43 protein-coding genes and 1 pseudogene (2 of these 44 cut by a window edge) are annotated in these 57,671 nt (G+C 46.8%); 9 read left to right on the top strand and 35 right to left on the bottom strand.

What is annotated here, in order from left to right:
- The 10 genes from FSB84_RS24270 to FSB84_RS24315 form a co-directional block, all read right to left on the bottom strand.
- Nucleotides 1-74: the 5' portion of an ABC transporter permease subunit gene (locus FSB84_RS24270; protein ID WP_130540439.1), read on the bottom strand. 2,248 nt of this gene lie to the left of the window's left edge; 74 of the gene's 2,322 nt are visible here — the first part of the coding sequence; it begins with the start codon at nt 72-74; its stop codon lies off the left edge, out of view.
- A 58-nt stretch (nt 75-132) separates the two neighbouring features.
- Entirely contained in the window at nt 133-1,449 is a 1,317-nt protein-coding gene (locus tag FSB84_RS24275) for a MutS-related protein (protein WP_130540440.1), read from the bottom strand.
- 72 nt (nt 1,450-1,521) lie between these two features.
- Nucleotides 1,522-2,814, bottom strand: a complete 1,293-nt coding sequence (locus FSB84_RS24280; protein WP_130540441.1) for a MutS-related protein — start codon at nt 2,812-2,814, stop codon at nt 1,522-1,524.
- A 23-nt stretch (nt 2,815-2,837) separates the two neighbouring features.
- Entirely contained in the window at nt 2,838-5,150 is a 2,313-nt protein-coding gene (locus FSB84_RS24285; protein WP_130540442.1) for a Gldg family protein, read from the bottom strand.
- A 14-nt stretch (nt 5,151-5,164) separates the two neighbouring features.
- Nucleotides 5,165-6,085, bottom strand: coding sequence for an ABC transporter ATP-binding protein (locus FSB84_RS24290; RefSeq protein WP_130540443.1), 921 nt, complete (start codon nt 6,083-6,085; stop codon nt 5,165-5,167).
- A 44-nt stretch (nt 6,086-6,129) separates the two neighbouring features.
- On the bottom strand, nt 6,130-6,915 hold the full coding sequence (locus FSB84_RS24295) for a hypothetical protein (RefSeq protein WP_130540444.1): 786 nt from the start codon (nt 6,913-6,915) through the stop codon (nt 6,130-6,132).
- Between the two features lie 11 nt (nt 6,916-6,926).
- Complete coding sequence (locus FSB84_RS24300) at nt 6,927-8,387, bottom strand: RagB/SusD family nutrient uptake outer membrane protein (RefSeq protein WP_130540445.1); 1,461 nt, start codon at nt 8,385-8,387, stop codon at nt 6,927-6,929.
- 10 nt (nt 8,388-8,397) lie between these two features.
- Nucleotides 8,398-11,730 carry a SusC/RagA family TonB-linked outer membrane protein gene (locus tag FSB84_RS24305; protein ID WP_158644098.1) on the bottom strand — a complete coding sequence of 1,111 codons (3,333 nt, stop codon included), beginning with the start codon at nt 11,728-11,730 and terminating at the stop codon, nt 8,398-8,400.
- Nucleotides 11,731-12,064: 334 nt separating this feature from the next.
- Entirely contained in the window at nt 12,065-13,195 is a 1,131-nt protein-coding gene (locus FSB84_RS24310; RefSeq protein WP_130540447.1) for a FecR family protein, read from the bottom strand.
- A 113-nt stretch (nt 13,196-13,308) separates the two neighbouring features.
- Nucleotides 13,309-13,932 (bottom strand): RNA polymerase sigma factor, encoded by a 624-nt coding sequence (locus FSB84_RS24315; protein WP_158644100.1) that lies wholly within the window; start codon nt 13,930-13,932, stop codon nt 13,309-13,311.
- 227 nt (nt 13,933-14,159) lie between these two features.
- On the opposite strand from FSB84_RS24315, the gene FSB84_RS24320 reads away from it, so the two are divergent.
- The 4 genes and pseudogenes from FSB84_RS24320 to FSB84_RS31235 form a co-directional block, all read left to right on the top strand.
- Nucleotides 14,160-14,594: a hypothetical protein gene (locus tag FSB84_RS24320; RefSeq protein ID WP_147122345.1), complete on the top strand. Its 435-nt coding sequence runs from the start codon at nt 14,160-14,162 to the stop codon at nt 14,592-14,594.
- A 189-nt stretch (nt 14,595-14,783) separates the two neighbouring features.
- Nucleotides 14,784-15,266: a hypothetical protein gene (locus FSB84_RS24325; protein WP_130540450.1), complete on the top strand. Its 483-nt coding sequence runs from the start codon at nt 14,784-14,786 to the stop codon at nt 15,264-15,266.
- A gap of 120 nt (nt 15,267-15,386) precedes the next feature.
- Complete coding sequence (locus tag FSB84_RS31520) at nt 15,387-15,518, top strand: hypothetical protein (RefSeq protein ID WP_262713772.1); 132 nt, start codon at nt 15,387-15,389, stop codon at nt 15,516-15,518.
- A gap of 77 nt (nt 15,519-15,595) precedes the next feature.
- Nucleotides 15,596-15,934: pseudogene (locus FSB84_RS31235) on the top strand (type IX secretion system membrane protein PorP/SprF); the annotation flags it as partial.
- Nucleotides 15,935-16,053: 119 nt separating this feature from the next.
- On the opposite strand, the gene FSB84_RS24340 reads toward FSB84_RS31235, so the two are convergent.
- From FSB84_RS24340 to FSB84_RS24360, 5 genes are all read right to left on the bottom strand, one after another.
- Complete coding sequence (locus tag FSB84_RS24340) at nt 16,054-17,013, bottom strand: cytochrome-c peroxidase (protein ID WP_130540452.1); 960 nt, start codon at nt 17,011-17,013, stop codon at nt 16,054-16,056.
- Nucleotides 17,014-17,018: 5 nt separating this feature from the next.
- Nucleotides 17,019-17,432: a hypothetical protein gene (locus FSB84_RS24345; protein ID WP_130540453.1), complete on the bottom strand. Its 414-nt coding sequence runs from the start codon at nt 17,430-17,432 to the stop codon at nt 17,019-17,021.
- Between the two features lie 154 nt (nt 17,433-17,586).
- Nucleotides 17,587-20,385, bottom strand: a complete 2,799-nt coding sequence (locus tag FSB84_RS24350) for an ATP-binding protein (RefSeq protein WP_158644101.1) — start codon at nt 20,383-20,385, stop codon at nt 17,587-17,589.
- A gap of 168 nt (nt 20,386-20,553) precedes the next feature.
- On the bottom strand, nt 20,554-21,300 hold the full coding sequence (locus FSB84_RS24355; protein WP_207234220.1) for a LytR/AlgR family response regulator transcription factor: 747 nt from the start codon (nt 21,298-21,300) through the stop codon (nt 20,554-20,556).
- 8 nt (nt 21,301-21,308) lie between these two features.
- A complete protein-coding gene (locus FSB84_RS24360) occupies nt 21,309-23,315 on the bottom strand; it encodes a histidine kinase (protein ID WP_130540455.1) in 2,007 nt (668 codons plus the stop codon).
- A 165-nt stretch (nt 23,316-23,480) separates the two neighbouring features.
- Between FSB84_RS24360 and FSB84_RS24365 the strand changes: the two genes are divergently transcribed.
- Both FSB84_RS24365 and FSB84_RS24370 read left to right on the top strand, forming a co-directional pair.
- Nucleotides 23,481-23,882, top strand: coding sequence for a hypothetical protein (locus FSB84_RS24365; RefSeq protein ID WP_147122347.1), 402 nt, complete (start codon nt 23,481-23,483; stop codon nt 23,880-23,882).
- Entirely contained in the window at nt 23,825-24,493 is a 669-nt protein-coding gene (locus FSB84_RS24370; RefSeq protein WP_147122348.1) for an alpha/beta hydrolase, read from the top strand. Before FSB84_RS24365 ends, FSB84_RS24370 begins: the two co-directional genes overlap by 58 nt.
- A 30-nt stretch (nt 24,494-24,523) precedes the next feature.
- Here the strand turns inward: FSB84_RS24370 and FSB84_RS24375 are convergent, their stop codons facing one another.
- The 8 genes from FSB84_RS24375 to FSB84_RS24410 form a co-directional block, all read right to left on the bottom strand.
- Nucleotides 24,524-25,633 (bottom strand): thioredoxin family protein, encoded by a 1,110-nt coding sequence (locus FSB84_RS24375; protein ID WP_130540457.1) that lies wholly within the window; start codon nt 25,631-25,633, stop codon nt 24,524-24,526.
- Between the two features lie 12 nt (nt 25,634-25,645).
- Complete coding sequence (locus FSB84_RS24380) at nt 25,646-26,428, bottom strand: DUF4465 domain-containing protein (RefSeq protein ID WP_130540458.1); 783 nt, start codon at nt 26,426-26,428, stop codon at nt 25,646-25,648.
- 18 nt (nt 26,429-26,446) lie between these two features.
- Nucleotides 26,447-27,883 (bottom strand): RagB/SusD family nutrient uptake outer membrane protein, encoded by a 1,437-nt coding sequence (locus tag FSB84_RS24385; RefSeq protein WP_130540459.1) that lies wholly within the window; start codon nt 27,881-27,883, stop codon nt 26,447-26,449.
- 13 nt (nt 27,884-27,896) lie between these two features.
- A complete protein-coding gene (locus FSB84_RS24390) occupies nt 27,897-31,373 on the bottom strand; it encodes a TonB-dependent receptor (protein ID WP_130540460.1) in 3,477 nt (1,158 codons plus the stop codon).
- Nucleotides 31,374-31,517: 144 nt separating this feature from the next.
- Nucleotides 31,518-32,750 (bottom strand): FecR family protein, encoded by a 1,233-nt coding sequence (locus tag FSB84_RS24395; protein WP_130540461.1) that lies wholly within the window; start codon nt 32,748-32,750, stop codon nt 31,518-31,520.
- A gap of 64 nt (nt 32,751-32,814) precedes the next feature.
- Complete coding sequence (locus tag FSB84_RS24400) at nt 32,815-33,405, bottom strand: RNA polymerase sigma factor (protein ID WP_158644102.1); 591 nt, start codon at nt 33,403-33,405, stop codon at nt 32,815-32,817.
- A gap of 107 nt (nt 33,406-33,512) precedes the next feature.
- The gene (locus FSB84_RS24405; RefSeq protein ID WP_130540463.1) at nt 33,513-36,326 is read right to left on the bottom strand and encodes a T9SS type A sorting domain-containing protein; all 2,814 of its coding nucleotides are present in this window, start codon (nt 36,324-36,326) and stop codon (nt 33,513-33,515) included.
- A gap of 105 nt (nt 36,327-36,431) precedes the next feature.
- Nucleotides 36,432-36,695, bottom strand: a complete 264-nt coding sequence (locus tag FSB84_RS24410; protein WP_130540464.1) for a short-chain dehydrogenase — start codon at nt 36,693-36,695, stop codon at nt 36,432-36,434.
- A 242-nt stretch (nt 36,696-36,937) separates the two neighbouring features.
- On the opposite strand from FSB84_RS24410, the gene FSB84_RS24415 reads away from it, so the two are divergent.
- The 3 genes from FSB84_RS24415 to FSB84_RS24425 all read left to right on the top strand — a co-directional run bounded on the left by FSB84_RS24415 (nt 36,938) and on the right by FSB84_RS24425 (nt 40,660).
- A complete protein-coding gene (locus FSB84_RS24415) occupies nt 36,938-37,675 on the top strand; it encodes an acyl-CoA desaturase (protein WP_130540465.1) in 738 nt (245 codons plus the stop codon).
- A gap of 72 nt (nt 37,676-37,747) precedes the next feature.
- Complete coding sequence (locus FSB84_RS24420) at nt 37,748-38,458, top strand: hypothetical protein (RefSeq protein ID WP_130540466.1); 711 nt, start codon at nt 37,748-37,750, stop codon at nt 38,456-38,458.
- Between the two features lie 105 nt (nt 38,459-38,563).
- Nucleotides 38,564-40,660, top strand: a complete 2,097-nt coding sequence (locus FSB84_RS24425; RefSeq protein WP_165434893.1) for a carboxy terminal-processing peptidase — start codon at nt 38,564-38,566, stop codon at nt 40,658-40,660.
- 53 nt (nt 40,661-40,713) lie between these two features.
- Here the strand turns inward: FSB84_RS24425 and FSB84_RS24430 are convergent, their stop codons facing one another.
- The 12 genes from FSB84_RS24430 to FSB84_RS24485 all read right to left on the bottom strand — a co-directional run.
- Nucleotides 40,714-41,859: a TlpA disulfide reductase family protein gene (locus FSB84_RS24430; RefSeq protein WP_158644103.1), complete on the bottom strand. Its 1,146-nt coding sequence runs from the start codon at nt 41,857-41,859 to the stop codon at nt 40,714-40,716.
- A gap of 27 nt (nt 41,860-41,886) precedes the next feature.
- Nucleotides 41,887-43,443 carry a PKD-like family lipoprotein gene (locus FSB84_RS24435; RefSeq protein ID WP_130540469.1) on the bottom strand — a complete coding sequence of 519 codons (1,557 nt, stop codon included), beginning with the start codon at nt 43,441-43,443 and terminating at the stop codon, nt 41,887-41,889.
- 24 nt (nt 43,444-43,467) lie between these two features.
- Entirely contained in the window at nt 43,468-44,328 is an 861-nt protein-coding gene (locus tag FSB84_RS24440) for a DUF4843 domain-containing protein (RefSeq protein ID WP_130540470.1), read from the bottom strand.
- A gap of 25 nt (nt 44,329-44,353) precedes the next feature.
- Nucleotides 44,354-45,820 carry a RagB/SusD family nutrient uptake outer membrane protein gene (locus tag FSB84_RS24445; protein ID WP_130540471.1) on the bottom strand — a complete coding sequence of 489 codons (1,467 nt, stop codon included), beginning with the start codon at nt 45,818-45,820 and terminating at the stop codon, nt 44,354-44,356.
- Nucleotides 45,821-45,845: 25 nt separating this feature from the next.
- Nucleotides 45,846-49,172: a SusC/RagA family TonB-linked outer membrane protein gene (locus tag FSB84_RS24450; protein WP_130540472.1), complete on the bottom strand. Its 3,327-nt coding sequence runs from the start codon at nt 49,170-49,172 to the stop codon at nt 45,846-45,848.
- 356 nt (nt 49,173-49,528) lie between these two features.
- Nucleotides 49,529-50,752, bottom strand: coding sequence for a FecR family protein (locus FSB84_RS24455; protein WP_130540473.1), 1,224 nt, complete (start codon nt 50,750-50,752; stop codon nt 49,529-49,531).
- A 79-nt stretch (nt 50,753-50,831) separates the two neighbouring features.
- On the bottom strand, nt 50,832-51,437 hold the full coding sequence (locus FSB84_RS24460) for an RNA polymerase sigma factor (protein ID WP_130540474.1): 606 nt from the start codon (nt 51,435-51,437) through the stop codon (nt 50,832-50,834).
- Between the two features lie 139 nt (nt 51,438-51,576).
- Complete coding sequence (locus FSB84_RS24465; RefSeq protein WP_130540475.1) at nt 51,577-52,242, bottom strand: hypothetical protein; 666 nt, start codon at nt 52,240-52,242, stop codon at nt 51,577-51,579.
- Nucleotides 52,243-52,244: 2 nt separating this feature from the next.
- Nucleotides 52,245-53,012, bottom strand: coding sequence for a hypothetical protein (locus FSB84_RS24470; protein ID WP_130540476.1), 768 nt, complete (start codon nt 53,010-53,012; stop codon nt 52,245-52,247).
- Between the two features lie 223 nt (nt 53,013-53,235).
- A complete protein-coding gene (locus FSB84_RS24475) occupies nt 53,236-53,994 on the bottom strand; it encodes a hypothetical protein (RefSeq protein WP_130540477.1) in 759 nt (252 codons plus the stop codon).
- A 170-nt stretch (nt 53,995-54,164) separates the two neighbouring features.
- Nucleotides 54,165-55,265 (bottom strand): hypothetical protein, encoded by a 1,101-nt coding sequence (locus FSB84_RS24480; protein WP_147122350.1) that lies wholly within the window; start codon nt 55,263-55,265, stop codon nt 54,165-54,167.
- Nucleotides 55,266-55,282: 17 nt separating this feature from the next.
- On the bottom strand, nt 55,283-57,671 hold the 3' portion of the coding sequence (locus FSB84_RS24485; protein WP_147122351.1) for a fibronectin type III domain-containing protein. It continues 770 nt past the right edge of the window; only the last 2,389 of its 3,159 coding nucleotides appear in the window; its start codon lies off the right edge, out of view — the gene reads right to left on this strand; the stop codon is at nt 55,283-55,285.

The raw sequence follows: 57,671 nt of genomic DNA on the forward strand, positions 1-57,671 counted from the left end.
AGTATTATCCAGGCGATGGGAGAGTAAAACATGGTCCTCAGTTCAGCTCTCGCAATCTTGAAAATTATTCTCATTACGATTTCTATTTAGAATTGATCGAAAAATTAGCGCACCGTGAGTAAATGGAATATCCTAATGACCGATCAGTTCGATGATGCCTTCATTCCTGATGATCATCATTCCCTGTCTGTCTTCCGTGATCCCTTCTTTCAGACGGTAAGAATATTTGGGCACCCCCATTTCCAATACGGTGGGCATGTAGTGAAAGCGGATATTCTTCCGGCCTTTAAGCGCCTCTCCTACTTCGATTATATGTGTTGATACAATGAACAGACAGTTCTGGTATTCAGCAAATGCTTCAGTTACCGCCAGTGTACCGTCATAGGCATCTTTCACATTCGTACCCTTGAACAACTCATCAAACATCAGCAAGAGGTGTTTGCCGGTAGCAGTAGCATCCGCTGCATTTTTCACCCGCACCACTTCTGCATAAAAATGACTATAGCCGAGTGCAATATTGTCTGCCACGTTGATACTTGAAAAGATACCTTCCCTTACAGAGAATTCCATACTTACAGCAGCTACCGGAAACCCGATATGGGCGAGGTACATGGAAATACCGATCGTTTTCATCCAGGTGGATTTCCCTGCCATGTTAGCTCCGGTAAGGAAGACCACATTGCTGTTCTCCTGCATGGAAATGTTGTTGCCAACAGCTCCGTTGATGCAGGGATGCTTCAGGTCTGTTGCCTGCAGTGTATTGGAATATTTGGGCAGCGCAGTGGCCCAGCTGAATCCTCCTGAAGCTGCCACATTTCCAACGGCGATGTTCACATCCACCTCTGCTATGAATTGAAGCACCGTTCTGATCTCCCGGTTGAATTTGTTCTTCAGCAGATGATCGGATTCAGCAATTTTCTTTACGGTGATGTTTGCATAGATATCTGTATCGATCAGTGCATTAATCCGGGGAGTATCAAGGAGCGATTTTATTTCGGCTGCACGTTGCCTGAATGGTCCTTCCTGCCGGGATAACAACTCAACGATACCCTGGCATTTTTTGAGGCATACGATGCTTGCCTGCAATCCCTGGATGAGGGATTTATACCGTTCATCGCGGGTGAGAGACGATAATGTTTTTTTCACAAGGATATTCACCAGCGTGATCAACGGCCCTTTTTCTCCGGTTACGTCTACGTATTCCTGCATCAATTGCACCTGCTGCGGATCGAAGGGGAATTGCAATTTCGCCTGCTGGAAAAATTGAAATACAGCAGTCCGGTTGTTGATCTGCTTTTCATCCATCAATGGCGTTTTGAAAAGCTGGTCGAGCAACTGCTCTCCGGACCTTGTTCTTACCTGGTTGAAGAGTGAATAAACGGAACCCTGGCGGAACTTTCCCATCAGGTTCAACTCTTCCTGGGATTGCCTGTCTATAGTAAAACTCATACTGTTTGATTTTATTTGCGTGTGGCCCGGCCGCCCGCCGGGAAGCGGGTGACAGCAGCTCACCGGTTATTATCATCCTTTCTTCTTTCCCGTAGCCAGTGTTTCCAGGATGCCTTCATTGCGGATGATGATCATACCATGGCGATCATCTGTGATGCCTTCTTCCAACGTATATGTATATTCCGGAACAGTTCCATTCATGCGGGTAGGTAAATAATGGAAACCGATATTGCTTCTTTGTTTCAGTTCTTCCCCCGCTTCAACGATATGAGACGAGATCAGGAACAAACTGGTCTTTTTGCCTGCAAAAGCATGCGTGATGGTTACAGTGCCTTCGTGCGCATCTTTTACATTCGTTCCCCTGAACAGTTCATCAAACAGCACGAACAGCGACTTACCGGCGCCCAGTTCTGCCGCCATTTTTTTTACCCGCAGTACTTCTGCATAGAAATGGCTGGCACCGATCCCCAAATTATCCGGCAGGTTGATGGTTGTATAAATACCATCCATAACCGAAAACTCCAAATGCCGGGCTGCCACAGGAAATCCCATATGCGCGATGTAAACCGCCGTACTGAATGCACGGAGAAAAGTGGATTTGCCAGCCATATTTGCCCCGGTAAGGAATACAACCGATTTGCCGGCATGCATCGTCAGATCATTGGGTACAGGCTCTTTCAATTCCGGATGATACACTCCCCTGACCTTCAAAATATTGCTGGCCCTGGGATGCGCCACCGGAAAAACGAAATTCCTTGCAGTGGCTACCCGCGCAACTGAAATGAATACATCCATCAGGTAGATGAAATTCAGCACTGCCGTTACTTTTTCCCTTTCCTTTACCCGGATGAGGATATCAAAAGCTGTGACTGCTCCATAAGAGAGCCGGTTACCGGGTTGTTCTTTGAGCACCGGTTGCAGTGCAGGATCTTGCAGAAGGGCCAGCATTGCTGAACGCTCCTTTTGCAGTTCTTCTATGCCAACGATGGCTCCCTGTTCTGCAAAAGATTTTACGGAATGGAACAATCCGATAAAAGCATTTACACCACTGCTTACTTCTTTTTCTCCCAATACAGTTTTTTGTCCATTGCCGGGTTCTTCATTGTGAACTATATATTTTTCAACACTGTCGAGCAGCGAAGATTCAAAAGGAAAAATGGTTTTCGCTTTTGCGAAAGCTGCAATCACGGATGCTCTTTCCGTTATGGCATCTTTATCTGATAAGGGTTGCCGGAACATTTTTTCCAGTAACAACTCCCCTCCTCTTGTGGAGGCATTATTGTAGATATCATAGATGCCATTGCTTTCTCTCTTGGCGAACAGTCTGAGATCTTCTATTGTCTGGTCATCCGTTTGGAGGAACATTGTTTGATCGGTTTATGATTTTATTATTTTCTTTTCCTCCGAACGAGCAGCACAATGGCTATAATTAGCAGCAGTGCGGGGATCAGGTAAACATATATTTTGAACAACAGGGCTGCTGAGGCGGGCGTCAGTTTCAGGAACCTGTCTTTCGGCTTCGGGAAGTTGGCGTAATAAGGATACTTATTGTACAGTGTCCAACTATGAAGAGCAAGGCCGATGCCGATGCGTCGCATTCTATACGCGCTCATGAAATCTGCATCCCCGGCAACGATGATCCGCTGCTCTTTGTTATTGATCTTCCTGCTGAGCTTCAATGCAATCACGTATGTATCTTTCTGTATATCGCCTTCAGCAGCAGAAAAAACGGGAGGGGCTGAATCCACTGCCAGCACGCCGGTTTCGATCCATGTTTTTGCATTTCCTGGTGTGGTTATCACCGGCTCCACGCTAAAGCCATTTATTTCCTGGTAGCTTAGATTTAACATTCCTTCGTTTTGTACAAGGCCGCCTTTGGTACCATAAGTCTGGTACATCTCCATTTCAGGTTCCTTCGCCAGAAAGTTGCCAGACCTGGTAAGGCTATTGATGAAGATATGCGGCATTTCATGTTTGCCCGGGCGAACAATGATACCATCATCAGGGTGAACACCAATTTCTTTCAACACCGGAGCGAGAATAAACTGTTTGCCAGGTTCGGCGAAGATGAGGGCGTTACCACCTTGATTGAGGTAGTTGATGAGTGCCTGCTGCTCAGTTTGATTGTATGCTGATTTCGGGTCAGCCACTACCAGCAGGTCCAGACCATTGGGCACTTCTCCGGTTGCCAGCGAAATAGTATCCGTATCCACGCCATTGTTGATCAGTGAAGTATAGAACTCTTTGGCATTCGTATGGTATTTGTATTCTCTGTCTGTATGATTGAAAGGACTTCTTTCATAGTGACCTGTTACGAATGCAACACGTACATCTTCCTTTCTTGTCAACCGGTTGATGCTGGCAGCCACATTTGGCGGTGTCGGCCATAAAGGGTTATCGAAGGTTCTTAAGAAAGTTTTTTTCCCTTTATATTCCAATTGCATCACCAGCCGAAAAAATTCAGAGCTGAGGTCGATCTTCTTTCTGATCTCCTCCGGTTTCATGAAAAGTGAGTGGCGGATATCTAATATTTCTGCCCGGATCTCTGTAATTTCTTCCAATGATTTACCTGGAAATTTTTGATAGAGTGAACTATCTCCATCCCGGTGATCATAATAGTATTCATACCGGAACCGGATATTGGGATAGAACCTTATGTACGGCTCCCAAAGGTCTCTCATGTATTTGTTCCTGTTCTGAGGAAAACCGTATCTGCCTTTTCCATCCAGGAGATTGGTATACAGCGTAACAGTCAGCGGCGATCCATCCATTTGCTTCAACACTTCCTGTATCGCAGGGTGTAGTGTATTGACCTTATCCCTTGTTGTATCTGCATAAGCGATATTGCGTGGTCTTGAACTGAAGTAGCCAATCAGTATTACAATCAATGCCAGCAGCCCATACCTGGAAGCCCTCACGGTCCATTTCTTTGATTCCTGCGTGCTTTGTAATTTGATCATTGCAAACCCAACAAACAGCAGAATGATAGACAGGAAATACAATAGCTCTCTGCTGGTTATCAAACCTCCCAACATCAGATCTGCCTTTCCGGAGATGGAGAGAGCAAAGGTGATATCCCGGATGAGATCGTACTGTTGCCAGAGTGTTGAAATATTTTCCAGTACAAACAACATGGTAAAGGTGATCACTGCTGCAACGATCTGGTAATTCGTAAGGCAGGAGATGAACAGGCCAATGGCCGAATAGGTACACATCAGCAGAAATATTCCCAGCAACATGGAGAAACACCAGCTGATCTCCGGTTGCTCTACACTCATGCATACGGAGAACAACTGGATAGCGATCACCAGTAGCAGGATACAATTATACATTACCAGCCCCAGGTATTTCCCAAGAACGATCTCCCTGGTGTTGACGGGGGATGAATACAATAACCTGATAGTACCACTGTTCACTTCCCTGCTGATCACTCCCATCGTAAGTAAAGGCACGAACAGGTAGAGGTATACTTTAAATATACCAAGGATACCGGTGGCTACTAAATTCCCGATGCCGAAGTCAAATCCACCCCAATCAGGGCTTGCATCCATGGCCACTTCCTGCATAATCGAAAACTTCTCCATCACAAAACCGAAGATCCCGGAACCTACTGTAAAAAAAAGTATGAGTACAAGCCAGGCTATAGGCGAATAGAACAATGTTCTTAGTTCTGCACGGGCTATCTTGAAAATGATTTTCATATTCTTTGACAGGATTAAGATTGTTGAGACAATTGCTTGAACACATCGTCCAAAACGGATTTTTCCAGGTTGATCTCCTGCAGTTTCCAATTGTGTTGCATACTGGCAGCGATGATGGCTTCAGAGATACCGGTTTCGTTGCTGAAAAATATCCTGCACTGTTTGTCTGAAATGAATTCCACTTTTGTAACACCAGGGATCTTCAGCAATTCGCTGGCTGTTGGTGGATTTTCCATTTTCACAAGTAATGAAGCAGGCTGGATATAATTATTGAAACTCTCCATGGAATCGGAGAATACCATTCTGCCTGCTTCGATCATGATGATATCCCTGCAGAGCAGATTGATCTCAGACAATACGTGTGAAGACAATAGTATGGTATGATCCTGTGCAATTTCTTTGATCAGTTTCCTGGCCTCGATGATCTGATTGGGATCCAGTCCATTTGTTGGCTCATCGAGGATCACGATACTGGGTTTATGGATGATGGCCTGTGCAATGCCTACGCGCTGCCTGTAGCCTCCAGACAGGTTTTTGATCAGTCTCGAACTGAAATGACTGATGCCTGTTCTGTCCATCACATCGGCTACTGATTTTTTTATCTTGTTCTTTTCTATGAACCGGAGCTCTGCGGTGTAAGTGAGATATTCATTCACCGTAAAGTCTGTATACAACGGGGGAGTTTGTGGTAAAAATCCAATTTGTTTTTTGGCCAGCCTCGGGTTCCCGCTTTTATCGATGCCGTTGATAAACACTTTGCCTTCTGTTTGATTCAATACACCACAAATGATATTCATGGTGGTTGATTTGCCGGCTCCGTTGGATCCGAGCAATCCAATGACGCCTGATTGCGTGATCTCGAAATTGATATCGCGGATAGCCCAGGCACTGGCATACCTGTGGGAGAGATTCTCCACTTTTAGGACTGTACTCATATGTTTACGGTAAATGTTTTATTACATGCAGGGAAATGCAGGCTCTACCTGTGTTTCATCACTACTATTTTTTGTTGGTTGGTGCCCGTGCCGGAAGCGCGGCCTGTAAGAATCAGGGTGAATGGTCTGCCGAGCCATAAGGGAAGATTGATATTGCCGATGTTGACGGTTGCAAAACTGGTGATCAGGTTGCCGCTTGCCTGCTCTCTTATCTCGAATTCATGATCCGCTACACCAGGTGCCGCTTTGAACAAGGCAAAATCAGTGACTGATTTGAAGGGCAACGACTGGATTAAGGATCCCGGAGCCATCCCCTTTATATTCACACTGACCGGCTGGCCTTCGCTAAAGTTGGCGAACCGGATGAATGTAAGGCTGTCGTTCTCCCTGTAGGCCGGGTATTGATCTTCCAGGATAGAAAAGGTAGCAGTTGCCTTTTCTCCATATATGAACATGGAATAGATCTTACCGGTTTCCAGTTGCAGATCAACGCTGATCACTGGCCGGTCATGCGGCATGGTGTCCGGTTGTGCATAGAGATCCATTCTTTGAGGGAAGCTATTCACGAATATGTTTCGCTGGTCAAATGATTTGTTGAACATTGCAAGTGCCGAACCGTATCGGATCGGGTGCTTCCCGGACAGGTTTGCACGCAACACCACACCATCATCCAGTAAATTGACAGGTTGAATGGTTGCAGGGTTTACATCATACAATTTTGTTTTTTTGCAGGCGCTGAAAAAAGTCAGCAACAGAAAAACAGGAATGGCGGAAAGTACCCGGTTCCGGAAATAAATGGTCCGGGTTATACCGGTATAGAAGATGGGCATATTTTTTTTGTTTAGCGGTTATTGTATTCCGGATTTTGAATAATGCCGGGATTGTTTCCTATCTCACCTACCGGAATAGGATACAGGAGCTGGTAATTCCCCAACCAGGGTTGTTTGTGCGAAATGGCGCTCAACACTTCTTCCGCTTTCCCCGTTCTTTTCAGATCGAACCAGCGATGCCCCCATTCGGTGAACAATTCAGTTCTTCTTTCCTGCGCAATGGCTTCGATCACCTGACCGGCAGAAAGTTGATCGTCTAATTCAGGCACCCCTGCCCTTCTTCTCAGGATGTTGAGGTCGTCGATGGCAGTAGTTTTTGCCGCTGGTGTCAACAACATAGTGGCCTCTGCTCTGATGAGATGCAATTCAGCCATTCTCATGACAGTATAGTACTGCGCTGGTGCGCCATTCTTATATTTTGCGGGAACAAAGCCTCCAGGCACGGGCACCATCCACAAACTCTTCCGCTTGTCGTTGGCTTCAAATGCGCCCAATAATTCAGGAGTGATGCCGTAAGAAGGGAAATATGTACCTGTGGCGGGCGGCACATTATACAGTTGCCTGCTTTCAGGTGTTTGATTCAGAATGTTGGGCTCATCACTGGTGGGTTTCAACTGGAAGATCGCCTCTTTGCTGTTGGCAAGGAATACTTTGCTGATATCTGTCTCTGCGGCAAACAAACCAGTGTGATTGATCACTTCACTGGCACTTGTTATAGCAGACTGATACGCTCCTGTATAGAGATAAACCCGCGCCAGCAATGCCTCAGCAAACCATTTATTCACTCTAACCCTTTCATTATTGCCTATAGCAAAATCAGCCGTCAGAACAGCCTTTGCCTTCAACAGATCCGATTTGATCTGATCATATACTTTCGCAACCGGGGATCTGGGAAGAGTGGCTGTTTGCTGGAATTCTGAACTGAGCGTAAGTGGAATATCACCATAGAAATTCACCAGGTAGAAAAAGCTGAAGGCACGAAGCACAAGCGCTTCTGCGGTCAATTGTTTTCTTACGCTGTCTGAAAGTGAAGATGAGGTGGATGCTGCGATTCCTTCCATTACAGCATTGGCATCGTAGATCGCCCGGTAGGCAGATTTCCAGATGGCATCAACCTTGCTGCTATTGGAGAGGGTCAGTTTGTTCTGTGAAGCAAACAGATCGGTAACTGAATTTGTACTACCGAGCATAAACAGATCGTCCGCAGAAAGGCTGCCGAGAATAGTAGAGAGGCCTGCTGCGAAATAATTATTGCCGATCTGACGAAGTGCAGTGGTTGTTAATTCCCCTCCATTGATCATTTTTGAATAGACACCTGCAAGCGCCCATTCAGCCTGTTTATTGGTAACGAAAAGCTCTTCGGTGGTAATGGTATTGATCGGTGGCTCTACCTCCAGTAATTTACTGCAACCGGTTAGCAGCACCATGCAGGTTGATATATATGTGATGGGAGAAAAAATGATGGATCGCATGTTCTTGGTTTTAGAAATTTAAGGAGATGGAGGTGGCGATCGTGGTGGGGAGAGGCGTTACAAAAATGCCAGATTCCAGATCAGGATTTACACCTTTGAATGGCGAAATGGTGAACAGGTTTTGGGTCTTGATGGAAAAGCCCGCATCTTTCATCCTGATCTTACTGATCCATTTTGCAGGGAGTTTATACGCAACAGCCATGTTGGTCATCCTTAGATAAGATCCATTTACAAAGTTGGCATCAGAGGACCTGGAAATACTTGCCCCCGTGGTGGAGTACCTGGGATATTTTGCCTGATCGCCGGGTTTTTGCCAGTGGTTATTCTTTACTTCATCCGGTATGGCGATATTCATTTGTTGTCCTGGCACCATCACAAGATAGGGATGAGCAATGCGCCTGTTGACCAATGAAAAATTAGCAGATACCGACAGGCTCTTGTAACTGGCATCGATATTGAACCCACCACTGAATCTCGGTGCACTGAAATCCACAGGAATATAACGATCATCAATATCCGACAGTGGGAAATTTCCACTGCCAACAGTAATTACCCCATCCTTATTCCTGTCTTCATAGGTGCCATTTCCGGTAAGAGGGTCGATGCCTGTAAATTTCAGAAAATATTGAGAGGTGAGTGATTCTCCGATTCTCAGTCTTTCACGGTAAGAAGATCTTTCGAGGTTGGGAAATGCAAGCAGTTTATTACTGTTGCTGCCTAAATTAAAACCAAAATCGAGGCGCCAGTCTTTAGTATTGATGAGACTGGCAGACAAGGCGATTTCGATGCCTTTGTTAGCCACTTTTGCTTCCGAGTTGGCAATAACCGAAGGGAAGCCGGTGAGGATGGGCATGGGCAGATCTGTCAGCTGGTTATCGGTAACTTTCCGGTAAAAAGACAGCTCCAGCGAGATCCTGCTTTCCAGGAATGCCATTGATATGCCCAATTCAGATTGGGTGGTAGATTCCCACTGGAATTGCTGATTCATCGGTTTTATCACATGAAAGGCATCCAGCCCATTGTATCTGAACAAGGTCCTTGTACTCCCGAGTCTATCTGATTTTGACCATCGAGACAAGTACTCATAATCCTGGATATTATCGCTGCCGGTTATGCCATAGCTGCCTCTTAATTTGAAGAACGAGAACCATGATGGCATTATTTGCCGGAGCCATTTTTCATCAGAAGCGATCCATGCAAGACCCGCAGATGCAAAGTTCCCGAATTGTTTACCGGGCCCGAAATGAGAGGAACCGTCCCTTCTGGCATTGATATTGATCACATATTTATTGTCCAGTGCATATCTTACAATGAAAGCGCCGGAAACGGTTTTCCGCTGCCGGAAATTTTCAACGAATGTCTTTCTTAAAGCATTGTTGTAGCTTTTTAACAGGGCATCATTAGGAAATTCTTGCGCCTGGATAGTTTCACTTCTTGTACTTACAGTTTGCAAATTGCCGATCAGCTGAACAGTCAGGTTGCCTTTACCGATAAATGCATTGTATCTGATCTGGGGTTCAACTGTCCAGTCCTTGTTCACCGTTTCGCCGTAAATAGCTGATGAGTATCCTTCCAAAACAGGATCGCTGGCAGCCTGGGGAGAATAACTTGCATTCGTATTGTGTGTAAACCTGTAGCCGGCATTTGTTGAAATGGTCAATCCCCTTATGATCTCATACCTGAAGTTCATGCTGTTTTGTAAAGCAAATGTGTTGCTTACGCTGGGCTTTTTCAGGTTTGAAAACTTAAACAAACTCCCATTGTTCACCCTGTATGGTTCAAAATTGAATTCGCCTTTTTCATTGTAGATATCAGGTGCATTGGGAGCAAGCGTTCCCAGGTCGCCCAGGAGAGATGCGTTCACTTCTGTAAGTGAAAGATTGTTGCTGAAACTGAATCCAAATTTCTGGTCATTACTGGTATGGTTGAGACTGGTAAATAAAGTGCCGCCATGATTCTTACCCCCATTGTTCATGAGTTCTTTTCTGGTGTCATATTTGACAGAAACAGCATAACTGGTTTGTGACATGCCCCCGCTGATACCGGCATTCACAGTGGTTACTGATCCTGTACCTACAAACAATCGCTGCCAGTCAGTGTATTTGGTAGTGTCCCAGCGCACCAGGTCAGGAGCATTCGAGGCATCGGGAATGATCCCATCGTTCCGGAATGCTTCCCTCCGCATGGCGAGGTATTCCTGGGTATTCAGTAATTTGGGATACCTGGAATTAAACGTAGTTCCCTGATTGACCGATAACCGGAAGCTGGTTGGCCCCGCTTTTGGTTTTTTGGTAGTGATCAGGATCACTCCATTGGCGCCTCTTGAACCGTAGATGGATGTTGCATCGGCATCTTTCAGCACACTCACACTTTCTATATCCATCGGATTAATGCTCAGCAACGGATTCTCTCCACGTACATTGGGCAAGCCACCTTGTACCGCTCCCATAGAGATGGGCAGGTTTCCTGTTATGTCGGAAACATTCAGGGTAATGAAGGGGATGCCATCTATTACATACAACGGATCGGTAACGGCATTTTGACTGATCGTATTTATTCCCCTGATGGTTACCCTCATCGGTGCAGCTGAATTTCCCGACGTTTGCTGGATGGTTAAACCCGGCACCCTGCCGATGAGGGCTTCGAGCACTGTTGCTACCGGTTGCCTTTCGAGCTCATCAGCTTTTACAGTACCGATATTACCGGTTGCCAGTCTTCTGCTGGTTTTACCATAAGCAGTGACCTGTGTTTCATCCAATATAGAAGGGGAAACTTTCAAACTGACCATTACAGTGGTACCAGTGATCTTCACTTCCTGATCTGAATAACCGACATAAGAAATAATAAGGATATCCCCCTGTTCGGCCTGCACGGAAAAACGCCCTGCCGCATCAGTGATTGTGCCTTTTCCAGTTCTCTTTACCACTACACTAACGCCGCTAAATGGACGATTTTGCTCATTCCTCACGAATCCCGTTATGAGCTCTTTGTCCGGAAATAAATCCGGAAAAACAGCGGGAGGTTTTGTAACAATCGCTTCCGGCATAACTTTGCGCGACAATAAAATAGTCTTACCCTGGATCTCATATTCCAGTTGTTCTTCTTTCAAAAGGAAGTCGAGGAATTCACGCAAAGGCATTTTATGTACTGTCAGTGAAACCGGTTTGGTCCCATCGAAAGTGCCTTTCGTATTCAGCAAAACATAATCTGTTTGCTTCTCGATAGCGGAGAACACCTGTTTAAGAGTCAGGTCTTTACCGGAGATGGTCACGGTTTGCGCCATGGTGCCGGAGGCATGCACCTGGAAAAAAGCAACCACGGTCAATAAAATAGTTAGTTTCACTACCAGCAGAGTTTTGGTTAGACCCCGGTACCGCTGCGGCGGACAGTCGGAAAAAGCCTTAGCCGTTCCGGAGTCAAAAGCAGTTTTTTGCATACTTTCGTACTTGTTCGGTTAATAAAAATGTGTTGCAAGACCATTTGACATCAACTGAATTCCAACCGTCACGGGAGCGAACCGTGGCGGTTTTCTTTTCAACCGATGGGTTTGGGATAGAACCCGGTAATTAAAAAAATGGGATAAGGTCCTGGCGGAGTATTTAACGATGCAAAAAACTCCCTGGCCGGCAAGCGCCCGGCCCTGCTTTTTTCATATGACAGGTGTATGATTGATACCTCTAAGGAAGTACAGTGAGTGTTCTGCCGTTAAGATGAAGATGAATACCGGCCTTTTCCATCAATACGATCAATCCGTTCAGGGAAACATCCATCGTCATTTGTCCTTCAAACTCAACACGTGGTTTCTTTCCCTCGTATTTTACTTCCACATCATACCATCTTTCTATTTGTCTCATTATTTCTTCAATATTGGCGCCTTCGAAATTGAAGCGGCCATTCTTCCAGGCCATCACTTTGTTGATATCTGTATACGCTACCTGAACAGCTCCAACCGGGCCATCGTTCAATACCTTCGCCTGCTGACCAGGCTTGATCATGGCGCCGTTCACTTTTACAGCCCCCTCCAGCAATGTAGTGCTCAATGCAGTTTCATTATCATACGCGTTCACGTTGAACTGCGTGCCCAGCACCTGCACTTCTGCCCTGTCACCGGCTTTTACAAAGAAAGGCTGGCTGGCTTTTTGAGCCACTTCAAAATAGACCTCCCCGGTTATTTCCACTTTTCTATCTGTGCCTGCAAACGTTGTTGGGTATCGTATAGAACTGGCCGAGTTCAGCCATACCTGCGTACCATCCGGAAGGGACAACCGAAATTGTCTGCCCCGCGGTGTACTCATGGTATTGTACACTATTTCCGTATTCTTTTCACCAGAAGGTTTGTAAGCCAGTCTACCGTCCTGAATTAAAGCCTGTGATCCTTTTTCCGTTGCAATCACACCGTTACCAACACTATCCAGTAACAGCTCAGAACCATCAGCCAGTGTGAGGATAGCGCCGGATCTGCCGGGCTGAATGGGCGTTTGATCCTTTACTACGGAAACCGGACTGGTAGCTTTATCATTTATCCACAAATAAGTTGCGATGCCCAGCAATATGATCACAGAAGCCGCCACCCACCATCTCCGCAGGATTGATCTGCGTGGCATCTTCACAACAAGAGTATCACCGGGTTTATCAATTTGTAAGATAGCCGCACTCATCTGCCTGATCTCCTCTCCCGATAACGGGATACGATCAACAGGCATCTTCGCCTCTACCAGCTGCTCCAGAAATTGTACAGTATTATCGTTTTCCATGTCCAGGATGCCAGACAATTCTTCCAGTTCAGCCTGGCTGGCCTCCTGTTGCATTACCCTTTCCGCTAAATATTGTATTCGTTCAAACTGGTTCAATGCATAATATTTTAAGCCTGGTTAATGAATTACACCAAAGCCCTTTTATACACAGACCCGCAACTGAACATTCAGGACCTATCAGGATCAAAAAATATTTCGGCGGTCTTCCAGATCAGCAACATCCAGGAGCTATAGTGGGATTTTTCAATGGAGTTCCGGAGCGCCTGCAATGCGCGTACCAGTGTGTTCTTGACGGTACTGGCAGACAATCCAAGCCTTTCCGCGATCTCGGGGATCTTCAGCCCTTCTTCCCTGCTCAATCTGTAGATCTTCTGTTGCTGCGGCGTCATATCGGCAATCGCCTGCTGCACCAGGCTCTGCAAACTGAGCATATTTGGACTATCAGCGGAATTATCCGTTTCGCCAGTGATACCATATTTGGCGGCATAAGTGTCCAGCCCTGACTGTTGCACTTTTTGCTGCCGCAAAAAATGGAAACACCTGTTGTAGGCGATGCGTAGTAACCAGGTGCGGAAATCGCGGATCTCCGGTAGTTTATCCCGGTACAGCCATACACGCAGGAATACATCCTGTACCAGGTCTTTGGCAACAATATGTGATTTGGTGATGGTAAGGGTATGAGCGTGGATCAGATCGCCGTATTGGAGAAAAATAGTCTCGAAGGCTTTTTCATCTTCTTCTGCAATAAGAGTAAGCAGTTCTTTTTCATCGTATGGTTGACGGATCGGCAAGGGATTGGTAATAGTGACGGCAATTTCTGCAAACTATATAAAATTTTCAAAACAAAACCAATCAACCCTGGCAGGATACAAATTTCATTGCTACCATTTTATCCTGAAATGGTCAATTCCACTTACGGTTGGTGATTACCTGCTGCTCATTCAATGCTGTCAATGGCTCAATGGAGCCGGATGATATGAGTAAGCGTTTGAATTTTGTTTCCTAAAATAGTGTAATTATGAAACCTGTCATCTACTTCGTTCTGCTGACCTCTTTAGTGCTGACCATGGGCAGCAGTTGCAAAAAAGGCGATACAGGCCCTGCCGGTACCGCCAATGTATTCTTTTCCGAATGGTTCACACCTACGCCCTATATCAAAGATACTGTCTTCGGTGTCTGGGGATTCAAATACAATAAGCCTGTGCCTGCTATTACGCAAAAGATCCTTGACAGCGGCTCTGTGCTCGTATATGGCAAACTGTTAGGATATAATCCTGCTGTATGGCCCACCAACCAGGTAAGCCAGTTACCGATTTCCATTACCTATATGCAAGGGGGCATCAGGTGGACATATGGGAAGCTCTTGTTACTCCCGGCAATATCAGAATCCGCTTCACCAACGATCATAATATTTATACCTCTATCGCAACCCAGCACCAGTTCAGGTATGTGATCATTCCCGGGGGAATGCCAACGGCACACCTTGCGAATATGAAATACAGTGATGTGGCAAGTCTATATAATTTACCGGAATAAAGAAATGGTGAGAAAATTCCTTCAGGCTAATACGCTATCTTAGCGTTGTGCAGCGCCTGAACATCACAATATCCCGCCTCCTCGTTTTACCTTGTTCTTTGCCGGGTTGTTATTTCTCCTGTGCAATGCTACGCAGGCGCAGTATGAATATCTCCTGAACAAGACATACTCTGCAAGATGCGACAGTCTCTGGAGGATCGGAGAAGCCGTGTATGGTCACCGGGATACTGCCGGCGCCTTCAGCATTACAAAGCCCATTCTCCGCGTTGCCCAACAACATCATGATGCCGCGCTGGAAGTGGAATTGAAAGCCAGAACGGTACTGGCTGAATACTACTGGGCCAGTACCAATGAATACGAACTGGCATTGGACGAGTACAAAAAACTGGAGCGGCTGCTCGCCGAAGTCAGCATCGATGAACAGTATCCTGAAAAAACGAAGGTCCTTTTCGAGATCGGTAATTCACATTTCTGCTTTAAAGATTACAACAGCGCCATTTATTATACATGCGCTCTGCAATATGGCCTTCAGCTTCAGGGAGCTGGGCAAGATCGATTCTTCCGATCATTACCTCACCCGCCTTTATGACTATTGTACTGAAAAGAATTACCAGTTCTGGCTGGCTGTTGTAAAAGGCTATCAGGGCTATAATCAATTCCTTCGCGGGAAATATGAAGCAGCTATTCCCTGGTGAATGCTTGCATCAATATGGCCATTGCGAAAAAAGACAATAGCCTTGCCGCCACTTCATTCATCTGGCTGGCTGAGATCGAATTCAAAAAACAGGACTTCCAGGCGGCGGCCACTGCCACGCTCAAAGCGAAAGAACATGTGCAGTAATCAGGACAATATTTCCACAACAGGGACCTCTATCCCCTGCTGGCCAAAATGTATTATCGCCGGACCTGAATGCAGACCTGCTCCTGAACGGCAAACGATTCTTTGCCGGCGTATCGATGATGCAATTATTGAAATCAAAATTCATCAAAGGTGATGAAGGCGAATCCACACTGCAACAACATATGCTGGTATCGCTGGGATATATGTATCCGTTAGATTAAGAAGGTTCCGGCTTCTGGCTCTCCGGCATCTACAAATCCGATTTCACTAATCCAGCCCGCTATGATCTGAATGTGAAAATCCGCTACCAGAATATCTTCAGGGAGGGCGCTTCCTGCCGGTTCAATGATACATTCGGACTGGGATTGGGACTGGATATCACCAATAACCTCAAGGTTGGCTACCTGTACGATTTGGACATCAGCAAAAATATTTCTTCCTATTTCAGGGGCAGCCATGAATTCTGTATCGGGTTCAAATTCCTGAAAGACAAGCAAAGGGTGGGCCCCAGGATGAGTTGGTGGTGGCTGCCGGTTCAATCCATTCCTTTCAGGAGCTGGTTACTCGTCAATGATCTCAAAAAATTCTCCAGGTCAGTTTTATCTTGTTCGCTAAGGTTTAGGGGCCTGGATAATAATGAGTCCCGGTTAACCGGATGAGGAACCACTTTGTCGGGATCGTTATAATAATCTATTACTTCCCGCAGGGTTCTAAACATGCCATTGTGCATATAAGGTGCTGTCAGCGCCACATTCCGCAAAGGACCTATTTTGAATTTGCCGAGATCGGTGATATCCCCGGAGATGGCGGCCCGGCCACTGTCTTTTAGTGTTATATTATCGAACAAACCGATATTCCTGAATTCCGTATTACTGAAGTCTGCCCCGAAATGACATTGCACGCAATTTGCCTGGCCGTTGAACAAAGCAAAACCGCGCTTTACAGATTCGCTCACTGCATTGGTGTTATCGTTCATCCGCCAGTCGTCAAATGGTGCGTCATTGGTTTCCATCGAGCGTTGAAAAGCTGCCAGGGCATGGGCCATCGATTGGGCATCCGGCTTTCTGCCATATACTTTCCTGAAAGCGTTTTGGTAAAATGGAATATTGCACAAGCGGTTAACGGCGCTATCCACGGGCAGGTTCATTTCATTGGGATTGGCAATAGGGATCAGCGCCTGTTCTTCCAGAGTGGCCGCCCTCCCATCCCAGAAGAAACTGGCTGCCAGTGAAACATTCATCGCTGATGGCGTATTCCGTACGCCTTTCCGGCCCATTACGCCCAGGCTTACAACACTGGTATCTGCAAAGGCAAATGCTGGTTTGTGGCAAGTTGCACAACTGATCTTTCGATCTGATGACAAAACCGGGTCGGAGAACAATGCTTTACCCAGGGAAATTGCAGTAAGAGGCCCTTTCTTTTCCGATCCCTGAAAGCAGTCCGATAGCGCTATTGCCGTCACCAATAGGCCCAGGATGATCATTCCTTTTTTCATAACAGCTATTTTACACGTGTCAGACTGGTACCATCCATATCACGTTTGCGTGGTGCGCAACTGTCTTCCACAGCTTTGAACCTGATAGAATCCGCCGTAATGAAATCAATTTTGTAAGTAGCATAATAATCTGCCTTACAGATGGGGTCGGATGCCCGCAGGGTATCGTTTCGGAAGGAGGACTTTCCGCTGGAAAAGAGCTTTCCGTTCACAAAAAAATCGTGTGTTCCATCTTTCCTGAAAACAGCCAGCACTTTGCTGCCATCCTTGAATTTTAGTTGCCACCGGCCGGCCAGTTCGTGCTGATGCCGGGTATTTCCGCAGGATAATACAGCAGGCAATAAAAGCAAAAGCATGTATTTTTTACAGAAACTTACCAGCAGGTCATTGTTGGTAAAAGCGCAGGATCGAGTGCTCATTGTTCGTTGTTTTAATGTTCAGATCAAAGCTAAACAACGAACAAAAAGAGGGCTTTTGCGCTGGTTGTGAATTCATTTGAATTTGTTGCAAAAGCCTGGGGAAAATCAGAAATCACAGGCCGAAGAATAGTATGATGCAGCTTGCGCGGGCCGTTTAGGTCTTTCGCTTTGCGGCTTCGCTGGGCGGAAATCCAAAATGTTTGGAAAAGCTGGTGGAGAAATTAGCAGGATTGGAATAGCCTACCAGGTAACAAACTTCGGCCACTGTGGCCACTTTGTTTTGCAATAGTTCATAAGCTCTTTTCATGCGAATGGTGCGTATCAGTTCGCCGGGACTTTGGTCTATAAGGCTTTTCAGCTTACGGTGCAATTGGGTACGGCTTAATCCTATCTCCCTGCCAAGCTGTTCAGGACCTAATTGAAGATCGTCTATATTTGTTTCAATTGCCTCCCGCACCTGGTCAAGAAACACTTTTTCAATAGTGGGAAGCGCAGAGGCCTCCGTTAGCCAAAGATTGTCTTTGCCGTATTTTTCTTTCAGCAGCCTGCGTGTTCGGATAAGCTGTTCTATCACGGCCAGCAGCTCCTGTTTATCAAATGGCTTGCCCAGGTAAGCGTCAGCGCCGGTTTCAATGCCTTGTATTTTGCTGTCCTGATCGGTTTTGGCGGTGAGCATGATCACCGGCACATGGCTGGTACGAATATCGTTTTTCAGCATATCGCAAACCTGGTAACCATCTTTCAGCGGCATCATCAGGTCAGTTAGAACAAGGTCAGGTACCTGTTCAAAGGCAGCCGCAATACCGGCTTCACCATCTTCAGCCAATAAAACATGGTAGGCTTCTCCCAGTGAGTGGCGAATAAAATAACGCAGGTTGTCATTATCTTCTATCACTAATACCGTTGGGCGGCTTTCGTCTGCAGGTTCTGTGATTGTTTGGGTTGCTGGTATTGGAGTAACTGCTGAAAAATGGGCCTCATTCTTAATGACGGTAGTTGCAGGTGCTCCTTCTGCATAAGGAAGTAATATGGTGAAAACAGAGCCTTCCTTTTCGTCGCTTTTTACGGATATGGTTCCGCCCAGCAGCAGGGTCATTTCTTTGGCCAGCGCCAGTCCGATACCTGTGCCTTCTCTCGACCTGATACCAGAGACCCCCGCCTGGTAAAACCTGTCAAACACGTAGGGCTGCTTTGCATATGGAATGCCAATGCCATTATCTTCCACTGAAATTTCCAGCCGGTTTTTTTCTTTTTGGCTGAATGAAACGATCACAGACCCGCCGGCATCACTGAATTTGATAGCATTGGACACCAGGTTCTGAACGATCTTCTCCAGTTTGTCCAGATCGGTTTTTATCCAAAGCTGCGCAATATCGTGCCTGAATTGGAGTCGGATCTTTTTCTGCTCTGCCAGTGATGCATATTGCTGAACGTGGGTATCCAGCCATCGTACCACTTCGGCATCGGTTGTATTGATGTCCATCAGTCCGTTTTCGAGCCGGCTCAGGTCCAATAATTGATTAATGAGCTCCAAAAGGCGCTCGCTGTTCTGTAAAATAAATCCGGCATATTGTTTGGTAAGGTCCGTATCGGCCTGTTGCAATAGTTCTTTGGCAGGATTGATGATCAGTGTAAGCGGGGTCTTGAATTCATGGGTGAGGTTGACGAAGAAACGGGATTTGGCTTCATCCATTTCCTGCAGGCGCGCTGCCTGCTCCCGCACTTGTGCAGTACGTTCGAGCACAGTTTTTTCCAGTTGCTCAGCCTGTTCACCCAGCAATCTTGTTTTCTCCTGCTCCTGGGCAAGGTTCCGGGCAGCCAGTTCTTTATTGTCTGCCAGTTGCGTTTGCAGGTTCCTGGTAGTATAGCTTACATCCATTGCCAGGTAAATGGAAAAAATAACAGGAATGATCAGTGTTGCAGCGGCCATCGTGGTCATTACCTGCTGAAAGGTGAACCATCCGAAAACGTTTGATCCCACAATCACGCTTGATAGTCCTACAATGCCCATACCAATAGCGATCAGCCATAATCGTTTGTTGCCTCTTCTTATGGCTTTAAAAACCTCCAACAGACCATCAGCAAATGCCAGCACAGTAAAAAGGTTTGCCAGCCTGTTCATCGGCCCGTTAACGCTTATAAGGCTAATGTTCCACCGGAGCAGCAGGAAACCAATATAGCCTGCGGTAAAGATGGAGAGCAGCCCTGCCCGCCGTTTGGGTATTTTGCCACAACTGATGCTGTAGAGCAGTAATGCGCCGGTAAAAGGGATCAAAACAACAGCAGCGGCAAATACTTTATAAGCTGCTACCTGTAGCGCAGGGGCAGGCGTGGTGATGGTCAGGTATCTCGAATACAGTGCGGCGAAGCAGGAAATCACAAACGCACAGTAGTAGAGGTTCAGTTTGTTTTTTGGATAAAAAAGGAATAATAACAGATGTACCAGAATGAGTACTATCTGTGCCGCTCCGCTCAGTAACAGCGAATCATAAAAGCGCTGGTTGCCCATCATGGTGGCATTGTACAATTGCATATCACCCATCCATGCTTCAAAACCGATGAAGTCGGGAAAATAGCCCAGATAATTACTGTACCTGATGGCAATCAGGTGTGGAAGTGTATCGGTAATGGCAACCGGTGTAACGGTGAACGGCATACGAACCGCAACCATCTCCTTTTTTGAATAACCCAATTGTCCGAATGCAGCAATTTTCTTCCCATCAAAATAAACTTCAGAAGCAGCATCGTGGTTGAGGTAAAGGCCCCAGGTATTGGTGGCCGTTAAACTGTTCTTTTTAACCCAAAGCCTGAACCATCCAAATCCGGCCCAGTTACCGGGTAGCCTGTCATTCCCGAAATTGACCCGCAGGGTATCCCAGTCATGCTCATTGCAGCCAGGCATTGCCCAGGCTGCACTATCGCCGGTATGGAACAACCAGAGATGGGCATGCAAAGCAATTCGGTTACTGCTTCCCGTTGATTCCAGGTTAAGAACAACAGTGCTCTGTTGCCCTGCGAGTAAGCCCGTTATGAACAAGAATGCGGTAAGAACCAATAACGATCTGATGGAATGGCACATGGATCGTTAAGTTATGAAATGTTTTTATATCGATAAATAAACTTATAGCCATCCAAATCTCTCCATTAATTTATCTTTCTGGCTACGCGAAACCGGTATGTTTTTTTGATCGGACATCACCAGGTAGGCAGATTCTCCTTTTACATACTTTATGATCTGGTCCAGGTTTACGAGGTATTGGCGGTGCACCCGGAGAAAATTACGCTCTTCCAGTATTTCCTGTATAGTTCTCAATGTTTTGGCGGCAATATGTTGTTTCCCGTCTTTTACATGAAAAATGGTATAATTATCCTTTGCTTCGCAATAAAGGATATTGGCCAGCTCAGTAAAGGACACGCCATTCTGATAGGGCAATGCGATCTTTTCAGGCAAATATTTTGGACCGTTATGCAATTGTTTTTTCAAGAGCTCAATTTGCCGCGCATGTGGCAATGGTTGGGTCCCGGCTTTTTGCACTGCATCTTTCAATTCTTGGGTATCAATCGGTTTCAGCAGGTAATCCAGTGCGCTGAACCTGAAAGCCTTTACGGCAAACTGGTTGTAGGCGGTCACAAATATTACATGGAAATTAAGGTTACCTACAGCTTCCAGCAGTTCAAAACCATTCATTACCGGCATTTCGATGTCAAGAAAAACGATATCAGGCCTGTATTCCTGTACTTTGGCAAGACCATCTCTGCTTTGTGTGGAAGTGGCTACAATGTCCACTTCCGGACAATATCTCCTGAGCTGTAAAGCCAATAGCTTTACATTATCTGGTTCATCGTCTATGATAATCGCTTTCAACATACAATCTGTTAAATAGGGATATCGATGCTCACTTTTGTTCCACAACCGATACCATGATTGTTCTTAAGGTCTGTGATTTCGATCCTGGCCTGGATATTATACAACTGATTTATTATCTGGAGCCGTTCATTGGTCATCTTTACTCCGAATGATTTGTGCTTTATGATTGATTTGCTTTTATACAATGCTGCCATTTCCCGCCCGATCCCATTATCGACGATCTCTGCATGGAGGCTTTGACCATGGGGCTGCGAAAGCGTGATGATCACTTTCCCTCCCTCCTCTTTGTGCATCAATCCATGCCAGATGGCGTTTTCTATATAGGGTTGTAAAAGTAATGGTGGAATTTCAATATAGGCAGTGTCTATGTTTTCATCAATCCTGATATCATAGCTGACTTTATTCTTGAACCGCATTACTTCCAGTTCAATATAAAGCCTGATGGTTTCAATTTCGTTTTGGAGCGTCACTTTTTCTGAACGGGAATTATCCAGTACCAGCCTTATCAACCTGGAAAAAGTGGTGAGATAGCTGGAAGCTGTTTCCGAATCGTTTTCAAGGGTGTAAAGTTTGATTGAGTTGAGGCAATTGAAAATGAAATGAGGGTTCATCTGAGCTCTTAATGCGATCATCTCTGTTTCTGCCAGTTTTTTTTCAAAGGCAGTTTCCATCTGGTGGAGTTTCTGGTGTTCCAATAAACGGTGCTGCTGCTCCATTTCACTGGCCTGTTTTTCCAGTTCTGTTTTGAGCTGGTTGGTATACCCTTCCTGCAGTTTGTTTTTTTCGTCCTGTATTCTTTTACTCCGGTAAGCCAGCGCAAGGGCAAAGCAAATGGCTTCCGCTACCACTCCAAGTATTCCCCAGAATGGTGGAAAATTCACGAAAGCCGTTATCTGTGGAGAAAGACCGGAAATGGAAAAAACGAAACGGCTTATGACGAAAAGGAAGAGGAACAAGCTCAGCATACCGGCCAGTAAATATTTTCTGAAAGGACTTTTAACTATTACCAGCAACCAGATCAGGTATGCATTGATGAGCAGATTGGGGATATGCATCAGTTGCAGGTAATACAGATTGGACGAAAACAGGAACCGGCCGGAAAGATTGTCGGATATTTCCACCAGGGTTTCTAAAACGATAAGCCATAGCAGCGCTTTCAATATTTTCCATTGCCCGGGAAACCGGTGGGGAAGCTCCAGTATATGGGCGATGAACAAGGCATAGAAGAATGCGATCCCTGAGCTCACCAGTATATGTGGCCGGTCCTTGTAAACATCGAAGAGATGCAGATTGAATCTATGATCAGCAATGATCAGCCATACAGCAGAAGCGCAGAGTACATAGGCTGCATAATAAAGGAACGCTTTGTCTTTTGTCAGCCAATACTGATAAGCAGCGAATATGGTCATGAACAATAAACAGCCGGTGGCCATGCTCATGAACAGGAACAGATAGTTGCCATCATTTTTCCCTTTGATTGTCATTTGCTGATAAAGACCGGGAGTGAACAGCTCTGCTGCAAGCGGCATCAGGTATTCTATCTTTTCGATGATACGGACATAATAAGTATTGGTTGTTCCCGGCGGCACTACTACCGGCTGGTCGGGCTCCCTGGCCAATGTTTCCCGTAATGCAACCAAAGAACTTGTTGCCACTCCATTGGAGCTATCCTCATACAGATGCACAAAGGCGTGGAAGTTACAGTTGAATACAAGGCTCACAGTGTCTGTAGCACTGGTATTGCTGACCCTGAATTTCAGCCAGTTTACGATCAGTGGCCGGGAGGCAATAAAAGGCTTCAGCCGTTCTGCAGGTAATGGAATGAATGGCTGTTTTATGATTTCCGCAAACGACAGGGTATCACCTGAAAGGTCCTCGTAAAAAAATGTCTGTCCGGTTATGTTCAATGCCTGCTCCTTTGCCGGTTGTCCATTAAATACAATGGCTGTCTGGGCGCTGCAATGGATGCAAACCAGCCATCCCGCTAACAGGGTAAGAAAGCGCCTTATTACCATACCTCAATAATAAGCGTTAAATTAGTAAAAAGTGGATATTAGTACAAGCTATCCTGTTACCCACTCACAAATCCCGCCATTCACCACTCCCCCTGCATGAAATAGCCCGGGTCCCGGTATTTTTAGGAGAGATCGTACATCTTTAACCAGGCTTAAAACAATTGTATGAAAACAAAGATCATTCTTTCCTGCTTACTATATCTGGGTTGTGTATCAACTGGCTTTACACAATCCGCCTGCACTTCAGGCAAGCTGGATTCAAATGCAAAAAAAGTATTGCCTTTTATGCCAGATCTGTCATTACAGCAAGAGCGTGACATGCCCGTTGCCGTTAGACGAAACCAATCTCCACCAGATCTTAATCCTGTTCCTGAATCAAAGATGCAGCGTATCCGGATTACCGCTGATAGTATTCCTGTTATTGTTTTCCGTCCTGATCATCCTGTTGGTAAAATGCCTGTTATCGTCGACTTCCATGGTGGCGCATTTGTATACCCCTGCAGCCCTGGATGTATCACTGGAGTTATGAGCTGGCCAATACGTACGGCGCCATTGTATTTGCTGTAGATTACCGTGTAGCACCGGAACATCGTTTCCCGGTTGCGGTGAATGACAGCTATAATGCGTTCAAATGGGTTTTGGAAAATGCCGGGAAAATGGGCGGAGATACAGCAAGGATAATACTGAGTGGAGCCAGTTCTGGCGCCAATCTTGCTGCTGCAGTGAGCTTGCTGGCCCCAAAAGAAGCATTGCAGAAAAAGATAAAAATGATCTGCCTGTTATGCCCAGCTGTGGCCAATCCGGTCAACTCCCTTTATCCATCCATGACTGAAAACGCTACAGGTTATGGACTCACTAAAAATGCGGTACTATGGGCAACGGAAAATTACAGCTCAAATTTTGGGGTCGATAGTAGTGATTTCAGGATGTTCCCGATACTGGCGAAAGATTTCTCCGGTCTTCCACCTGCAATTATCTACACTGCAGAGTTCGATGTATTGCGCGATGAAGGTATTGCCTATGCAGCAAAATTAAAAGCAGCAGGTGTCCCGGTCATAGCCAGATGTTTCCCGGGACACTTACATACTTTAATGGGAATAAGGAATGATGCTCCTGAAATGAAACAGATAGATAAGGATATGCGTCAATTTATTGAAACATATTTGCCTGCACACTAACAATAAGGTTTTTACAATTGTACTCCTGAACTATCCCTTTGACTCAAGTTTTTTCTGAATTCTTTTTTTGGTATCGGCAACTGATTTCTTCACATCTGGGTTGGTGAGCTCAGGCATCAGCGTATCTATCCATTTGATGGCATAAGGCAATGCAGCTTTACTGTCTGAATACCACAGGATCTGCTCCGCCATCATCTTCATATACATTTCCCTTTGTTTCCCTTTCAGGATATTGAAGGAAATGGCATTGTCGATGGCTTTGGCCATACTCTCCCATTTGGTGAATTTGTATTCCGCAGGTGTGAGATAAGCCAACCATTCCGACGCTTTCTCGTAATCAGTTTTACGGAGATAGTTCAGCATTTTATAAAAGGCAGTGTCTTTGGATGGCGGCTTATGTCCAAAAATGTAAAAGCTGGCCTTAGCAGAAAAATGACGATTGATCTTGTTCTCCACCACCGTTTTGGTGAACAGTTTGTAAAACTCTTCGCGGTTGTCGAAAACGTAGAGCATTTCTCTGCTTACGGGATCATCATTGTACTTTACGAACAGCTCCCAGTAAGGTTTTTCCTTCAATTGCTCCAGGGGACCAGCAAGTACGGATTTCACCAGTGCATTCATCTTATCCGTATACTTTGCTATGCGTAATGTTTCGAGATAAGCCAACAGGAAGGCCGGATCGCGGTCACCGGCTGCGTATTTTTTCTCCTGGGCGGCAAGGTTGTTCTCTGTATCCAGGCCCTGGCGGAAACGTTGCATGATCTCTTCGCTGTTCATCTTTCCTACCATGCGATGCATCAGTTTTCCCTGTTGGTCAAGGATCAGCAATACCGGCTCACTGTCCACGCCATAGAGATCGCTCAGGCGTTTCTTCTCGGCGCCTACATTATAATCTACACTTACAAAGCGTTCATTGATGAAATCCGCCACGCTGTCGATGGTCAGCACCAATTTCTTGATATACATGCAAGGCGTGCAGGTGAGCGATCCGAAGTCCAGGAAGATGAGCTTATCCTGCTGCTTCGCCATTGCCAGCACATCTTTGAAGGGAAGGTTTTCTTTGAGGTCCACTTTACGGTTCTGTGCCTGGGTGGAAGCAATTGCCAAAAGGAAAAGGGAAATTTGAAATATCTTTTTCATAGTCAAATGTTGTTAATAGATGTTTTCTTTGAAACGGATACCATCGATACAGAAATACGCCGGTGTATTGATCAGATCATTGGTCTTGTCGGAAGAATCGAAATAGAAAATGAGACTGGTAACTGCGCCGAGCTGTTCCAGTGAAACCGGCAGCCAGTCGTTCACTGTAAAACTTCTCTTATTGGCATCATCAGACCAGCGGTCTGCCAGCAGGAAACTCACTTCGCCAGTTGCTTTGGTGCCGTTCATTCCTTTGATGATCACTTTTACATAATCCTTTTTTGTGGTGGTGAGCAGTCTTGTGCCGGTAGCCCATGTTTTCACGGGCTTGCCGCCAACAGTGGTTCCCTGCGCATACATCATGGCCTGGTAGAGGAAGGTGGTGGGCGCAATCAGGAATTTATCTACCGTCAACGCACGGTCGAAACTGATGGTAGCGCCATCATCGCCGGGATGCACTACCAGGAAATTGCCGCCGGCATGTACCGCAGTACCGGAATATACACTGAACTTCGTGGAGTCCAGCTCGGTTTCCTGCGTTACATAATTCCTGAAATTGCGATTGGAAAGAGCGAATCCGGTCCAGTCGCTCCCATTCTTTACGATACTGAAAGTAGCCGGACCGGTTTTGATGGGCTGGTCAGGTACTTTCTGACTGAAGCGTTCCAGCGGCAGGTCTTCAAACAACATATCCGTTGCATAGAAGAATGGCCCAGTGTTCGCTTTTTCATTTTTCTTGCTGCAGCCTGTAACCAGCAGCACCAGCGCATATAGGATCAATAATTGTTTGTGCATAATTCTCTTTTTTCGGGATTAGTATACAAGCGCCTCGTATCCGGGATTTTGTTCAATCCTGGGATTGAATTTCATTTCAGATGTAGGAAGCGGATAGATGAAGCGGTTTTCATCCAGCGATAAAGTACTTCTGAAAGAATGGATGAAAGCTTTGCCGGTATTCACATCAATGAACCGGAGCGATGCCATCCAGTCGGCTTCGTTCTCTATATGGATCTCTTTGAAAAGCTCTTTGAACAACAAGGGATAAAATTCATTCCTGTCTGTTATGGTTGTGTCCAGTAATTCAGATCTTCTCCTGATCACGTTGATGGGCTCGATGGCTTCTTCCAGTGGCTTTCCTGTTTTCTCCAGCAGTTCCGCCTGCAGGAAATAGAGCTCGGTGAGACGCAGGAAGTAAGTAGTGTATTTATCGTTATCGCCTCCTACCTGGCGGCCTTTCCTGGCGAGTTTCTTCGGCGCCCATTTGAACGTATTGTTATTGGTGATGGGCGATTTCACGTCTCCCCAGGCTTCGAGGTAACGGGGATCACCTTCGAGGAAGGTCTTGCCCAGCGCTTCAATGCCAAGCGTCGCATAGTTGTATCCGTAAGTGTAGTTGTAGGCCGTGATCACATCATCTGTTTTCTCCCTGTACCTGCAGAACAGCAATTCTTTTGAATCCCAACTGTTATTGTACAGGTCTGTCAGCGAAGGCTCCAGCTGCAGGCCAAACTGCGGTGCTCCGGTGATCACACCGGTGATCAGCGACAATGCCTCAGGGTAATCCTCCTGTCTGCCACGATACAGCAGCAGCTTGGCTTTGAGCGCCTGCGCCAGTTGACGGGACACGCGAATGCCTGATTTGTAATCGGGAGCATGTTCGATGGCAAAATCCAGGTCATCCAGGATCTTTGTGTAGCTCTCTCCTACAGTAAGCCTGGCCTCATACACATTATTGAGTGCAGAGAGTGTGTCTTTGTAAATGATGCCGTACCTGGATTCAGGCGCATCCCACCACCTGCCGAAATAGAGAAAAGTGTAAAAGTGAGCAAAGGCCCTGATCGCCCTGGCCTCGGCCAGCATTTCCACTTTTCGCCCGGGCGTAACGAAAACATCTTCGGACAATGGTTCGATGGCAGCCAGTGCTGCATTGGCGCCATTGGCTGTTTTGTAAAACTGCTGCCAGAGGAACTGGTTATCACCGGTGGCCGTCATATTGAAATTGAAGGCGCTGCTGCTGGCGTTCACTACGCCCAACATGGATGAGAATCCGCTGGAGAAACGTACGGTCCATTCGTCTTTTCCGATATGTGAGTAAGCACCGTTGAGCACAGCCTGCGCAGAAGGCTCGTCTGTTACCGCTCCTTCGGGCGTAAGCAGGAATTGCGGTTCCTCATTCAGGAACTTTTTGCAGGAACTGGCGCTGGTGGCCAGTACCAGTCCGAACAGAAGATATTTATATACAGTTTTCATGTTGTCTGCAAGTTTAGTTGAAGGAAATTCTGGCCGCGAAATTGAAAGTCTTCACTGAAGGATAGATCCCATAATCACTTCCGATTCCTGAAATACCGCCGCCACCATTGGTGAGCCTGAAGTTGCCCTGTGGATCGATGCCATTATAGTTGGTCAGCGTTAAGAGATTGGAAGCAGCTATTGACAGATCGATGGCGCTGATGACCTTCAGCTTCACCACACGCTGCGGGATCCGGTAATTCACCCTCACCAGGTTCAGCCGCAAATAATCTGCACGGCTCAGCCAGAAATCACTGAAAGTATTGGAAGAGCCTTGTCCATAGCTCATCCTGGGCCAGGCCGCATCACGGTTTTCCGGCGTCCAGGAATCCAGTACATAAGAAGGATAGTTCTTCAGGAAAAGCCCTACCCCATACCAGTTGGCTGCATTGGTATACCAGTAACGTTTAGCCCCATACGCAAATGAGAACTGCGTGGTGAATGAGAAATTCTTGTAGCGAAGATTGGTATTGAAGCCGCCAAAGAATTTCGGTTGTGCGCTGCCGAGTGGAACACGGTCTTTCGAATCCACAATTCCATCTCCGTTGATATCATCAAAACGGAGATCGCCGGGGCGGATGCTGTTCAACCCGTTCTGGTACCAGATCTTGGCGCCGGTAGTGGGATTGATGCCTGAAAGCAGATTGTATTCTTCCATCGACTGGTAGTACCTTCCACTCCACTGGTAGCCGATCCATTGCGAGATCGGTTCTCCTTCCTTGATCCGCATGGCCAGCGCACTGCCGGAATAGATCTCGATCACGGAATCCACGCCGTTTATCTTCAATGCCTTTGCCAGATTATGCGCTATGTTGAAACCAACAGTGAATGTGGTGTTCTTAGTTTTCACCAAATCATAGGCGATATCGAACTCAACGCCCCTGTTCCTGATGCTTGCCACGTTCTGTTTTACACTTGTGAAAGCGCTGCTGGATGGAATACTTCGCGTATAGATGATGTCTTTCGTTTCCTTCACATAAGCGCCCAGGGTACCACGGATACGATCGTTGTTGAGCGCGAAATCGATACCACCATCGAGTGAGATGGTGGTCTCCCATTGCAGATCGTTATTACCGAGCTGCGATGGCGTCATACCTGGCTGCTCGTAATATTGCGCGGCAGAATAGAGTGTTCTCCAATCGTCATTACCCAATACCTGTGAACCGGATTTACCGAAAGAGGATCGCAGTTTGAGATAAGAGAATGCGGGCAGGAGCTGCTTTACGAAGGACTCTTCGGAAGCCACCCATGCCAGTGCGCCGGAAGGAAAGAAACCCCATCTTTTGTCCGGACCGAACCTGGAGGAACCATCACTCCTGAACGTGAAAGTGGCGAGATACTTGTTATCGAACTTATAGTTCAGCCTTGCAATGGCGGAAGCCAGTGCGCTGGAAGTATAGGTAGAGGTAGGTTTCATCGGCGTGGTGCCACTTGTGAGGTTGATCATGATATCCTGGTCGGGAAAATTCTGAACACCTGCATAGAAATCCTTGTACATCGCATTTTCAAGAATGAAACCACCCACAGCAGAAAGGGAATGGATCTTATTGAACATTCCGTTATACGTTGCCGTATTTTCGAAAACGGTAGTGGAGGTTTCGCTGTTGCGAATGGTTGCCTGTCCTTTATGACTGGTATATACAGTGCCTTCCCGACTAAAACGATCAGCAATACTGTTATTGTAATTCACAGAATAGCTGCTGCGCAGCGTCAATGATCTGATGGGCTTGAATTCAACATAGCCCATGGCATTGACACTTTTCCTGTCGGTCAGGTTCTTATTCTTCAAAGAAGTGAGCGGGTTCTCTTCATTGTAACCCGGATCGAAGATCTTTCCGGATTCATCGAACATCGGGAAATCAGGACGGAAATTCCAGATCTTATCTATCATATCATCCTTGTTGTTCAGCTTCGAATAAGCGCCACTGACGCGGATGCCTGTATTGATCTTCTCCCCGATCTGTGTATCGAAATTGAAGCGCCCTGTGAAACCCTTCCTGTTACTGCCTTTGATGATACCCTGTTGGTCCACTACACCAACAGCGATATAGTAGTTGGATGCCTGGTTGCCTCCGCGAATGGATACATCGTATTTGGACTCGATGGCGTCCTGCGATAATTCGTTCCACCAGTTGGTGCTGCCATCGAAGAAGGCGGTGGACTTGAAAGGCGTGGAGGCATAATCCACTTCAGCGCCGGGCACTATCTTGTCGTAATCCAGCACCAGCGAGATCCCGCCCGTAGTAACACCAGTTCCGAGCGTGCTGAAATAATTGCTGGTGGCATTTTTGATCACGCTCTTGAATTCATCTGTATTGAGCATGCGGAACTGATCGCTTTGTTTCTGGATGCCGATATCCGTAGAGAATTCGATCACCGGTCTTTTTGTTTTGGAGCCTTTCTTGGTGGTGACCAGTACAACGCCGCTGGCGGCACGCGAACCGTAGATAGCGGTAGCAGAAGCGTCTTTAAGGATATCGATGGACTCCACGTCCCGGATATTGAAATCATAGAGGATGGTAGCGATATCCGAACCATTCACATTGTATTGGGGAATGCCATCGATCACCCAAAGCGGTTGGTTATTGCCGTTAAGTGAAGAGGTTCCCCTGATCTGGATGGCAACGGGTGCGCCGGGCGCGCCATTGGCCACCATCACGTTCACACCGGCAGCCTTGCCCTGCAACATGGCAGCCATATCGGCATGTGGCGGAGCGCCTTCCAGGTCTTTATCTGTAACACGGGCAACGGAGCCTGTAAGATCTTTTGCCTTACTGGTCCCATATCCGATCACTACAATTTCATTCTCGGAGGTATTGCCTTCTTCCAGTGCAATGCTGATCGCTTTCCTGCTGCCAATGAGCACTTCTTTGGTGATCATGCCCACATGTGAGAACACCAGCACTTTTGCGTGATCACCCGTCTGCAGTGAGTACCTGCCCTGCTGATCTGTAAGCGTTCCATTCTTTTCTCCTTTCACCATCACCGATACACCGGGCATGGGTTTACCATTCGGACCGGTAACGATGCCTGTGATGGGCTCGGGCGCTGGTTCTTCGGGCATCACGATCAATCTTGGCGGCGCATCCGGCTTATGCGTTATGATCACGGTATTCTGCACGATGGTATAACTGAAAGGCTGTCCTTCGAAACACTTGTTAAGGGTTTCTATCAGGCTGGCATCTTTCAGGGAAACCGTAACCGGCCTGGCCTTCTTCAATAATCTTTCATTGAAAAAGAATTGCGTGCCCGTTTGCTGTTGGATGGTGGAAAGCACTTTTTCCAGCGCATCGTTCCTGGCATCGAGCGTAACCTTCTGCCCATAGCTTTCGGCATAGCCATGAAGGCAAAAGAAGAGGATGAGAAAAGCAGTCAGCTTCATGATCCGCAGCATTTTGGTGATTCCACTACCCCTGGCGGAATAATGGAAAACAGGAATTTTTAAAAGCATACCTTTGCTTCAGTTTTGGTTAAAGAATCGCTATCCGCCATTACTGGCGGTGCAGTTGTGTCCACATTTGCAAATAGCAGGTTCTGCCAAAGCCCGCCGGCAGTGCTTCCTCACTTCCGGCTTTCTTTTTTATGCAGATGCCTGTTAAGGTTTAATGATTACTGAATTGCCTTCCACTGTAGCTTTTATGTCGCTATACCGGAGAATCTCGAGGAACTGGTTAAGGTTTACGGACCGGGGTATGTTACCGGTGAACCTGTCGGCGGGAATGCCTTTCGGATACACCACATCAACATTGTACCAACGTTCCATCTGCCGCATCAGGGCAGCTATATCTGTGCTCTTGAAACTGAATTGTCCATTTTTCCAGGCGATCTGTTGTTGTACATCCACGGCTTTCACCTGGATCTGCCTGTTCTGCAATCCGGGATACAGCAACGCCTGTTGCCCGGGCTTCAATACAACACCACCTGCGATCTGTGTATTTCCTTTCTGAACTCTTACCGATCCGTTCACCAGTGTTACAGCCGATGCCTCTTCGTTCGTATAGGCATTGATGTTGATACTGGTTCCCAAAACCTGCACCACAGCTTCATTGGTACGGACGATAAAGGGTTTGTTCTTATCCTGCTGCACTTCGATATACACTTCGCCCTGCACTTCTATTTCCCTTGTTGCAGCAAAACTCACAGGGAAGCGGATTGCACTGGCGGCATTCAGCCATACGCGTGAGCCATCGGATAAGGTTAACTGGTATTGACCGCCTTTGGGGGTTGACAGGGTATGATATGTAACCGGCATTTCCAGTTTTCCTGTTCTGTGCAGGTCTGTATAATCCAGCATCGCGTTATTACGGGATACACTGGCGCCGGAACCTGCATCCACCAATTGATTGCCCTTATTGTCCAGCTCCACTTCCCTTCCATTATCCAGGATCAGCACTGCTTTGTCCGTACCCGGCTGGATCGGTTGTAATGACTGTTTGCTTTTTTCTGTTGAAGCTGTTTTGCCATTTCCGTTTTTCTGTTCGGGAATCCAGAAAAACCATAAACCTGCTCCAAGCAATACCAGCACCATTGCCGCCGCATACCAGCGCCATAGCGGCCTGATCTTCCTTACTACAGGTTCTTCCTTCTGTAATAACGCAGGCCCTGCGCCGGCCCGAAAGATGGCCTGCAGCATTGCATCGGCCGTTCCTTCAGGGAACGACTGCTCCTCCAGTTTTGCAGGCTCCACTTTTTCGATCCATTGTTTCAGGATGGCGTCGTTCTCCGGACGCTGCAACAGTTCAAAGAGCGCCGCACGCTCAGATCCGGTTGCAGTTCCATTGAAAAACCTGCCCAGTAACCACTCTATCGATGGTGTGTGTTGATCCATAAGGCAAGATGGGTATACAGTAAAGAGACCTGAGCTGAACAGGTTGGGTTAATACTGCTGTAAATTATTTTTCGAGGAGGAGAAGAAGGATGATGGCAAACTCGATACGCGCCTGGCAATAAGCTTTCACAGACCGCATCGCGTGGGCAAGATGCACTTTCACTGTCTCAGGCGAAAGGCCCATGATCTCGGCCACTTTCATCCGGGGAAGCTGTTGCTCCCGGTTCAGCAGCCAGGCCTGCTTTTGCTGGGGAGGCAAAACGGCAATCGCTTCTTTGATGATGGTGGCAAACTCTTTCTGTTGCACCAGTTCCTGCAACTGCTGGCTGAAATGCCATTCGGACTGATCGGATTCATGGAGAACACTGTTGTAGCGCGCAATATTTTTCAATGTCCTGAATGCCCTGTGTTTGACCATCGTATTCAGGTAGGCTCCGATATTATCGATGGAAGGCAGCTGTTCTCTTTTGATCCAGAGCTGGAGAAAAACCTCCTGAACTATTTCTTCGGCAAGTTCCGAGGATTGAACAAGCGCCAGTGAATAAGTGTAAGCCCGGTTCCGGTAAAAATGGAATAATTCAGTGAATGCCTGTTGATCTGAACGGGCTATCCGTTCCAGCAGGTGCTTGTGGTTGTATGATTCAGCGGTTAACAACGGGTTGCAGGGGATTGGTATTGCAATAGTAGAATAATTATGGAATTCAAAAAAAACAAAAGGGCCAACCTGTAACGGTCAGCCCCTGTTTCCATAATTCTGCTTTTCTATTGCTTTATGATAATCCTGACAATCTGTTCCTGTCCGTTTGTTGCATACAAATAATACATTCCATTGGGCTGGCCAGAGAGATTGAAGTGAGCAACGCTGGCTACATTATTACCGGCAATGATACAGGAACTGATCACCCTGCCTGCATGATCACAGAGCCGGAAAGTATAGCGCGCATCCCATTTCCTGTTCAGGATAAGAACGGTCAATGGACCTCTGGTTGGATTGGGCGCAATCACGAGGCGGAAATTCTCCGTTTTGTTTTCTGTGCCATACACGATGAAGCGCTGTTCTACCGTGTCGGCTGCGAGGTAATTCTCATTCCCCTGCTGGAAAGCTTTCAACACCACTTCCCCTTCACCATTGAAGCTGATGCTATTGCCATTCACTGTTGCCGGTCCGGAAGCCACATGATATCCAACAGGCAGCCCGGAGCTGGCGCTGGCAGCGGGTTGCAGGATGGATGTCCTCAACTGGTTGGCGATGGCGGGGAAACTGATCTGCTGAGCAGCTTTTGCCACCGGGATGGTCTTCTCTACTGCAGGAGCGGGAAAATAATTGGTATCCCCTGCCTGCGTTGCACGGATAGTGATATTGCCTGCCCCCAGAATGGTCAATACGCCTTCTTCATTTACGGTGGCATTACCGGAAATTACTTCCAGTGTTACGGGAAGGCCGGAATTTGCACTCACCGTGAGCTCTGCAGGATCATCGCCATAAGTGAGCTCAGGTAATTCGCCAAATGTGATGGCCTGTGTTTTCCTTTGCCATAGCTCCCATTCCGCAAACTGGGTATTGTTGTTGTTACCGTTGATGAGAATATTGAGCCTGTAATAAGTGAAGGCCTGTGTATTGCTGATCTCGAAACTTCGTGTGAGCAGCCGCGTTGGGAAGTCCTCATCTGCCCGGGAGTCCAGGGTAGTCCAGGTGGTACCGTTATTGGAGCCCAGCAGGGTCCAGTCTTTGGGATCGCGCTCTTCCACATCGTTGGCGGATGTGATGGTATAGCGGGTAACGATGGCGGGTACAGAGGAGCGATACTGCACCCACAATGTTTTCTTTCCGTTCTGGTAGTACTTTGTATTGATATCGTTATCGATGATATTGGGAAAGTTTTCGAGCGGGCGGTTACTTACAAATTGCGCAGTGAGCACACCACCATTATCTGTAATATCGAATGCTCCGGTATTGCCTCCGGGCGTTTCAGGGATGTACACTTTGGGCTCATTCAGGATCTGCGTAATGCGTGCGCGCAAAGCAGCGCGCAGTGTATTGCTGAGTTGTTCGGGCGTTGCGATGTTCTGAACAGCAGCGGCGCCCAGCCGGTCTTCCAGTTGTTGCAGGTAAAGGCTCCGGGGCAGCACATGAGTACCCCAGCTTTCCCAGTATCCATTTCCATTTTTCGTATTACCGATACAGCCCACGCCCCAGTTCCTGGCGGCTGCAGGACTTTCCACTTTTATATCGCTTTTTGTAGAAAAACAATTCCAGAACATGATCTGTGCGCCTGCCCATGCATGACCGCTGCCCATGTCTTTCCTGTTCTGAACGCGTATCTGTCCGCCATAAACATTATCGTATAATTGTCCGGTTGCCCAACGGTGATGTGGACCGATGTCTGCCTGTGTATTCTCCGACACACAATCGAGGAATACATTCGGTCCGGGTACTTTCGATCCGCTTACATAATCGTGGCGGCCTCCCCAGGTGAAACAACGCTGGAAGAAATTGGAAGTAGCATTGCCTTCCAGATTGAAAGAATATTTCCTGCTGCCGGTGGTCACGGATTTCGGATCTATCATCGCACAATCCTGTACCGTATTGAAGCGGCTCATATTGGACAGGTTGACCGCAGCATATCCGAAATACTTCACTATCACATCACGCACCCAGCAGTTCTCTGCCCTGTTCAACTGAATGCCGTTCCATCCGTGGTTTTCATCACTATCACCTTCGAAGTCGGATTCAAGGCGCATGTTCTCGATACCGCTGTTGGAAATACGCCCAACGATATTCGATTTGTATACTTCTCCTCCACCATAACGGGTTTCCATCGGGTCCATTACCGGAATATCCACTGTAATGGTATTGCCATTCACGGCAGTGATGGTGCGTTCGAAAGTGGTCTTGTATCCTGAAGCCACCCAGCCGTATTGCGCAACATCCAGCAATGTGATCCAGTCTTCATTGGGTGTGCGCTGGATCACCACTTTGTCGCCTGGCGTAAACGAATGCCCGGCAGCAACATCAAAACTGCTGACACCAGCAGGAACATAACTGGTAGTGATACGCGCTTTTGTGCCGGCAACCTCACCATAACCACTACCGCTCCCCTGCAAAATGATCAGCGTATGCTGGGATTTTTGTGTGGCATTCAAAACCGTTCCGTCAACACCATTTCCTTCGCCACGCAGCACCACTCCAGAGCTCCGGATATACAGGGGCCCTTCCACCAGGTAGAGCCCTCTCTTCAGCAGGATGGCGCCACGGAATCCATTGGCATCCGGCGTCAATGCAGCTACACGATCGATGGCAGCCTGTATCAGTGCGCGGCAATCGCCTTCAGCAGGGCTTACTGTTTCAACAACCGGCAATACTGGAAGAGACACACCGCCTCCCCTGTAACCCGAATGCGAAAAATCAGGCACGCGGTTTACCGTTTCTGTTTGTCCCTGGTTGGCATAAGGCGTGTAAACCAGTTTTCCATTTTCCAGATATACCAGCGGCGTTTGCGCGGTAGCGATAGCTGTGTAGAATAATGAGAAGATAGCGAGCAAAAGCCCGCTGAAAAATGTAGAAGTTTTCTTCATAGCGGCAAGTTTAGTTAGCGGATTCAAACTACGATCGAATATGCTATTGCAACTAAACTAAAACCGCATTGTATTGAGTTATTTGGGCAATGCAGACGAGCCTGCTTATCCTATCGATTCAACCACCTTGAGTTTGGTGATCTCGAAACCGCTGAAAATGCGGGATAGATTGGCATCGCCGGAAGACAAATAGTTCTTGATATTACTCTGACTGATTATACGCCAGAAATTCTTTCCCTTCAGATCATCATAATCCCTTGTGTTCACAAAGAAACCAATGAATGGATCCCTCGACTTAAAACTTACCTTAACCGCCTGACGGTCGAATTCAATCTTTTGGATAAAGGAATCGATCTGTGTATTTGTCATTTAAAATAGATTTAGTCAACAGCCTGTTGCAACAGGCGTTTATACAATAAAAAGGAAGGAAATTGTTGATAAGAGAAGGTGCAGCGGTGAAGATAGCATTAATAATCCCTATATTCATCTTGTTGGGTATTTATTAACAATACTTAGCGTACCTTACAGGTAATAGACCAGCGAATCACTCATGCTGTAGTTCCCGCTTCTCCACTATCAGTTTTCCGCAATCTATCTTTAAATTCTATTTTATGTGGATACTGATCTTTTTTATCGTTATTTGGTACTCTTCACTTTTCTGCCAGACATTCTTTCAACACAGATACGCCGCTCACCGGGCATTCAGGATGAATAAATTCTGGGAACGCGTGTTTTTCATTTTTACATATATCACGCAAGGTTCTTCTTATATGAGCCCAAGAACGTATGGCATTCTGCATCGCATGCACCATGCGTATACAGACACAGAAAAGGACCCGCATTCTCCGGAATTCTCAAAGAATGTATTTCAAATGATGTTGCGCACACGTAATATCTACAATAAGATACATAAGGGAAAAGTGCAGGTGGAAGAAAGATTTACCCATAATCTGCCGGAGTGGTTGGCCTTCGACAAGATTGCCAGTTCTCCATTGTCGCGCATTTTGTGGTCCGTGGCCTACCTGGCATTATTTCTATTATTATCGCCCACTTTATGGTGGTTATTGTTATTGCCAGTTGTGATCACCATGGGTGCTTTTCACGGAGCCATCATCAACTGGTATGCCCACAAATATGGTTATACGAATTTCAAATTGAAGAATACCTCTCAGAACCTGCTGGTAGTGGATGTATTGATGCTGGGAGAATCTTATCACAACAATCACCACAAGAATCCCAATTCCATCAATTTCGGAAAACGCTGGCATGAACTGGATCCGGTTTATCCTTTAATAAGATTCCTGGCCTGGTGCAGGATCATCAAGCTCAGGAATCAGCCACAGGAGTAATGTTTCTCTTTTTTGAACGGATGACGTATCTTACTGTCCATGCAGATCCGGTCTATTTTAATCACAACAATCATGGGAGTTCTGATCAATTGCATTCAGGCTCAAACCTTCAAAAAGTTCGATACAGTTTTTCTCTCCGGTGAATACAATGATTTCTTTCAACAATATTCTGCTATCAGGGCAATCAATATCGATGCAGAAAGAAAGGGATTCATATCCCTCAGGTTAGACAAGCAGGGAAATGCCGCATCGCATTATTTCGATATCAGCTTTGAAGGCGACAAATACCTCCTCAGAAAAGAATATGGAGAAATCCCGCTTCCAACAGCACTCCTGGAACAACTATCGTCCAGGGTTTGCAAGCAAAACTGGTATGCATCATTCCGCGTAGTGACAGATACAGTTTTTTCCCATCTGCGCTATTATTGTCCGGGTGACTCGCAGGACTGGGATCGGCATTTTGAGTCAGTGAGAAACGGGATCAGTTACCCGGGTGGGATAAAAGAACTGGAACCGCTTGTGCAGGAAGCGCTCAGGAATGCAGTATTCCATGATTCCATTTATTTGTTGCGTGCAATTGTAAGTCCCGACAAAACGATTAACCATTTCGAAGTACTGGAAGGAAGCAATAAGATGGTTACCGACAGTATCATTGCAGTACTGGAGAAAACAGGTCCCTGGCACCCGGCCATGCAGGGAGGCCGGCTTGTGAAATCCTACCTGAAACTATTCATCAGGGTATTACCGGATCAAAGGATCCGCCTCTACGTTCAGTACCTGTAAATTTTTTTCCTCTTCCCTTCACCCTATTCCCCTCTTCATGTGCTTTCCTTCCGGAAAGCAATATATCAACCATAAACTGAAAAAATGAGGGGAATCCAAAAGCCGTTGGCACTTATAACCGGTATCCTTTTGACGGCGGCGATGGCAGTCTGTCAACCCGTGGACATAACAAAAGAGCCGTCCCATAAGAAGACCATGCTGGATGCCGTAATGTATCATCTGCTTACAAAACATTATGCACCCAAACCGATCGACAATAATTACTCCCAGGCTGTCTGGGACAATTTTCTCCATTACCTGGATTCCAACCATATCCTGTTCCTGCAATCGGACCTCAACAAGCTGGGCACACACCGGCACAGTATAGATGAACAACTGAAAACCGGTTCCAGTGCATTCTTCGATGCAGTGATGGAAATTTATGCATCACGCATAACCGAAGTACAACGGTTGTATCCGGAAATCCTTTCTTCCGGTATGCAACTGGAAAAGAAAGAAAGCTTCACTCCCGGCAGCAGGCTGCAACCTTTTCCATCCGGGACTGAAGAAAGAAAAGATGCCTGGAGGAAGATGCTGAAATACGATTTCCTGAAAAAATATATTGCAGCAAAACAGGCAAAAGGAAAAAACAGTACAGCAATCAACACATTGCCGGCTTCACTGGAAGCCAGTATCAAAACCAGTATCCGGCATCAGTACGATGCCGGTTTCAGTCAGCAGCTCAGTGCAAGAGCCATCACGGAAAAGTTCTACCAGTATGTGAACATCATCGCAATGGAGATGGACCCGCATACGAATTTCATGCTGCCCGATATCGACCGGGCGCCACCGGGAATAGATGGTAAACCTTATTTCAGCGCGGGATTCACACTGTCCGAACAAGGCGGAGAACATTATATCACCGAAATTATCCCCGGCAGTTTCGCAGAGCAAAGCGGGCAGGAGCTGGTAAACCATCGGATCATCTCGATCCGGGACTCTACCGGAAAGATGACCACAGTATCAGGCAAAACTTCACTGGAAGTTGCGCACCTCCTCAGTGGAAAGAAAGGCTCCTCCCTGAACATGATCATCGCCAACAATTCCCTGGAAGAAAAAGAAGTGAGCATTGCCCGGGAAGAAATGAAATACAATTCCTACAGGATGAGGTCCGCCATCCTGGAACGGAATGGGAAAAAGACCGGCTATATCTATTTCCCATTCTTCTACGGCAATTTCGCATTCAAGAATGATATCGGCGTGGAATCTGATCTGCTCAGGGAATTAGCCAAGCTGAACGGACTGGAAGCGGAGGCCCTGATCATCGACCTGCGTGGCAATCCCGGCGGCTCAACCAGCGAAGCAGAGCGGATGCTGGGCGATCTCATGGGAGCAGGTGATGTTTCGATACTGAAAGGAAAAAATTCAGAACAGGTGCTGGGGAATCCTGTTAACACTGAGCCCCGGTTCAAAGGCCCGCTTACCATTATGCTGGACGAGTCCAGCGCATCAGCATCGGAGATCTTATCCGCCGCAGTCCAGGATCATGGAAGAGGTATCCTTATCGGCACTGCCAGCAGCTTTGGAAAAGGTACAGCGCAGACCACGATCGGTATTGTAAAAAAAGAGAACGACAAGGCCGTGATCCAATATGGCACCCTTAAACTCACAGAAAAGAAGTTCTATCGCATCAACGGGATCTCCACACAGTTCAAAGGCGTTACGCCAGATATCGTTATCCAGCAAAGGATGAGCAATAACAGCATCCGTGAGATCGACTACCCCACTGCGTTACCGGCAGACACACTGAAAGTGGAAAACTATACACCGGGAAAAAGGAACTTCAATTATGAGCTGGTGGTGAAGCAGGCAAGGGAAAGGATCAGCAACAACCCTGCCCTGCAACTGATCGCAGAAAATATGCAACAACTGGAAAAACTGCAGGCGGCACCCTGGGAGCTCACGATACAAGGTTTTGAAAGCAAAACAAATGCCATTGCCCAACTGGAAGCAAATATCCGCAAAGCCAGGGAACCGGATCCCGGCAAATTGTTACAGGTTGAATCAAGCCTGCCGCCCTGGATCAATCCGGACACGCTCCTGCCCTTCGAGCACCTGCAATACCAGCATTGGCTGAACCAACTCAAAAAAGATATTTACCTCGCCGAAGCATTGAGCGTAACAGAAGACATGATGAATCAATCAAATAAGCAACTCCCATAAAGCAAAACAGCCCCGGATTTCCCGGGGCTGTTATTTGTTCTTCATGTACGGAATTATAAAATCTCTTCCAGTTTTTTCTCCAGTGCTTCTCCTCTCAGATGTAACGCTACGATCTTTCCATCAGGACCGATCAGGTAGTTCATCGGAATAGTTTGTAAAGTGTACAGTTTCCAGATCTGATCGCTTTCTGCTTTGGTGAGCGTTGCTACATGGTTCCAGGGAAGTCCATCCTTGTTGATGGCATCCACCCATGCCTTACGGTCTCCGGGCCTTTCCAGCGATACACCCAGCACTGTGAAATTTTTATCCTTGAAACGGTTGTAAGCCTTCACGATATTGGGATTCTCGAAACGGCAGGGCATGCACCAGGAAGCCCAGAAATCGAGCAGTACATATTTTCCGCGGAAAGAAGACAAATGGACAGGATTGCCCAATGTATCGTTCAGCACAAAATCAACGGCTTCTTTTCCTACACCCAGCTTGAATGCATTTTCGATCTGTGTGGCCATCGTTTTTCCAACAACGGTTTGTTGCAGTGAATCGGCCAGGGTTTTGAAAATGGCCGCGTATTTTTCTTTTTCCTCTGCCAACGCTTTTGCATTGAGCTTATCCCTGAAAATACCCAGCGATACATGTGACTGCGGATACTTCTTCAAAAACACATATTCCATACTGTCGATCTGCTGCTTCAGGCTTTCATTGAGATCATTATACTTTTTCCTGTTGATGGAATCCCGATTTGATGTAGCATTCAGCATAGCGTAGAATGCTGCATCCTGTTTTATTTCATAAGGCCGCAGCATCTTCTGAAAATTGGCAAGGTCTTTCTGCGCCTTGCCCGGAGCTTTCAATTTCGCTTTTACAAGAGGTACTCCATCTACAGTGATCAATCCACCTTCAATAAAGAATTCCACTTTTTCGGACATAGTCCAGATCTTATCGCCGCGCATTTCTTTAGGGATAGCCAGGCTCAGTGTTGCTTTTGAAGGCTCCACCACTGTTCCTTCGATAGTGTATTTTCCATTTTTGATCACAGCAGAGCTGTACATTTTTCTTTCTCCGTTGAAATAGGAAAGTGTGATCTTCTCGCCATCGCGGGAAGTATTCTTCAGCGTTCCGCGCACCGTAAAAGGAGTTTGGGCGGATGCAACGGCTGCCATCATTGTAATTGCACTTAGAGCCAGTACTTTCTTCATCATTGTTTTCATTGGTTTTACGGAGCTGCCTTAGTTCACAGCTCTCCAGTTCATGTCTTTTATTTTGATCAGTCCATCCCAGTCGGCCCTGTCAACGCGCGTAATGGTAACGGTATTGGGATCAGTGCCCACCATAAAGCGGCGCAGCCTTCCTTTTGTTGAAGGATTGTAGGTAGCGATATAGAGCGCGTTGGTGGTATGATCTATCTGGGTATCGAATTTGAGCATGGTGATCTCATCGCCACCGGTCTCAGGCAAGGTGTATGATTTTTCGAAGCCCCTGTTGTAATCGTATGCATAAAGCGTATTGCCCACAGCATAGAAAACAACTGTACGCCTGGAGGAAAAAGCATAGAAATCTGCATTGGCAAAATTGGTGGCGATGGGCAACACGGTATACATATCGCGTTTCAATGGTGTTGCACCGCTTGCATAGAACTTGTAGATGTAATGGTTTCCGGCGCCATCTTTCATGATGGCAAAGGAATTACCGTTGGTGGAGCCTCCATCTGTATTACGCGTATTCTCGCCATATACGAGTGTACGGCCAACAGCAGCCTGGTCCCAGGGAAAGGGCTCTCCTGCTACATCGGAAGGGATCGTAGACACCAGGCCAAAGCCGAAAGTGGCATAATTCAGGAAGCGGTTATTTTCAGTATCGTACCACATCGCTGCGCTCATATTGCCGATGGAGTACCATAAATAAGGCGCGGCCGGCACCAGATGATCATAATTACCATCCAGCCTGTTGATGGCATTGGTATAAAAATCGCCGCCGGTAAGGAAAGTATGTGATGTAAAGATATTTCCATCGGAGGTCATCATAGCCCGCGCATTAGCGTTACTGGTATTCCCTGCCCTGTCTCTCATCTGTGGTGCATATAACATGGGGGTCAATGCCTCTTTATCCAGCGCCTCGTTAATTGCCACGATCGTTGCGAACTTATTATCTGTTGTTCCTTTCATGGTCTTCCGGTCCAGATAATACGAGCCGCTTCTGGTCATGGCCCATACCCTGCCGTAATTATTATTCGTTGATTTATCTCCGTTATGCACTATGGTGAAAGGGTCCTGCAAAGCCGGCAATCCGCTGTTGGCCAGGATGCCACGCACTACCTGTGTATCGCTTACCATAGAGATCATATCCACATCGGCAAATCCGTTCTCTCCTGTTCCCATCAGCATGATGCCTGTTCCATAGAGGGTACCAACGCTCAGGTTGGCCGCAGCCTTCCAGGATACGCCTGTTTCATTGTCCACGATCCTCAGTGTAAGCACATAGGCGTCAGGTGTGATGTCTACCGCGTAATCGAGTACAGGTGCAGTTCCCAGGGTATCCAGCCGGGTGGTTCCTTTTCCGAGGATCCAATAGTAGGAAAGCCTTGAAGGGTCTTTGATCTCCTGCGACATTTTGATATTGGGCTCGATATGCAGTACATCGATGCCGTAGATGACGGAATACGTATTGGCAAGGCCACTGATAGTGATCTCGTTGATCTCTTTGTAATCGTAGTTTCCGGTGTCCTTGTAACAGGCCGGCAGGAAACCTGCCAAAATAATGGACGCAATTATGATGAATTTTTTCATAATCAATTTCTGTGTTGTTAACAGTTAGGGATGGTAGGGTACGCCGATATAGGATGTCCAGGGAACCGATCCTGCAAACATGAGCCTGCCGTCATCTTCCAGCACAGGCGTTCCTGCATTGAACTGGTTGATGAGATAACGCCCAAGCTCATTCGAGATCAGTATCACAAGTACGGGCGTCATGGTAACTTCGGAAGCAAAGTCTTCATATTTCAGATCGAAGAGCTGGCACATCAGTTCCATTTTTTTCCTGGTGAATGCGCCCCATACACCTGCTTCCCGATTGCCATCCTGAACAGAACCACGCCATACAGCGGGCTGCACCATCAGGTCGTTGATATTGATAACATGCAGCGACGCGTCGAAAGCGGTATCATTACCAATTGTGGTTTCACCCAGGCCGGGTATGGCCTTCCATTCCGGGAAGGAAAGTCCGAAATGTTCATTAGCTACAAGCCGTAGCCCAAGCCTGATATTTTTGTTCAGCATTTCCGGGGTGCGCTTCACCGTTATGGGAATATAGCCAGTGATTGCATTGGCGGGTATATTGTAAGTGTCTCCGAAAGGCAGATAGTGTACACCGGCTACCGCCGTGGTGGAATCAGGGTTCACCACCACTTTGAATGGACGGTCATAATCTTTCACAGGCCCGGTAATGTTCACAGCTATACTGAGCTGCAGCTCCTGTACCGCCTCCGGTTGTTTTACAAATTCCACATTGGTATATGGACGGAAGGGCCAGGATGCCGGGGCCGCCCAGGTAGGTCCGCTTCTCACACCAAAGTACACGCCCTCCATTCCTTCATATTCCATCATTTCCTTTTTACAGGACGCGAAGGGTAATACAATCGCCAGCAGAACCGACCAGAATATCATCTTTTTCATTGTATCATTTTTTAATGTAGAGTAATTAATTGCCCCTCACTGAAATTTCACTCAAAGGCAATGGCACAACGTAATTGCCCAACTGCATTTGTTTGGTGCCTGTGAGGTTGGCATTGTTGGGAATGGTTGTTGTTGCATTCCGTTTATAATAAAAGAACATCTGCCCTTCTCCTATCACTTCTTTCCTGAACTCACGGGTGATGAAATCTTTCAGTTGTGTAGTGGTGGTTGGCGACAGGCTTACACAGTTCCTGGCGGTACGCAGCAGGTTGAGTAATGCTGTTCCATCTTCCAGTGTGGGACTGCATTCTGCCGCAATCAGGATCAATTCACTCAGCCTGATCAGGGGAATGGCGTTGGGAGCAGGTTTGTTAGTGGAAACAGCATATTTCACATGCGTAAGGAAATTGCCATTGGTGTTGCTGAGTGTGAGCCACGACTTGAGCCGGAAATCATTCTGATCATCATACAATCCATTTTTCCTGCTTTGGTTATCATCATAATTGTTGAAACTGAGGCGCAGCTCTTTCTGAATGTCTGGTGCAAAGAAGTTCGTATAGAGATTCTGACGGTTGATCTTGTACAGCGAGAACATCACTTCCGGTATGAAAATATGATCGAAATCTGCGGGCGTTGCCGTGGGTGATACAGGTCCAAGCCCGAAAACAGGTTTATCCCCGTTGAGGGTTTCCGCGAGTACATCCATAGCTTCCGTCATTGCATTCACCTTATCCTGCTTCCAGAGATATGCCCTTGCCATCAATGCTTTCACAGCATAATAATTGAGACGGTACTGCCTGAAATAAAAATCGTTCGCACCTGTGGCGTTTGCACCGTGACGAATGCCCTCTGTGATGATCGGATCGCTCTCTTTCAGCAAAGCGGCGGCAGCCTTGAGATCATCGAACACCCGTTTCATGATCTCCTCAGAGCTCAGCAGATCGGTTACGGTTGGCCGTGGGGCAGTATTGTATGGGATGCAGGCGCGGCCTTTGTCCGCTTCAGACCAGATGGGGCCGAACAGTCGCAGCAGATCAAAATGCAGCATCGCGCGGAGCGCGAGGGCTTCCCCTTTCACGATACCGAAGTAGGGAGCAGGCAGCAAAGGGTTGCTGTTCTGTCCACATTTATCGATGATCACATTGCAGTTGACGATCAACTCGTATGCCTTCTTCCAGATATTATCCATCGCCGTTCTCGTATTCTCAGCTGTATACACAAAAGTGGTGGTATTGTAAAAACGATGTGTGGAGATGTTCATGAAGTAATAGTTCGCCAGCACATCGAGCGTGGAGAAACTCATGTTCTCCCCATACAGGGCGGAATTGGTGAGCTCCACGTACACACCGTTCAAGGCATTCAGGTAGCCCTCGCGGGTGGAGAAGAGCTGGTCTTCATTCAACCTGTCTGAAGGCTTTACATCGATCCATTTGTTACATGCACCCAGCAGCAGGGAGAACATCATACAAAAGGAAATAATCTTTATTTTCATTCAAATTCGTTTTGGCTGTTATCAATTAAAAACGCACACCTACAGAGAACGACATCGATCTCGCGAACGGGTAATCGATCCCGCGTTCATTCATTACCGTTGCTACCCTGAAGATATCGTTCATGTAAAGCCTTAAGGTTACGGATGAAGCGTGGATCGCTTTCACCCAGCGGGCTTTCGAATTTTCGTATCCCAGAGAAATGGCTTCGCCGGCCAGGATATTATTGTCTTCTACAAAACGGGACGACATTGGATTCGATCTTGAATCGGAAATGGCTTTGAATTTGGCATTATCTCCGGGTTTCTGCCAGCGGTCTGTCAATGCGCGCCTGTCCTGGTTCAAACCGATCTTTTCATACGCGATATTCTCCACTTTATCATAGAGTGTTTGCATGAATATTTGTCCACCGAAACGATAACGGAGATTGATATTGGCGAAGAACCCCTTGTAGGAAATGGAAGTACCGATAATACCTTCCAGGTCCGGATCGCTGTTGCCCACCACTACTTCATCTTTATAATTGTGTACAAAAGTCTGTTTGCCATCTTTGGTGAGGAAGATCTCTCTTCCGGTGGCAGGATCGATGCCGAGTGAACGGACTGCCCAGAGATCGGAAGGACTAGCACCATCATAATAGCGGGTCATGTTCACGCCTTTGTTCTTTTCGTTGAAATTGCTCAGGGCATTGCCGAAATTGGTGTAGTGGGAACGGAGATGGCGGCCATTGATGTTGACGATCCAGTTGAGGTCTTTTCGTTGCAGCAGTGTGTAGTTGGCTACAAGTGTAAATCCTTTCTGCTCCTGCCCTCCCAGGTTATCTGTTACGCTGCTGGCGCCGGAAGAAGAAGGTACATTCACGAATACCAGCAGCGGGTCTGTCGTTTTTACGAAATAGTCGGCATTGATACGAAGGCGGTTCTTGAGCGTGATCAGGTCCAGACCGATATTGCGGTCGAGCGTTTTCTGCCATTTCAGGGAAGGATTGCCGAAATTGCTCACGATCACGCTGGGCCCAAACGGGTTCCGGTTTTCATTGTTGTACCTGTACACCCTCATGCTTACATAATCACTGAAATTCTGGTTGCCGGGATTACCGATAGAACCGCGGATACGGAAGCTGTTCACCCATTCGTAAGCACGGTCGCGAAAGAATTTTTCATTGTGTATATTCCAGGCAAGTCCCATGCTCCAGATAGTGGTGAACTGCCTGTTAGCTCCAAATACGGAAGCGCCATCTGAACGGACTGTTGCATCCAGCAGGAAGCGTTCATCGAAAGCATACCCGGTGTTCAGGAAATAACTGGCGCTGCGGCGTTTGGATTCCAGATAAGCGGCGCGTTTGCTTTCGGAATAATCGAATGCGAAAGCAGCGTTGGGAAACTCGTCGCCGATGAAGCCCTGCACTTCGTAGGAGCTGCCCACATTGGAGACCTGCGTTGCGCGCATACCGGCCACTACGTTGAGCATATGCTTTTCAGCCAGGAGCTTTCCGTAAGTAAGACTGAAGTCGCCATCATAGTTCACTTTCCTTTCATTGTTCTCAAAATAAGTGCCCTGCAAAAGCGGGTCAGTGCTGGCAAATTCTGAATTGAAAGGTGATTTGAATATTTCATCCCTCAGGGTTTGCTGAATGATCCCTACGCGCGCACGCGCTCTCAGTTCAGTAAGGATCCGCCATTCAATCTCGAAGTTGTTGGTAAAGCCCTGGGACCTGGATTTGTTCACATTCCTGTTATGGAAATCATACAGGGGATTATAGTAGGTTTCGTTTTTAACAGGGGTGCTGCTGGCAAGGTCCACCCAGGTGAAGGATTCCAGTATTTTATTGATGCCGCCCGTTTCATTGTATTTCCGGAAATACGGATTGGCGCGGGAGAATGCGGAGAAAGGAATGGATTCCCTGGTGGCATTCACATCATCGATGGTCAAAGAGTTGTTGACGGAAAGTTTTCCCTTGCGGTACATTAGTTTCACATTACCACTGGTGATCTTCCTGTCTGAGCCTTTCATCACGCCCTGGTTATCGGCATAATTGAGGGTAACACCATAGCGGAGGTTAGCATCCCCGCCTTCAGCAAAAATAGAATGCCGTTGATTGGTGGCGAAGCGAAGGGGTTCATTCATCCAATAGGAATTCACGCCGCGTTTCACTTCAGCCAGCCTGCTGTTGTATTTGGCATCGGCATCGGCGGTGACGAAATTCCCATTGGCATCTATGGAGCCGAGAAATCCTGACCAGCGCTCGAATTCAAGTTTTTCAGCGGCATTCATGAGATTATAATCACTCAGGTCTGCCCAACTGAAGTAAGTGGAATTGTCATAGGAAACACGAAGGCGTCCGGGCGCCGGGCGTTTTGTTTCCACCACCACAACGCCGTTGGCTGCTTTGGAGCCGTAGATGGCCGTGGCAGCTGCATCTTTCAGGAGGGTGATGCTTTCGATGCGGTCCATGCTCATATCGCTGATCACAGAAAGAGTGCTTTCGAAGCCATCGAGAATGAACAAAGGCTGGTTGGGATTGGTACCATATTGTTCCGTTAAGCCGATCACACTGCTCTTACCCCTGATCTCGATATCCGGCAGTCGGTTGGGGTCTGAACCGAAAGTGGAATTCTCTACAATTGCAAAGGAAGGATCGAGTGTTTTCAATGCCTGCAGGGGACTCTGGTTGCCTACCATTTTCAGCTCCTTTGCTGTAAAAGTGGAAGAAGAACCCGTGAAGCTTTCCTTTTTACGTTGATAGATGCCTGTTACCACATGGTCCTGCATGGAGGAAACGGACTGAAGCATCTTAACGGTGATGCGATCGTTGTTCTTTATACGTACTTCGGTTTGTTCATAACCGATGGCGGTGAAAACGAGTACCTGTCCGGTCTCCGCGGCGATCGTGAACGCTCCTTTCGCATCTGTGGAGGCTCCACGCTTTGTGCCTTTAACCATTACCGTTACGCCGGCAATGGGCTCATTGGAGTCCGAGGACACAACGCCTTTGATCTGGCGTGCAGTGTCTGCAGGAGCAAACAGTTCTTTGGCGAAATTGTGAAGGGGTGATTCAATGGCTTTCCGCGAGAGCGTAATGGTCTTTCCTTCGATGCGGAAGCTCAGGGGCTGGTGGCGCAGCACTGATTCCAGGAAATCGCTGAGCGGCATATTATCCGCTGCAATGCTCACAGGTTTGGTGTCTGTCAGTAACAGTTTGTTGTAGAAGAACACGAAACCTGTTTGTTTCTCCACTGCCTGGAACAGTTGTTTCAGGGGAAGTCCTTTCGCAGAGAGTGAAATATTCTGCGAGAAAGAGTTGGCCGAAACGGTCAGGGAGGAGGCAAAAAGAAAGATGGTTAACAGTCTCATAGCTTTAATCATTGAAGCTGTGAGCAGTGCAGGAACGTCAGGGCCCTGAACAGCAGAATATACTCCGGAACTGTGCCGGAGGCGATTCTCATGGGGTTTTGGCCCTTTGCACAAAAAAGACGTGTCACACTGGTCACAAGTAGCAGTTTTGGGCATACTTTTGTTACAGTTTGGTTGGTTAAAAATGCTTAGCGTGCGTTTAAATCGACCCGGCTACTTTGCCGAAGGTGTTGCAAGCGCCTTCGGTTTTTTGCTTTTGGGACGATCCATTTTTCTATATTTCTACTTTCCTTTTTTCAACTTTTCTATCTTACTATTTTATACCTTTCTATTTTTTCCGTTATTGTTTTTCCGTTTTATGGCATTACGATCAGCTTGCGTCCTTCCACGCGGAAATGCACTTCTGATTCTATAAGCGATTTCAGTAAGCCCGACAGACTCATATCATTGCTCATCCTTCCACCGAATTCGATATTGGGGATACCTTGTTCGTACACCACTTCAATATCATACCAGCGTTCCACCTGCCTCATCACTTCTTCCAGGGTTGCGTCTTCAAAATTGAAGAGACCGTTTTTCCAGGCGATGGCTTTATCGATATTGGCATTGTTGATTATGCGTACGGGTTGAAGGCTTGTCTTGTTGCCTGCGGGTTTGATCTCAGCCTGCTGACCGGGTTTCACCGTTACGAATGAGCTGCTATCGAAGTCTGCGCCTGGCCTTACTTGTATGCCGCCATCCACCAGCGTGGTTTTGATAATGGTTTCATTGGAATAGGCATTCACATTGAACTGCGTGCCCAGCACCCTGATCTGTGCCTGGTTATTCACATTCACATAAAAAGGCTGACGATGGTTTTGCGCCACTTCAAAGAACACTTCTCCTGTTACTTCCACCTGTCGGTTATTCCCATTGAACACGGTGGGATACCTGAGCGAGCTGGCTGCGTTGAGCCAGACCTTTGTTCCGTCCGGCAATACCAGTTTGAACTGCCTGCCTTTTGGCGTGGAGAGCTGATTGAACACAGAGGCAGTCTTGCCAGCCTCCTGTGAATAGGCCAATGCTCCGTTGTTCAGCACTGCCTGCGTGCCATTCTGAGTGGCTACTACGCCATTACCCAGACTATCGAGTACTACCTGGGTTCCATCTGCGAGGGTGAGGATGGCGCCATCTTTTCCCGGAAGGATCTCCTGTTGTTCAGTAATAGCAGTTTCCTGTTTTCCATTTTTATTCAGGAAAAAATAACCGCCCACGCCTGCTGAAACTATCACCAGGGCTGCAACCCAGCCCCAGGTCCAGCTGCTGCGGACCGGCAATTCTTTTACCGGCGCCATTCCGGTGGAGCCACCCATACCCTGCCTGATCTTTTGCAGGATGATGGCTTCATTGTTTTCGGATTCTTCCTGGTGATACAAGAGCACCATCTCTTTCAGTTGTTCTTCATCGTTGATGGATTCAAAAAGAAGACGGTTACGATCCGACTGGGAGATCCATAGGTTAAGCTGCTCCTGCTGAGTGGCTGAAAGATCGCCCCGCAGGTGCCCGGTCAGTAGGTCAATAAGGTGCTGATTATGGGTCATAAGCCCCTATAACAATTGAGCGGACAAAATCAACCAGTCCATTTTTACATTTTTCCTATTTTTTTGGAAGTGGCCCGGATCAGAGTATGTCGCGGCACCCGAGGAGTAGTATGGCAGACAGCATGAAATCTTTTCCCAGTGCAAGTTGCAGAAGCTTTACAGCAGTGATCCGCTGGTTGATCACGGTCTGAGGTTTTATTTGTAAAAGTGAAGCGATCTCGGCAGGTTTCATACCATCCCGATAAGAAAGGAGGAATATTTCTTTCATACGCGGGGGAAGTTTGTTCACTTCAGCGTAGATCTTGCCTACCAGCTGGAGTTGCAGGAGTTCCTCAAAGAAGTCGCCCTGTTCACGGTCCTGGAGTTGGCGGAGCAGCTCATCCCTGCGACCAGCCTTCATTTGCTGGTGCTTCAAGAGATTGAAACATTTATTGCGGACGGTAACGTGGAGAAAGGCTTCAACTGAGTTGAGGTCGTTGAAATTTTGATTTTGCTGCCAGACCTGGATAAAGGCTTCTGCAGTGAGGTCCCGGGCATCTTCTATGTCCTGTACAAATTTCCTGGCAAACCAGAACACACGGCGATAGAGATTCCTGTACACTGTTGTGAATGCCTCTTCACTCCCTGCACGGAACTGCTGCATCAAAGCAAACTCATCCTGTATTTCAATTTCAGTTACTGCCACTAAGCGGGGAAAGCCTGGTAATTAAAGAATTATAACAATGAGGAAAGGTTGGCATGCGCAAGATAAGCAAATTCCAATTGAATGGGGATAGAGCCGCTGATTGGATGGCGGGTTTTACGAATTTCAGTTGAAGTGACAATTACTGGTTAGTGGAGATATGGAGCTCGTGTTTGTATTTGGGGGAAGTGATCATGATCTCGTTCTCTTTGCGTTGTTGCATCGTGATTTTGATGCCTTTTTTGATGAAGGTTTCGTTTCTATTTTTATATACTTCCTGTTTTCCATCTTCGCAAGACTCGTATTCTTTTTTTACAATGCATTGTCCGGTGAGGAGGTTGAAGTCGATATCCATCCAATATTCACAGATCTTTCCATAATGTTCTGAGTAGCCGATCAGGTAAAACTCGCCATCCTGGTAGCGGTATTTATCTGTTCTCGCCCATTTCCAACTGCTGCCGCCATCTTCACTGATGATCAGGATGCCATTTTTTATTTCAATGCCTGCGTAAGGATCGCTCATCATGCCGCCGTCTTTGCTGGCGGTTAAAGCCTGACTGGATTGCTTCCAAACAGTCCATTGCTTGTTTTTTTTTTTATAGATGATGAGTTCGCGGATATAGTTATCATTGAAATCTTTGGTTTGATGGGTGGTGTATGAGGCAACGAGTTCATAGATACCGTCTCTGTCCAGGTCACCGAAAATGGAGTCGATGACGGTGTAGTTGGGGGGAACGGGAACACTCTGAGTAAAGGCAGAAGTGATGGATAATAGAAAAATGGACAGGAAGAAGATGGTGTGTTTCATGGCTATGACATTTCAAAAATATGTACAGTATAATCAGAACAATGGGCGTAGAGAAGATTGTTCTGGACTTTGATTGCTGTTACCGCCTGGTTGATGTTGTGGTTACCTTCTGGGATATCGATGGCGGTATGCCATAAGAGGGATTGGGTGTTGAGGTCTATGATACCGATCTTGTTTTTTGAACCGATCGCATATCTTGACCTGGAAGAGCCAACGAAATAAAGCAATCCATCTTCTGAAAACTGGCAAAGAGTCCAGCTCAACTCGATTTCATGGGGATTGAGGAGATCAGAAAGATCATACCTGGTAATTTCATTGGTCAGGGTGTTCAAAATAGCCGCTTCATGTTTTGATGCTTTACCAATCATGTGGCCATTGAATGGTATCAGCGTTCCTCCGAATCCTTTGTATTCCTGAATTACTTCACCTGTGTTGATGTTGATACGGAAAGTGGAATGGTTCTGTGAGTCCTTATCATCATATACCCAAACAAAGAGATGATCACCGATAGTAATGAAATTTCCGATAGTGTCTACAGCAATTCCTTTCAGGAGTTCTGAATATTGATGTTGCCAGACATGACGATTGTTATGGTAGTCATAAAAAGAAAGAAATGATTTGCCCATGCATACGAATCCATGTTCGTTCATGGCCCAGGGCCCCCTGTCTTCTAATAATGGCCCCTTATGAACGATACGTTTTTCTTCAAAGTCGTATACCAGCAGATTCTCGCCATTAAATGTGATCAGATTCTTATGAAACAGGTTCATAAAATAAGAACCATCCAAATCAGTTAAATTTACTACTGCACTATCCGGAACTGAATAATAAAAATTCTTGCTGGAAAACAATAAATGACCATATTGATAAAAGCTACCTGAGTTGAATTGAAATGAATCTTCTAGTATCCCTCTATTATAGATATTAACTTTCTTATCCTTTAAACAAAACTCCTTATCATCAAAAACCAAAAAACGCTGAACATCTACTAATTTATTTAAAAACCGCACTGAAGACATCATCCTGATTGAATTTGTTTATAATGAAACTTACAAAATTATCTTCATTAAACTTGGCTATATCATCCGGAAAGAGAGCTTTTGCCTTTTCGTAACCAAGGCTTTCAAGGGCTTCTCTCCCTTCTGCCGACTTCAAATACTCCTGCACTTTAGCCTTTGCCAACTTATTCCCTTTGATCCGCCATTCCAACAGAGAAAGCCCCCTCAAATCAGGATTGTACAAATCTCTTTTTAGAAATTCCCTAATAAAATCCTCCTTTGAAACTGTATTTATGGTGAGCCATTTGTATTCAATGAATTTTTGAGGATCACCATTACTGGCCAGATCTATAAAGGCGTAGTTATCATCACTATTCTTAACAGACAACTCTATATTCCATTTTTTTCCTGCAAAATCATTCGCATTTTCCGTCAGATCCTGAATGATCCAATGCGCAGCCTGCGTATTCTGGGGGTTCCCATCCGTCAACTTTCCAATGAGACTTCCAAAATTATCGAATTCTATCGTAGGATGAGCAGCCATCGTTTTTCCAAATCTGTCGAGGTCCGTCATAACGGTAACGAATGAACCTTCATCCAGCCTGCTCCCTTTCACCCGGGCAAGTATATCATCTGTAAATCCCAGTTGCCTTAACTTTGGATTCCTGATAGCCTCAGTATAAATGAACAATGCATCTGCACTTTTCCGCAATTCGGTCCGGTTTGCCTGCCAAAGTTTTTTGTAGGCGTACATGGCATCTTCATTCCCTGCAATGAAACTTTTAAATACCTGGGATGTTTTGGCATCTACCAGGTCTTTGGAAAGCTCATCCAAAAAGCATTGCCCCCTTGCGGCCAGCAACATAAAACTAACCACGCATGTAAGTACAAACCGCAGCAAACCGGATGCTGTGATGGAATTTCTTATTGACATAAAACCTCCTTTGGATATTTCTTACGGAAGCCTTTCCAGCTATCCATAAGTTCAGAACTTTGTTTATTGAGTGCTTTCAGCACATCCTCACTTGCATTCCCGAAATCCTCCATGAACCTGACTTGCATAGGTCCGGTCATTTCGTCCAGGTGCCTGCTGATGAAACTATATTTGCCTGCACTGAGTTGTCTGGCAAGCGCTGATTCACCCAGTACATTATTCCCTAATTTGCCCATCCTCATTTCCGTTGGTATGGCATCATCGAAATTGTTCAGATCCGTTTCCATTTTTCTCATGATTCCGGATTCATCTGTAATGCCGAGCGACTTCATATCCCCTACCGATCCTCTAACGCTCTTGTACACACTGTACATCCCTTCGCCCATCGCGCCTGCATTCACGAGATTGGTGAAAATGCCGTAATTGGTGATGAAAGTTTCTGCCCTTGCCTTGCGCTTTTCCTTTTCCGCCAGGCTGATATTGGGTTCGTCCACTCCATAGAGCCTTTCAATAGCCCGTCTGCCGGCCGGCTGGTTCATCAGTTCATTGGCCAGCGGAACGGCAATCTTGGTACTCACCCAGATGTATTGCAATGCGCCTTTGGCAGCAGCATATTCTCCTGCGCTCAGAGCAATGAGCGCCAAATCGATACCCAACTGGATCTTATCGTTCGTAACCTTGTTCACCATCCAGGCTGCGGATATAGCGGGTATCTGTATGGTGTAAGGGAATTTCGCTACATTCTTCAGCTCCGGGAAATACTTCTCATCAGGCTCGGGTATCACCAGGTTGATGGTCTCCAGCGGTTCAACAGCCTTACTCTTCTGGAACGATAATCCACTTAATGACCCCATACCAGGCAATATCATAGGAAGTATAATACTCTTAACCGACAAATCGAATGTGGCATAATTGATCACCACCTTTCCATCATCCGTAAAGCTGACGCACTTTACCAACTCCAGACCTTCGCCAGATTTCCAGAGAATGGTAGGCGCATCGGGTTTGGGTTTTTCATTTTTAGCCGCCAGGTAAACCACATTCGCCTTGATCACTTCCCTGATAAAAGCATCGAAATTGGTATCGTTCATCAGGATATTCTTGTTGTCTATTTTTTATATAATCGTGGAAGCACTTTTGCATTGCTCTTGAAGTAACCAATGATGGCCCCTTTATCGGCATCGGGTGCAAACTTCAGTAAAGCGATCACTATCTCTTCACCATAATTGGTAAACTGACAATATTTGCCTGTCCCCAGCTGACTCGTTGTGAGGTTCGGCTGCTCGAACATGATCTGCAACAGGTCCAGCCGCTGTTCCCTGCTTAATTTTTCAAAACAACCCAGGGCGGGAAAATGACTGGAATGGTTCACCAGCGATACATTCCATTCCTGCAGCACCTTTGTGATATCACATCTGATCTTCCAGGCAGGGTCCCTGCTGTCGAACAAATTCTGCATCTGCTCTGCGGACCTGTTGCCCCTTATCTTCTTGTATTCATCGATCAACACCTGGATATCGGTAACGGCTTTCGTTACAATATTCAATTGGCCCCGCAGCATATCCCTTAGTTTTTCCAGGTCGCGGTAACCAACATAGTTCTCATCTTTGGAGATCACGAAGATGTGCGACGGCAATTGCCGGATCAGATCGAGGATCTCTTTCCTGATCTCAGGACTATCATTGGTCAGTGATTTCTGATGGGTCTCGAAGGCATATTCCATCATCTTCACTTTATCTGCATTGGCTTCCTGCAGATCCCAGTATTTGTCTATCTGGAAAACAAAACCATCTGCTTCCGCCTTTTCCCAGCTGAAATAACCAGCGGAATCTTTGATTGCTACAACACTCTCCGAATCCACATATCCTTTGAAAGCCCGTTGCTGTCCGGTTTTCCTGTTAAAGTTGTAACAGGCTACATACGCCCTGTTATTGAAAGTAAAGGAAGTCAGGGCGCCATTCAGGTCTACATGATAATTGAGGAGGACCCCATTCGCCTTGTATTTTTTCCCATCTGGCGTATAAATGATACCATCTACCATGGTGTTCCTGATGATCAGCTCATCATACAAAATATCATTCTCTGTATCGAACAAATTATTGACGCTTACCTCGTATACCTTGTCTATCACATCGTATTGCGCATTACCGAGCGCAGTATAACAATCGAAATCATTCATGAATTTTTCTCCGATATTCGGCCCCGATCTCGGCATCAGGTAAGCCACACCGTTACAAGGCGTAGCCCGTTCCAATGCCAGCCAGGCGCCGGAAGCGGTCCTGGTAGCACGATCCAGCGAATCGAGCAATCTTTGGGGAACGTTCTTGCTCTTCATCAAAATGGTCACCAGGCTATCGGTGGCCCTGCGCCATTGAGTGGCCTGTTGCTTGTCTGCATCGGTTCCCTTGTACCCTTTGAAGAATTCACGAACATTCTGGAACCACTTGCTCACTACGGATTGCAATCCCTTCCCTACTGTTTCTCCGAGCTTCTGCACAATCGGACCTGCATTCTTCACGGCCTCGCGGAGTTTTTGTTCGGCCTCCGCTTTTTGCTGTGGTGTTGCGCTTTCATCGTCCAGCACATCCTTCGCTTCTTTCATTTGGTTGATATATTCCTTCAACTGCTGTTTCTCAGAAGGCGTCAGGGCGAGAGCGTTATCGATTGTATTGGGGGATACTTCGGCCAGTTTGTCTATAAACTCTTTCAGCTCATCGAGTGTGGCTGTAGCCGCTTCAGGAATATGATCTTTCAGTTCCCTGAGAATGGCCACGCTCTTTGGATCGCCGGTGAAATCGGTTATATCTGTGAGTTGCTTTTCTTCCTGGTCATAAGTGGTTTCGATGATACCGCCGATCAGTTGTTTATCAGTGTTCACAGTGATGCCGCTGAAATGGACTTTCACTGCCACTTTGCCGATGAAAGGAATAGTGATATAACCGGTACCGGCAAAGGTCCCCTGCCCCTGAACAGTGATCAGTTTAACAGGGAAGTCGCCTGCGGTGATCACATCACCGCTCATGAGCGTTTGAATCGGCGTTCTGTTCGCAACGGTCAGCTCTGGCTGCAGGATATTACATCCGGCTCCCTCTTCAAGGCTGCTGCCGTTGATCACAAAGCTTTTGATATCGCTGTATACCGCGCCATTGGCGGGATACGGCGCGTTGCCATTAACATCGCAGAAAGCGCCTACACGATATTCGTATTGTTTATCTTTTTTGAGATCGTAGAGCATTACGCGGTTGACGCTGCTGTTCACGGAATACCACTGATTGGCTGTTTGTCCTTTTTCCCGGTATTCCACCACAAAGCGGGATTGTTGCAGGGCAGCATTCCAGGTGATGCTAGCTCTGCCGCCACTCACTTCGCTCTGCACATTGAAAGGCATCGGACAATCCTGCTGATAAGTGAACCAGAATATTTCGCTGTACCCGTTGTTGCGATAGGTGTCGCTGTTCTGGCTGCCATCGGAGGCCTGGGCCCTGATACGCCAGCCG

It is taken from the genome of Pseudobacter ginsenosidimutans (assembly GCF_007970185.1).
GTDB lineage: Bacteria > Bacteroidota > Bacteroidia > Chitinophagales > Chitinophagaceae > Pseudobacter > Pseudobacter ginsenosidimutans.

Excerpts from the sequence above, each read along its gene's own strand:
- FSB84_RS24320 (WP_147122345.1), top strand. The coding sequence starts at position 14,160 with ATGAAACCTGTCATCTACTTCGTTCTGCTGACCTCTTTAGTGCTGACC.
- FSB84_RS24440 (WP_130540470.1), bottom strand. The coding sequence starts at position 44,328 with ATGAAAAAGATGATATTCTGGTCGGTTCTGCTGGCGATTGTATTACCC.
- FSB84_RS24415 (WP_130540465.1), top strand. The coding sequence starts at position 36,938 with ATGTGGATACTGATCTTTTTTATCGTTATTTGGTACTCTTCACTTTTC.
- FSB84_RS24445 (WP_130540471.1), bottom strand. The coding sequence starts at position 45,820 with ATGAAAATAAAGATTATTTCCTTTTGTATGATGTTCTCCCTGCTGCTG.
- FSB84_RS24310 (WP_130540447.1), bottom strand. The coding sequence starts at position 13,195 with ATGCAACAGGAGGCCAGCCAGGCTGAACTGGAAGAATTGTCTGGCATC.
- FSB84_RS24370 (WP_147122348.1), top strand. The coding sequence starts at position 23,825 with ATGTATCACTGGAGTTATGAGCTGGCCAATACGTACGGCGCCATTGTA.
- FSB84_RS24395 (WP_130540461.1), bottom strand. The coding sequence starts at position 32,750 with ATGGATCAACACACACCATCGATAGAGTGGTTACTGGGCAGGTTTTTC.
- FSB84_RS24430 (WP_158644103.1), bottom strand. The coding sequence starts at position 41,859 with ATGATGAAGAAAGTACTGGCTCTAAGTGCAATTACAATGATGGCAGCC.
- FSB84_RS24455 (WP_130540473.1), bottom strand. The coding sequence starts at position 50,752 with ATGACCCATAATCAGCACCTTATTGACCTACTGACCGGGCACCTGCGG.
- FSB84_RS24385 (WP_130540459.1), bottom strand. The coding sequence starts at position 27,883 with ATGAAAACTGTATATAAATATCTTCTGTTCGGACTGGTACTGGCCACC.
- FSB84_RS24300 (WP_130540445.1), bottom strand. The coding sequence starts at position 8,387 with ATGCGATCCATCATTTTTTCTCCCATCACATATATATCAACCTGCATG.
- FSB84_RS31520 (WP_262713772.1), top strand. The coding sequence starts at position 15,387 with ATGGCCATTGCGAAAAAAGACAATAGCCTTGCCGCCACTTCATTCATC.
- FSB84_RS24410 (WP_130540464.1), bottom strand. The coding sequence starts at position 36,695 with ATGACAAATACACAGATCGATTCCTTTATCCAAAAGATTGAATTCGAC.
- FSB84_RS24390 (WP_130540460.1), bottom strand. The coding sequence starts at position 31,373 with ATGCTTTTAAAAATTCCTGTTTTCCATTATTCCGCCAGGGGTAGTGGA.
- FSB84_RS24380 (WP_130540458.1), bottom strand. The coding sequence starts at position 26,428 with ATGCACAAACAATTATTGATCCTATATGCGCTGGTGCTGCTGGTTACA.
- FSB84_RS24355 (WP_207234220.1), bottom strand. The coding sequence starts at position 21,300 with ATGTTGAAAGCGATTATCATAGACGATGAACCAGATAATGTAAAGCTA.
- FSB84_RS24280 (WP_130540441.1), bottom strand. The coding sequence starts at position 2,814 with ATGTTCCTCCAAACGGATGACCAGACAATAGAAGATCTCAGACTGTTC.
- FSB84_RS24290 (WP_130540443.1), bottom strand. The coding sequence starts at position 6,085 with ATGAGTACAGTCCTAAAAGTGGAGAATCTCTCCCACAGGTATGCCAGT.
- FSB84_RS24450 (WP_130540472.1), bottom strand. The coding sequence starts at position 49,172 with ATGAGACTGTTAACCATCTTTCTTTTTGCCTCCTCCCTGACCGTTTCG.
- FSB84_RS24365 (WP_147122347.1), top strand. The coding sequence starts at position 23,481 with ATGAAAACAAAGATCATTCTTTCCTGCTTACTATATCTGGGTTGTGTA.
- FSB84_RS24360 (WP_130540455.1), bottom strand. The coding sequence starts at position 23,315 with ATGGTAATAAGGCGCTTTCTTACCCTGTTAGCGGGATGGCTGGTTTGC.
- FSB84_RS24470 (WP_130540476.1), bottom strand. The coding sequence starts at position 53,012 with ATGAACCTGTTTCATAAGAATCTGATCACATTTAATGGCGAGAATCTG.
- FSB84_RS24340 (WP_130540452.1), bottom strand. The coding sequence starts at position 17,013 with ATGAAAAAAGGAATGATCATCCTGGGCCTATTGGTGACGGCAATAGCG.
- FSB84_RS24295 (WP_130540444.1), bottom strand. The coding sequence starts at position 6,915 with ATGCCCATCTTCTATACCGGTATAACCCGGACCATTTATTTCCGGAAC.
- FSB84_RS24345 (WP_130540453.1), bottom strand. The coding sequence starts at position 17,432 with ATGAGCACTCGATCCTGCGCTTTTACCAACAATGACCTGCTGGTAAGT.
- FSB84_RS24465 (WP_130540475.1), bottom strand. The coding sequence starts at position 52,242 with ATGAAACACACCATCTTCTTCCTGTCCATTTTTCTATTATCCATCACT.
- FSB84_RS24405 (WP_130540463.1), bottom strand. The coding sequence starts at position 36,326 with ATGAAGAAAACTTCTACATTTTTCAGCGGGCTTTTGCTCGCTATCTTC.
- FSB84_RS24285 (WP_130540442.1), bottom strand. The coding sequence starts at position 5,150 with ATGAAAATCATTTTCAAGATAGCCCGTGCAGAACTAAGAACATTGTTC.
- FSB84_RS24275 (WP_130540440.1), bottom strand. The coding sequence starts at position 1,449 with ATGAGTTTTACTATAGACAGGCAATCCCAGGAAGAGTTGAACCTGATG.
- FSB84_RS24420 (WP_130540466.1), top strand. The coding sequence starts at position 37,748 with ATGGGAGTTCTGATCAATTGCATTCAGGCTCAAACCTTCAAAAAGTTC.
- FSB84_RS24435 (WP_130540469.1), bottom strand. The coding sequence starts at position 43,443 with ATGAAAAAATTCATCATAATTGCGTCCATTATTTTGGCAGGTTTCCTG.
- FSB84_RS24375 (WP_130540457.1), bottom strand. The coding sequence starts at position 25,633 with ATGAAAAAGATATTTCAAATTTCCCTTTTCCTTTTGGCAATTGCTTCC.
- FSB84_RS24475 (WP_130540477.1), bottom strand. The coding sequence starts at position 53,994 with ATGTACGCCTACAAAAAACTTTGGCAGGCAAACCGGACCGAATTGCGG.
- FSB84_RS24480 (WP_147122350.1), bottom strand. The coding sequence starts at position 55,265 with ATGAACGATACCAATTTCGATGCTTTTATCAGGGAAGTGATCAAGGCG.